48 protein-coding genes and 3 pseudogenes (2 of these 51 only partly in view) are annotated in these 57,671 nt (G+C 55.3%); 26 read left to right on the top strand and 25 right to left on the bottom strand.

All coding sequences use genetic code 11. The features are described from left to right. The 5 genes from CAUR_RS17170 to CAUR_RS17150 all read right to left on the bottom strand — a co-directional run. Positions 1 to 941, bottom strand: the start of a protein-coding gene (locus tag CAUR_RS17170; RefSeq protein ID WP_012259111.1) for a M4 family metallopeptidase. The gene continues 4,384 nt to the left of window position 1, outside the view; 941 of the gene's 5,325 nt are visible here — the first part of the coding sequence; the start codon lies at positions 939 to 941; its stop codon lies off the left edge, out of view. A gap of 42 nt (positions 942 to 983) precedes the next feature. Then, complete coding sequence (locus CAUR_RS17165) at positions 984 to 1,397, bottom strand: protealysin inhibitor emfourin (RefSeq protein ID WP_242604958.1); 414 nt, start codon at positions 1,395 to 1,397, stop codon at positions 984 to 986. Positions 1,398 to 1,772: 375 nt separating this feature from the next. Beyond that, on the bottom strand, positions 1,773 to 2,714 hold the full coding sequence (locus CAUR_RS17160; protein ID WP_012259109.1) for a CPBP family intramembrane glutamic endopeptidase: 942 nt from the start codon (positions 2,712 to 2,714) through the stop codon (positions 1,773 to 1,775). Positions 2,715 to 2,746: 32 nt separating this feature from the next. After that, positions 2,747 to 3,388, bottom strand: coding sequence for an SdpI family protein (locus CAUR_RS17155; RefSeq protein ID WP_012259108.1), 642 nt, complete (start codon positions 3,386 to 3,388; stop codon positions 2,747 to 2,749). After that, the gene (locus CAUR_RS17150) at positions 3,381 to 3,680 is read right to left on the bottom strand and encodes an autorepressor SdpR family transcription factor (RefSeq protein ID WP_015909394.1); all 300 of its coding nucleotides are present in this window, start codon (positions 3,678 to 3,680) and stop codon (positions 3,381 to 3,383) included. Before CAUR_RS17150 ends, CAUR_RS17155 begins: the two co-directional genes overlap by 8 nt. A 1,183-nt stretch (positions 3,681 to 4,863) precedes the next feature. Here CAUR_RS17150 and CAUR_RS17145 point away from each other — a divergent pair. From CAUR_RS17145 to CAUR_RS17130, 4 genes are all read left to right on the top strand, one after another. Next, on the top strand, positions 4,864 to 5,838 hold the full coding sequence (locus tag CAUR_RS17145) for a CPBP family intramembrane glutamic endopeptidase (RefSeq protein WP_012259106.1): 975 nt from the start codon (positions 4,864 to 4,866) through the stop codon (positions 5,836 to 5,838). 331 nt (positions 5,839 to 6,169) lie between these two features. Next, on the top strand, positions 6,170 to 6,649 hold the full coding sequence (locus CAUR_RS17140) for a hypothetical protein (protein ID WP_012259105.1): 480 nt from the start codon (positions 6,170 to 6,172) through the stop codon (positions 6,647 to 6,649). Positions 6,650 to 6,661: 12 nt separating this feature from the next. Then, entirely contained in the window at positions 6,662 to 7,768 is a 1,107-nt protein-coding gene (locus tag CAUR_RS17135; protein WP_012259104.1) for a PHA/PHB synthase family protein, read from the top strand. A 162-nt stretch (positions 7,769 to 7,930) separates the two neighbouring features. After that, positions 7,931 to 8,671, top strand: coding sequence for a beta-ketoacyl-ACP reductase (locus CAUR_RS17130; protein WP_012259103.1), 741 nt, complete (start codon positions 7,931 to 7,933; stop codon positions 8,669 to 8,671). Positions 8,672 to 8,813: 142 nt separating this feature from the next. Here CAUR_RS17130 and CAUR_RS17125 read toward each other — a convergent pair whose 3' ends face one another. Next, complete coding sequence (locus CAUR_RS17125; RefSeq protein WP_012259102.1) at positions 8,814 to 10,613, bottom strand: 5'-nucleotidase C-terminal domain-containing protein; 1,800 nt, start codon at positions 10,611 to 10,613, stop codon at positions 8,814 to 8,816. 373 nt (positions 10,614 to 10,986) lie between these two features. Between CAUR_RS17125 and CAUR_RS17120 the strand changes: the two genes are divergently transcribed. The 10 genes from CAUR_RS17120 (at position 10,987) to CAUR_RS17075 (ending at position 25,846) form a co-directional block, all read left to right on the top strand. After that, a complete protein-coding gene (locus CAUR_RS17120; protein WP_012259101.1) occupies positions 10,987 to 11,856 on the top strand; it encodes a DnaJ C-terminal domain-containing protein in 870 nt (289 codons plus the stop codon). Positions 11,857 to 12,601: 745 nt separating this feature from the next. Then, positions 12,602 to 17,203: a glutamate synthase large subunit gene (gltB, locus tag CAUR_RS17115; RefSeq protein WP_012259099.1), complete on the top strand. Its 4,602-nt coding sequence runs from the start codon at positions 12,602 to 12,604 to the stop codon at positions 17,201 to 17,203. A gap of 369 nt (positions 17,204 to 17,572) precedes the next feature. Beyond that, positions 17,573 to 19,072 carry a sugar transferase gene (locus tag CAUR_RS17110; RefSeq protein WP_012259098.1) on the top strand — a complete coding sequence of 500 codons (1,500 nt, stop codon included), beginning with the start codon at positions 17,573 to 17,575 and terminating at the stop codon, positions 19,070 to 19,072. After that, positions 19,072 to 20,544, top strand: coding sequence for an O-antigen ligase family protein (locus CAUR_RS17105; protein ID WP_012259097.1), 1,473 nt, complete (start codon positions 19,072 to 19,074; stop codon positions 20,542 to 20,544). The genes CAUR_RS17110 and CAUR_RS17105 overlap by 1 nt, the downstream gene beginning before the upstream one ends. Further along, positions 20,541 to 21,503, top strand: coding sequence for an NAD-dependent epimerase/dehydratase family protein (locus tag CAUR_RS17100; protein ID WP_012259096.1), 963 nt, complete (start codon positions 20,541 to 20,543; stop codon positions 21,501 to 21,503). The genes CAUR_RS17105 and CAUR_RS17100 overlap by 4 nt, the downstream gene beginning before the upstream one ends. Positions 21,504 to 21,591: 88 nt before the next feature. Next, positions 21,592 to 22,647 (top strand): lysylphosphatidylglycerol synthase transmembrane domain-containing protein, encoded by a 1,056-nt coding sequence (locus CAUR_RS17095; protein WP_012259095.1) that lies wholly within the window; start codon positions 21,592 to 21,594, stop codon positions 22,645 to 22,647. Positions 22,648 to 22,649: 2 nt separating this feature from the next. Next, positions 22,650 to 23,804: a glycosyltransferase family 4 protein gene (locus tag CAUR_RS17090; RefSeq protein ID WP_012259094.1), complete on the top strand. Its 1,155-nt coding sequence runs from the start codon at positions 22,650 to 22,652 to the stop codon at positions 23,802 to 23,804. An 11-nt stretch (positions 23,805 to 23,815) separates the two neighbouring features. Continuing rightward, positions 23,816 to 24,457: a phosphatase PAP2 family protein gene (locus tag CAUR_RS17085; protein WP_012259093.1), complete on the top strand. Its 642-nt coding sequence runs from the start codon at positions 23,816 to 23,818 to the stop codon at positions 24,455 to 24,457. 60 nt (positions 24,458 to 24,517) lie between these two features. Next, positions 24,518 to 25,585 carry a methyltransferase domain-containing protein gene (locus CAUR_RS17080; protein WP_012259092.1) on the top strand — a complete coding sequence of 356 codons (1,068 nt, stop codon included), beginning with the start codon at positions 24,518 to 24,520 and terminating at the stop codon, positions 25,583 to 25,585. Between the two features lie 45 nt (positions 25,586 to 25,630). Beyond that, positions 25,631 to 25,846 carry a helix-turn-helix domain-containing protein gene (locus CAUR_RS17075; RefSeq protein ID WP_012259091.1) on the top strand — a complete coding sequence of 72 codons (216 nt, stop codon included), beginning with the start codon at positions 25,631 to 25,633 and terminating at the stop codon, positions 25,844 to 25,846. Here CAUR_RS17075 and CAUR_RS17070 read toward each other — a convergent pair. The 3 genes from CAUR_RS17070 to CAUR_RS17060 form a co-directional block, all read right to left on the bottom strand. Further along, positions 25,843 to 26,775, bottom strand: a complete 933-nt coding sequence (locus CAUR_RS17070; RefSeq protein ID WP_012259090.1) for a sortase — start codon at positions 26,773 to 26,775, stop codon at positions 25,843 to 25,845. The genes CAUR_RS17075 and CAUR_RS17070 overlap by 4 nt on opposite strands. 763 nt (positions 26,776 to 27,538) lie before the next feature. Then, complete coding sequence (locus CAUR_RS17065) at positions 27,539 to 28,027, bottom strand: plastocyanin/azurin family copper-binding protein (RefSeq protein ID WP_012259089.1); 489 nt, start codon at positions 28,025 to 28,027, stop codon at positions 27,539 to 27,541. 117 nt (positions 28,028 to 28,144) lie between these two features. Beyond that, positions 28,145 to 29,731, bottom strand: a complete 1,587-nt coding sequence (locus tag CAUR_RS17060; RefSeq protein WP_012259088.1) for a pseudouridine synthase — start codon at positions 29,729 to 29,731, stop codon at positions 28,145 to 28,147. Between the two features lie 167 nt (positions 29,732 to 29,898). Here CAUR_RS17060 and CAUR_RS17055 point away from each other — a divergent pair, with 167 nt between their 5' ends. After that, on the top strand, positions 29,899 to 33,351 hold the full coding sequence (locus CAUR_RS17055) for an AAA family ATPase (RefSeq protein ID WP_012259087.1): 3,453 nt from the start codon (positions 29,899 to 29,901) through the stop codon (positions 33,349 to 33,351). A gap of 24 nt (positions 33,352 to 33,375) precedes the next feature. Here CAUR_RS17055 and CAUR_RS17050 read toward each other — a convergent pair whose 3' ends face one another. The 3 genes and pseudogenes from CAUR_RS17050 to pdxH all read right to left on the bottom strand — a co-directional run bounded on the left by CAUR_RS17050 (position 33,376) and on the right by pdxH (position 35,313). Then, a complete protein-coding gene (locus tag CAUR_RS17050; protein ID WP_012259086.1) occupies positions 33,376 to 33,867 on the bottom strand; it encodes an FtsB family cell division protein in 492 nt (163 codons plus the stop codon). Between the two features lie 70 nt (positions 33,868 to 33,937). Further along, a complete protein-coding gene (locus CAUR_RS17045; RefSeq protein ID WP_015909388.1) occupies positions 33,938 to 34,354 on the bottom strand; it encodes a bactofilin family protein in 417 nt (138 codons plus the stop codon). 323 nt (positions 34,355 to 34,677) lie between these two features. Next, positions 34,678 to 35,313, bottom strand: a pseudogene (gene pdxH / locus CAUR_RS17040) (pyridoxamine 5'-phosphate oxidase). 50 nt (positions 35,314 to 35,363) lie between these two features. On the opposite strand from pdxH, the gene CAUR_RS17035 reads away from it, so the two are divergent. Then, positions 35,364 to 35,939, top strand: coding sequence for a hypothetical protein (locus CAUR_RS17035; protein ID WP_012259084.1), 576 nt, complete (start codon positions 35,364 to 35,366; stop codon positions 35,937 to 35,939). 14 nt (positions 35,940 to 35,953) lie between these two features. Then, complete coding sequence (locus CAUR_RS17030; protein WP_242604957.1) at positions 35,954 to 37,186, top strand: glycosyltransferase family 4 protein; 1,233 nt, start codon at positions 35,954 to 35,956, stop codon at positions 37,184 to 37,186. 363 nt (positions 37,187 to 37,549) lie between these two features. On the opposite strand, the gene CAUR_RS17025 is transcribed toward CAUR_RS17030, so the two are convergent. From CAUR_RS17025 to CAUR_RS17000, 7 genes and pseudogenes are all read right to left on the bottom strand, one after another. Beyond that, entirely contained in the window at positions 37,550 to 38,299 is a 750-nt protein-coding gene (locus tag CAUR_RS17025; protein WP_012259082.1) for an amino acid ABC transporter ATP-binding protein, read from the bottom strand. A gap of 89 nt (positions 38,300 to 38,388) precedes the next feature. Then, positions 38,389 to 39,621, bottom strand: a complete 1,233-nt coding sequence (locus CAUR_RS17020) for an amino acid ABC transporter permease (RefSeq protein ID WP_012259081.1) — start codon at positions 39,619 to 39,621, stop codon at positions 38,389 to 38,391. A gap of 10 nt (positions 39,622 to 39,631) precedes the next feature. After that, positions 39,632 to 40,834 (bottom strand): amino acid ABC transporter permease, encoded by a 1,203-nt coding sequence (locus tag CAUR_RS17015; protein ID WP_012259080.1) that lies wholly within the window; start codon positions 40,832 to 40,834, stop codon positions 39,632 to 39,634. 201 nt (positions 40,835 to 41,035) lie between these two features. Then, positions 41,036 to 42,205: an amino acid ABC transporter substrate-binding protein gene (locus CAUR_RS17010; RefSeq protein WP_012259079.1), complete on the bottom strand. Its 1,170-nt coding sequence runs from the start codon at positions 42,203 to 42,205 to the stop codon at positions 41,036 to 41,038. Positions 42,206 to 42,595: 390 nt separating this feature from the next. Next, positions 42,596 to 42,787: pseudogene (locus CAUR_RS21960) on the bottom strand (IS5/IS1182 family transposase); the annotation flags it as partial. A 176-nt stretch (positions 42,788 to 42,963) separates the two neighbouring features. Then, complete coding sequence (locus tag CAUR_RS21630; protein WP_242604956.1) at positions 42,964 to 43,221, bottom strand: transposase; 258 nt, start codon at positions 43,219 to 43,221, stop codon at positions 42,964 to 42,966. A gap of 150 nt (positions 43,222 to 43,371) precedes the next feature. Continuing rightward, positions 43,372 to 43,710, bottom strand: a complete 339-nt coding sequence (locus CAUR_RS17000; protein ID WP_162015895.1) for a transposase — start codon at positions 43,708 to 43,710, stop codon at positions 43,372 to 43,374. 490 nt (positions 43,711 to 44,200) lie between these two features. Here CAUR_RS17000 and CAUR_RS21955 point away from each other — a divergent pair. The 3 genes and pseudogenes from CAUR_RS21955 to CAUR_RS16985 all read left to right on the top strand — a co-directional run. Further along, a pseudogene (locus CAUR_RS21955) lies at positions 44,201 to 44,398 on the top strand (HEPN domain-containing protein); the annotation flags it as partial. 103 nt (positions 44,399 to 44,501) lie between these two features. Beyond that, complete coding sequence (locus CAUR_RS16990; protein ID WP_012259077.1) at positions 44,502 to 44,981, top strand: nucleotidyltransferase domain-containing protein; 480 nt, start codon at positions 44,502 to 44,504, stop codon at positions 44,979 to 44,981. Further along, positions 44,978 to 45,190 carry a HEPN domain-containing protein gene (locus tag CAUR_RS16985; protein ID WP_012259076.1) on the top strand — a complete coding sequence of 71 codons (213 nt, stop codon included), beginning with the start codon at positions 44,978 to 44,980 and terminating at the stop codon, positions 45,188 to 45,190. The genes CAUR_RS16990 and CAUR_RS16985 overlap by 4 nt, the downstream gene beginning before the upstream one ends. Before the next feature lie 306 nt (positions 45,191 to 45,496). On the opposite strand, the gene CAUR_RS16980 is transcribed toward CAUR_RS16985, so the two are convergent. From CAUR_RS16980 to CAUR_RS16960, 5 genes are all read right to left on the bottom strand, one after another. After that, positions 45,497 to 46,264: an MBL fold metallo-hydrolase gene (locus CAUR_RS16980; protein WP_012259075.1), complete on the bottom strand. Its 768-nt coding sequence runs from the start codon at positions 46,262 to 46,264 to the stop codon at positions 45,497 to 45,499. After that, positions 46,264 to 46,920: a response regulator gene (locus tag CAUR_RS16975; protein WP_012259074.1), complete on the bottom strand. Its 657-nt coding sequence runs from the start codon at positions 46,918 to 46,920 to the stop codon at positions 46,264 to 46,266. Before CAUR_RS16975 ends, CAUR_RS16980 begins: the two co-directional genes overlap by 1 nt. 79 nt (positions 46,921 to 46,999) lie before the next feature. Beyond that, a complete protein-coding gene (locus CAUR_RS16970; protein ID WP_012259073.1) occupies positions 47,000 to 49,186 on the bottom strand; it encodes a sensor histidine kinase in 2,187 nt (728 codons plus the stop codon). Between the two features lie 47 nt (positions 49,187 to 49,233). Beyond that, a complete protein-coding gene (locus tag CAUR_RS16965) occupies positions 49,234 to 49,980 on the bottom strand; it encodes a segregation and condensation protein A (protein ID WP_012259072.1) in 747 nt (248 codons plus the stop codon). A 3-nt stretch (positions 49,981 to 49,983) separates the two neighbouring features. Next, a complete protein-coding gene (locus CAUR_RS16960) occupies positions 49,984 to 50,472 on the bottom strand; it encodes an HDIG domain-containing metalloprotein (RefSeq protein WP_012259071.1) in 489 nt (162 codons plus the stop codon). A gap of 899 nt (positions 50,473 to 51,371) precedes the next feature. On the opposite strand from CAUR_RS16960, the gene CAUR_RS16955 reads away from it, so the two are divergent. The 4 genes from CAUR_RS16955 (at position 51,372) to CAUR_RS16940 (ending at position 53,582) form a co-directional block, all read left to right on the top strand. After that, positions 51,372 to 51,761: a HEPN domain-containing protein gene (locus tag CAUR_RS16955; protein WP_012259070.1), complete on the top strand. Its 390-nt coding sequence runs from the start codon at positions 51,372 to 51,374 to the stop codon at positions 51,759 to 51,761. Next, entirely contained in the window at positions 51,706 to 52,068 is a 363-nt protein-coding gene (locus CAUR_RS16950) for a nucleotidyltransferase domain-containing protein (protein ID WP_012259069.1), read from the top strand. The genes CAUR_RS16955 and CAUR_RS16950 overlap by 56 nt, the downstream gene beginning before the upstream one ends. Positions 52,069 to 52,188: 120 nt before the next feature. Next, positions 52,189 to 52,734 (top strand): TlpA family protein disulfide reductase, encoded by a 546-nt coding sequence (locus CAUR_RS16945; RefSeq protein WP_162015893.1) that lies wholly within the window; start codon positions 52,189 to 52,191, stop codon positions 52,732 to 52,734. Further along, a complete protein-coding gene (locus tag CAUR_RS16940; protein ID WP_012259067.1) occupies positions 52,731 to 53,582 on the top strand; it encodes a DUF2085 domain-containing protein in 852 nt (283 codons plus the stop codon). Before CAUR_RS16945 ends, CAUR_RS16940 begins: the two co-directional genes overlap by 4 nt. 623 nt (positions 53,583 to 54,205) lie before the next feature. On the opposite strand, the gene CAUR_RS16935 is transcribed toward CAUR_RS16940, so the two are convergent. Further along, positions 54,206 to 54,646, bottom strand: coding sequence for an RrF2 family transcriptional regulator (locus CAUR_RS16935; protein WP_012259066.1), 441 nt, complete (start codon positions 54,644 to 54,646; stop codon positions 54,206 to 54,208). Positions 54,647 to 54,879: 233 nt separating this feature from the next. Here CAUR_RS16935 and CAUR_RS16930 point away from each other — a divergent pair, with 233 nt between their 5' ends. Together CAUR_RS16930 and CAUR_RS16925 are read left to right on the top strand one after the other, a co-directional pair. After that, a complete protein-coding gene (locus CAUR_RS16930) occupies positions 54,880 to 57,300 on the top strand; it encodes a 3-hydroxyacyl-CoA dehydrogenase/enoyl-CoA hydratase family protein (RefSeq protein WP_012259065.1) in 2,421 nt (806 codons plus the stop codon). A 257-nt stretch (positions 57,301 to 57,557) separates the two neighbouring features. Continuing rightward, on the top strand, positions 57,558 to 57,671 hold the start of the coding sequence (locus CAUR_RS16925) for a thiolase family protein (RefSeq protein WP_012259064.1). It continues 1,065 nt past the right edge of the window; only the first 114 of its 1,179 coding nucleotides appear in the window; it begins with the start codon at positions 57,558 to 57,560; the stop codon falls past the right edge of the window.

Genomic DNA, 57,671 nt, shown 5'->3' with positions numbered 1-57,671 from the left:
CGCACGACTGCAATCATAGTAGCACCAGACCCATTATAGCTATCACGAGCAAAGGTGCTCCAGAAATAGTTGTATGTTAGACCGGTATTCGTAAAAGCTGCTACACAATCAGGATGTGGCGTACCGGAAGGGCCACTTTCGGTATAACATACACTTCCAGATGTCGTACTTACCCCACCAGCATCCCGAATTACTCGATTCAACCCGCTGTGATAGTTCGAAAAACTGAGACGAACTTTACCGGATATCGCATCAACGACAACGGTTGCGCTGACACTGTCATCTGGCGCTGTTAACACTAACCGATAGGCAAGGGCTGTATCACTCTCTTCCAATCCAAACAGCTCAGGATTGAAAAAGACCAGTTCATGCTCGTCAAGACGAGCCTTGGCAAAAGCCGTGGTCAGGAAAGCAAGTTCCGCGTCATCGTGCCGCGGTGGGTCGTTCTGCAAGGCCACAGTTGCCAGCTTGATCGCTTCATCCAGAGAAATCACTGGCTTTGTATCTGCCGACACTTGTGGAATAAATGCACCACTGACACTACGTACCGTATCACCAGCCACCTGAAGCGCCAGATCGGCACCCCAAATCCGAATTTGATCTTTGTACTGACCTAGCCGGACTACCGTCACACCCTCATCAACTGCCTCGCTTCGTACAGGCATCCAGGTGAGATCACTCACAGTATTCACCAAACTTACACCTGGCCCTTGTAAAAAGTCGAGCGCAACCGTCTTCGGATCATTGCCGGCAGCACCCGGCAATGCTACTGCAAGGGTTGGATGGGGAGCAACAAACTCATCTACAAAGACTCGCTGTGGTCGCTCGCTCGGAGGGGCCGCCAATACGACAGGAGCTGGCGAGAATGAAGCGACCAGTCCTAGTTGCCAACAGAACACGATGATAAGTGTGAGCCAGGAAAAGACGCGACGTGTACGCATATAACCCCTCCCTTTCGTTACACCCAACATTTATGAACCGGGCTATTGAGAGAGCATTCCTGACACTATCACATTCAGTTCTGCAATTAATGGCTGCAACGCAGGCGGTATCTCTCCATCAGTGGTTTGAATAACGACGGTGTCAATCTGAATCCGATACATCAACAAATCACAACATTGCTCTTGCGACGGCGTTGCCGGGAGACTACTCAGATCAAGACCTGCAATTAGTGCTTGCAGGCGTGTACGTTGTTCTTGTGATAGTGTTGTGGTTCGTATTTCCTTTCCGTTCTGTAAATGCGCAGTGCCTGTCTCCAGATCAATAGTTAGCTCATCGGAGACGCCGGCAAAACCACCACTGCGCGTAAAGATCAAGGCCTTCGCTTTACGGGGCTGAACAGAGGCAAATGCGCATCCAGCAATACTCAACAGGAAGAGTAAGAAGCAGACAGCCAAAACGTATCTCCAGAAGGAAGAGGCATGCCTGCTTCGCTTTCTCTGAGGGTAGCAATGTTCCACCATACAATATCACCTTTCGTTTCACACCTGAAATCTTCTGATGTCGATAACACACCATCTACTCGGACAACAACAAGGTTTGACACGTACAGTAGTTTGTTAAAAATTTCTAAAAAGAATTAAATGATTAAAAAGAGGCATTGAACAATTAACCAATAAGGCAATGAAAAACAACTCTTCTTTATTTTATCACCCAAAAAACAAATGTCAATATCTATTTACTTATCAAAAATTAGTTTAAAATACAAAAATTCACAAAAAAAAGACCACAGAGTTGCTCTGTGGCCATAATTAATTAAAGCGAGAAATATACTATCTAACAGTTGTTGACACCATGTCCATCCTCCCTGGATTATCAGGCGCATCACTCACCGGCAACCGGCGAGCAAGAACAAGGATGGCGATGACCATCAACCACAACGGCCAGCCGGTTATGCCCAGGGCCGTCGCCCAAATGGTGTCGACTGATGAGCCGGCACGGGCAAAAAGGGCAACCACTCCGCCAAAGGCATTCAAGCCGGCGTGACCGATAACGGCTGGCCAGACACTTCCAGTTGCGAGTCGTGTCCAGCCGAGCAGCGTACCCACCAGCACACAGAAGACCGTCATCATCACTACACCCAACACCGGATTGGTGGGATAGTTGTAACCCAGGAGGATAATCGGGGCATGCCACAAGCCCCAGATGACGCCACTGATGATCAGCGCCGGCCATTGACCAAGTGGCAGCAGTTGGGGTAGCAAATACCCGCGCCAGCCCCACTCTTCACCAAACACCGGAATCGCGTTTAACAGCGGGCCAATTGCCAGCGCAACCAGCAACTGCGTGATCACAATCGGCCATAGTGATACGTTAGCCAGCGCATCACCTGCGCCCGCTGTGTTCAACAACTCACGAAAGCCTGACAGCGACAGATCGAGGTCGTAGACCCCAAGCAACGCACTGAAAAATGGCGAAATGACCATCACCAGCGCCGGTACTGTCCAGGCAAACAACCAGTACCATCCCCATCGCCGTCCCTTTCCCAACCCCAGACCGGTTGCTTTGACGATACCAACCGGTGGTGGACTGATCCAGCGTACTACAATGAGCGTCGCCAGCGATGGCGTAAACATCATTAGTAAGATGAGTGCAAACGCTAACGGATGATTTAGACCCTGACCACTGAGCCAGAGTGGTAAGCAGCAGAGCCACGCGAAGCCCATTGCTAATCCAGTAAACCAGCCTATACCTCGCCAATTGAGAGCAGCCATTCACGTTTCCTTCTCTTCTTCGCGGCAAATACTTAACCACTCCGTAATTGCCGCCAGACCACATACGAATACGGAATCGTTGCCAGCACCGGTACGATCACGAATAACAAGGTTGCCACGAAGAGCCACGCTTCAGGCACCACCAGACTGGACAGAGCAGCCAGGCCACCACCAGCGACAAACAACCTGGCCCCAACCCGATGTGTCTTGCGCCAGACGTCGGGATCGGCGAGTGTCCACGGTGTACGAATACCGACAAAATAGTTGGGAGTTACCCGTCCTAACTCGTTACCCAACACGATGATCAAGAGTGACATTCCCACACTTAGTAGACGCGGAACGCTGACCGGCCATCCCACAGCCACGCCAATCGTAATGACCTGTAACCCGGCAAAAAACAGCACCAGACTGTTCATAATCAGCGCATAGGTACGGAAAAATCCCGTATACCCCTGACCACGTGGGTCGATGCGTGGCAACACCAATGCCAGGAGAGCCATGATTGTTGCCATGATTGGTGGCAACAAAGCTACAATCCACGGACTGCCATAGCCATCTACCTCACCTACAGCATTCCAGTGGATAGGCGCCGGATCGGGAATGGACGGTAGCATGATCAGACCAAACCCCCACATCAGCACCACAACGACCAGCATCAACCGTAGATTACGCATGTCCGTCCTCCTTCCGCTCGACGCCGATGCGCAATAAATCCAGCAAGCTACTGAGCATCTCTTGCAAAACCGTAGCATTTAACCGATACACAATCCGCTGCCCCTGTCGCTCGGCAGTCACCAGATCGGCTGTTTTCAATACATTCAAATGATGAGAAACACTCGGTGCCGAGATCGCGAAGTGGGCAGCAATTTCGCCAGCGGTCATATCGCGCTCGTTGAGCATTCGAATGATCGCCCGCCGCGTCGGATCCGAGAGTGCCTGAAGAGTGCGAGTTATCGACTGTTCCATAGACATTTAGCCAAGTTTCTAAATATTCCTGACATGAGTATACCGTACTCTATCCTCACTGTCTAGCCCCATGGATTTCATTCTTCTCTTTCAACAAGTTACACTATCGCCAGATGTTCATTCCGGAAAGCTTCACTACTTTGTGGCGACTTACCTGTACTAATGCTGCCTGTCGCTATGCACCCGGTTGTCCAATTGTACCGGCTGCCTGCTCGCTGTACCACCAGCAATAAAGCCCCTCCTTTCCCTGCACCGGAGCCAGTAGAGGCGACGCATGCGTCGCCCCTACGATGCCGACGCTGGATGCTAGCGCCAGGAGGAGCGTCGCATGCGTTGCCGATGACAATCCACCAGCGACTCTCCAGTGTACAGGCCGCCGATTCGCTTGCCGCCAGCAATAAAGCCCCTCCCTTTACCCTATGCATTACTCACACGTCACGCTGCGTTAGGCCGGGCTGCAAGCGCTCCCCGTGGCAGCTCTCCATGGCGCAGACTTCCAGCCTGCGTGGAGGCATCCTCTCAACCGCCGTCAGGTGCTGGCTGTAGCCAATGGTGCGCAGGCACGAACCTGGTATAACCAAACGTTTACACACAGGTATCGCATTCATGCCGGACCGACTCGCTGATCGAAACGATCACATCCAGTTTCTCCGTGACCAGGATGAGGAACGTTGTGACACGCGCCGGATCGTGTGTACGGCTGGCGCGGCAGCATGGCTGCCGCACTCCAAACCCTGCGACACGCACATGATGGGCGCGTAAGGCAACCTTTCCAGTACGTGATAGCACGGCTGGAGCTGCGCGTTGCCACCGGGCCAGTTGCCCACAACAGCACCCGTGGCGTTCATACTCGCTGATACGCACGTGGTTGACGCCAGTTATGGGTAATGCATGGCTTCCCGGCACCAGCGCCAGTAGGGGCGACGCATGCGTCGCCCCTACACCCACACCAATCCACCGGCGACTCGCCAATGGCATACCTGTTAACACCGTAGCACGAGGATCACACCTGAACGATAGTGATGTCACCCGGACGCACAGGTCGCTTGCACAACCAACACCAGGGGTAGCAGAGCCAGGGTTACAGATCATCTTTTACCCGACTCGATCCCTCTTGACGACGATGTATGGTTATTGTTAGAATAAATGATAACGATATTATTATTGATAATAAGGAGCAGATATGATCCCTCAGTGGCTTACGCACAACCGTCTGTACGATCTGGCGCGCAGTGGTCAACGTCTACCACCCTGGTGGGCAGTGATACTGGTTGGTTTATTCATCGCTTTTGGTTCGCAGCTTTTTGCCTTGCCGATTGTCTTCATGCTTTTCCTCGCCGGTATCATACCGATAACTGAAGAGAGTGCGCTTACCCAACCGCCGCTGCTATCAGGGCTTGGGTTGTCCCTTCAGTTAATGGTGGCCTTCGGGGCAATGATTCTGTTCACCTGGTTGTGGATACGCTTTTACGAGCGACGTTCTTTCACCACTCTTGGCTTCGAGCGGGGAAGCATCCTCTTCCTCTACGGTCGCGGCCTGCTCATCGGGTTGGCTGCATTCACAGCAACTGTAGGGCTAATGGCACTCTTGGGTTACATTGCTATCGAGGATAGTGATCCTGCACAGGTTGGGCTGGCGGCGCTCGGTGGAGTCGTGCTTGTCTTCTTCCCGGGCTGGCTGATTCAGGGCGCAGCCGAAGAAATTGTCACCCGGGGCTGGATGTTACCGACCCTCTCGGCACGCTACCGGGTATGGGTCGGATTACTCATCTCATCGCTCTTCTTTGCCTTTATGCACGCTCTCAACCCCAACATGAGTGTGCTGGCAATGATCAATCTGGCTCTGTACGGTCTGTTTGGCGCACTCTACGCTCTGCGTGAAGAGTCACTGTGGGGTATCTGTGCCTTCCATTCGATCTGGAACTGGGCGCAGGGAAACCTCTTCGGACTGCAAGTGAGCGGCCAGATGGTTAGCGGTGGCATGATCTTCAATCTGGTTGAGACCGGTCCTGACTGGTTCACCGGCGGTGCATTCGGGCCGGAAGGCGGATTGGTGACAACGATTGTCCTGCTGTTAAGCATCGCGATTATCTGGTGGTGGCCGGCAACCGGCCAGCGTGTCGCCACCCAACCGGTTACAGCGGATCGTGCGTTGTAGTCGGCTAGGGTTGATGATTCCACAGTGTCAACTGCGCTTCATCAACGACACCTGACGCCATTCTCAATAGTTCCTGCAGGGGATGGGGAAACCTTACGGGTCTTCCCCATCCTGCGATATTGCAACAGGTACACTTCACGTTGCGAACTCTTGTGGATACTACCCCTCATACTCTATAGCTCCTCAACTCTGAGTGTATAGAGCTTTACCACACCCTGCCCTGAGCAGTGTATACTGCATGTAACCATCCTGTAACTACAATCACTACCCTACAAGCAGAACCGCGCATCTCAACGCGCCTTTGTGGCGTGTCATTACAAGGAGATTGGCAATGACTCAGCCTCCAAATGGCTTTGACCCGAATGATCCAATCGGGACCTGGCGCGCCTGGCGCGACGCCAGCCTGGAAGCATGGGCAAAAAGCCTGACCGCGATGGTCAATACCGAAACGTTCTCTCAGGCGATTGGCGCCCAACTCGATGCGCTCCTGGCCGTCTCAGGGCCGGTACAGCAGGCCGTCCAACAATACATGGAGCGCTATCTGGCTCAGGCTCAGCTTCCCTCTCGTAATGAGGTAGTGACCCTGGCCGAACGATTAACAAACATCGAATTTCGTCTCGATGATATGCAGGCTCAACTCGATGAATTGACTGACCTGGTGCGCAAGCTGGCAGTTGCGCAAACACCCACCGCGGTTGACGTTGGCGTGATTGATGAACGCCTGCGGGGTATTGAGGAACAACTGACCGCTCTTGCCGCCGTCCGTCCCTCCGGTCGTATCCGCAAGGCAACGACTGAAGACAAAGAGTAGGAGTGTTTGATCATGACCAGTTCTGATGCCGCGCCAATCGATCTTGAGCGGATGACCGAGCAGTTGCTGAAAGAGATCGAGCGCACAACGAAGAGCAGTGACATGGCTGCTCGCATCGCTACCAATCGTATCCGAGTTGCTGTCGGTCAGACGCCCAAAGAGCAGATCTGGGCGTTGAACAAGATGCGTCTTTACCATTACTACCCGCAAGTACCACCGGAGCAGCGCAAGCCGGTACCGATCTTGCTCGTCTTCGCCTTGATCAATCGACCGTATATCTTCGATCTGCGCCCCGGCAATAGCTTCGTAGAATACCTGCTCCAGCACGGCTATGAAGTCTATCTGCTCGATTGGGGCCGTCCAGGCTTGGAAGATGCCCATTACGATTTTGAAGATTATTCGCTGAAGTTCCTGCCACGGGCCATTCGGGCGATGCAGCGGCATAGCGGTAAGCGTGAGTTCTCGATGCTCGGCTGGTGTATCGGAGCCACGATTGTCACAATTTACGCGGCGATGCGCCCCGATGATGGCCTGCGCAATTTGATCCTGCTTACCGCACCGCTCGATTTCAGCGACAAAGAGGGAAGTACCTTCAGTCGCTGGCTCAATACCGAGTATTACAACGTTGATGAACTGGTTCGCCAGTTTGGAAATGTCCCGGCAGCCGTGATCGAATACGGCAACAAGATGCTGAAGCCGGTTGAGAACTATATCGGCACCTACCTCAAGCTATGGGACAACCTCGACAACCCGGCAGTCGTCGAGGCATGGCTGGCGATGAACACGTGGGTGACCGATAACGTCGACTTTCCGGGTGCTGCTTTCCGTCAGTGGGTCGTGGAATTTTTCCGCGAAAACCGCTTGATGGAGAACAGGCTTATGATGGAAGGGCGTGTGGTTGATGTAGCGAATATCAGGGCTAATCTCTTGAATGTGATTGCCGATAAAGATCACATTGTGCCCAACTGTCAATCACGCTCAATCATGGATCGGGTCGGAAGTAAAGATAAGAAATTGATCGAATTGAAAGGTGGCCATATCGGTATTATGGTCGGCAGTGGCGCCAGCAAACGTGCCTGGCCCCTGATGGAAGCCTGGTTGAGCGAGCGTAGCACCTGACATCCCCTTATTTCGTTGATACGCACAGCGGTTGACATCGTCATCAGTAATGCTGACGATGCACCGTTTTGTGCTGTCAAGTTTTCATGATAGCCGGTCTCTTCACCGGTCTGGTCTTTTGTGCCGTTTTCGGCGTGTTTGTGAACTGAAAAGGAGAAAACAATGCGTCTCAGTGGCAAAGTAGCCCTGATTACCGGTGCTGGTCAGGGGATTGGACGGGCAACCGCCCTGTTGTTTGGTCAGCACGGCGCCAAAGTTGCCGTTGCCGATATTAATGAGGAAGCAGCCCAGGCAACAGCTCAGGCGATTGTGGATGCTGGCGGTGAAGCCAAAGCGTTTTTCATGAACGTAGGCCAGGCCGCCTCGGTGGAAGCTGCGGTAAAAGCAGTTGTTGAATGGGCGGGTAGAATTGACGTATTGGTGAACAATGCCGGCATTACACGCGATGCCCGGATGATCAAGATGACTGAAGAGCAATTTGATGCCGTGATCAATGTCAATCTGAAAGGCGTCTGGCTCTGCACCAAATATGTGGCTCCAATCATGATCGAGCAGGGCGGCGGCTCTATTATTAATGCAGCTTCTATCGTGGCGTTTGAAGGTAATTTCGGTCAGACCAATTATGTCGCTACCAAAGCTGGCGTGATTGGAATGACCAAGACCTGGGCCCGCGAATTTGGGCCAAGTGGCATCCGCGTCAATGCCGTTGCCCCTGGCTTCACCCAAACTGAGATGATTGCTCACGTGCCGGAAAAGGTGCTTGAGGAGTTCAAAGGCCGTACACCGCTACGCCGGTTAGGTACTGCCGAGGATATGGCCTACGCCTATCTTTTCCTTGCATCTGATGAGGCGAGCTTTATCACCGGTGAGGTGTTACCGGTTGATGGAGGTCTGACTCTTTAAGCGTGGTCACGAGTCGAACAGGAGTGGTACTGGCTTCCAGTCAGTACCACATTGCCGGTCGCGGCTTCCTGCCGGCACCACGAGTGGAAGAGCAAAGGGGCGCGAGTCGCGCCCCTTTGCCGTAGTTACGAACCGAACCGGTTTAGCGAACCGCCTCCACGTCTGTGTCAACCTCTTCCTTTTCGGGGCTTTCAGCGGCGGAGCGTTGCAAGGCAGCACCACCGGCCAGTGCGGCTGCACCCAATCCGGCCAGCCACGCCAGCGGAGTCAGCGCGCCACCAGTATTGGGTAACGTCGCCGGAGTCGGTGCGGTCGGCTGAGCCGGAGTTGTTGCCGGCGCAGCGCCAACTGCAATCCGGCCATCGACTGTCGGATTAAGCGGTGAGTTCGCCGCAACATACTCCTCTACCACATCGGCCAGGATAAAGCCGGTGTCTACCTGGTTGCGCCCACGGGTAAAGACGCTGTAGCCATCACCACCCGCCAGCAGGAAGTTATTAGTTACCACGATATAGTCGGCACCTGGATCAATCGGTGAACCACCGACCGTCACGCTGGTAACCCGGCCACTTGCCGGGAGAGAAGGATCGTAGGTGAAGCGAATTCCGGCAACCTGCGGGAAGCGACCGGCACCACTCTCCACCTGGCTCACACCATTATTCAACGCCTCTATCACCTGCGCACCGGTCAGGGTGACCAGCGCCAGGGTGTTACCGAATGGCAACACTTCCAGGATTTGACCAACCGTAATCGGTCCAGCCGGGATCGAGGTGCGAATACCACCACCATTCATAATCGCAATCGTTGCCCCCGAATTGCGCACTTTAGCCAGCATCGCATCGGCGATCAAATTCCCCAGGTTGGTTTCACGAGAGCGAACATTTGTCCGACTACCATCAAGCTCAACCGCGGTAGAACCAACCACACGTGCCCGCAACTGATCGATTGGGCCACGGAAGACGGCGATCCGGTTCTCGAAGCCTTGATCGGCGGTGAGTGATGGTACGATTTCGGTCGGGTTACCCTGTAGATCGATCACGGTACCGGAAGCGTTGAAGGCAACCGTAATATCACCCAACCAGCGCCCCCACTCCCAATCGGTCACCACAACCACCGGCTTCCCATCGGGACCGGCAATCAGTTCGGGGTACGGCGGCGTCTTGACGTTGTTCATTGGCGCCATTGGGGTATGGGAGTGACCGCCGATAATCAGGCTCATCCCCCCGACTTCACGAGCAATCTGGCGATCAACGTTAATTCCAACGTGGGTCAGGGCAATAATGGTAAACACCCCTTCGGCTTTCAAGGCAGCCACCTGTTGCCGGGCGGCTTCAATCGCCGAAGTAAAACTAATACCCGGCCCGGCATTCGAGAGCACCCCAGTATCTTCCGGAGTCAGACTGAAGATACCAATCTTCCTGCCATCTTTTTCGATAATGGTACGTGGCTTGATCAGACCGGCCAGCGGATTACCGGCGGCAACGCTGATATTGGCGCTCAATACCGGAAATTTGGCCCGGGTGATGAAATCTACCAGTGCCTGCGGCCCTTTATCAAACTCGTGGTTGCCGATGGCCATCGCCTCGTATCCCATCGCATTGTAGAATTCGAGATCGGCCATCCCGTTATACTGATTGAAGTACAGTGTTCCCTGAAAAACGTCACCGGCATCAACCAGCAAGGTTGGTAATGCCGTTTCCCGTCGAATCTTGTCAATCAGTGCTTTGCGTCGCGAAACACCACCGTGAACCGGGTTATTCCCACTGAATACCGGTTCAATGCGGGCGTGATGGTCATTGGTATGCAACACCCGCATACGAAAGACCGGATTCTCCTGCGCTAACGCCAACCGAAAGCTGCCGTCGCTGTAGATCGACAGCAATGCACCAGCTCCCAGAGCGACCGTCCCCTTGAGAAACCGCCGACGCGAGATCTTTTCCATAGGACATGCTCTCCGTTTCAAGTCACGAACAACCAGAACCGACCCTGGGCACCGGGTGATAGCCGGTAGCCAGGCCGATCTTCCCAAGACACGCAAACCGCAAGGTGCAAACCGACGTTCAACCGAAATGGGCATACGCATAGTACCGTAGATACGCAATTTTGGCAAGTAGTAGAGGGGCAATTTTTCTCTTTCTGATGCGCTTAATCTATTTTTAACACAGAGTAGCGATTTGCGGTCATCACTCAGAATATACATATATCTAACACAGGCGATCTTGACGTTGCCGACAAGCCTCTCTACAATCAAACATAAGCCCTCAGCAGCACAAGACCGGTATGCTGCGCTTCCATTCACGGTGCGAGGCACATCTATGAAGGATTATTATCAGGTATTGGGGGTAAGCCGTACCGCCAGCGACGAAGAGATAAAGCAGGCATACCGACGGCTGGCTCGAAAGTACCACCCTGACGTTAATCCAGGTGATCCGAAAGCTGAAGCACGCTTCAAAGAGATTAACGAAGCCTATCAGGTGCTATCCGACAAAGAGCAACGTGCGAAATATGACCGCTTTGGCAGTGATTTTCGCCGTTACGAACAAACCGGGTTTGGCGGTTTTGATTACGGTAGTCAGGATTTTGCTGATTTATTTGAGACACTCTTTGGGCAGCGCCGCACAACCGGCGGTGGGTTCAATGTACGTCTCGATGGGCAAGATGTTGAACAACCGGTTGAGCTGACGCTTGAGGAAGCGTATAACGGTACCCAACGCACAGTTCAGTTTTCAAACCCTAACGGCACACCACGCACAATTACCGTAAAGATTCCTGCCGGCATCGATACCGGCAAACGGGTGCGCGTGCCGGGGGAAGGCGCGCCTGGTCTCAATGGTGGTCGGCGTGGCGATCTCTACCTGGTCGTGACCGTCAAACCGCACGAGCGGTTTGAACGTAAGGGCAATGATCTGCACACGACTATCCCGGTGAGTATGTATACCCTGCTACTGGGAGGACAAACCCAGATTCCACTGCTGTCAGGTAAAACTCTGACCCTGAATATTCCACCGCAAACCCAGAACGGACGGGTATTTCGTATTGCCGGTCAGGGGATGCCGCTGATGCATAGTCATCAGCATGGCGATCTCTACGTTACCGTCAGCGCCGTTTTGCCGACCAACCTTTCGCCGCAGGCACGCAAGCTGGTGGAGGAATTGCAGCAACTGACGGAAGGAGATAGGAGATAGGAGATAGGAGATAGGAGATAGGAGATAGGAGATAGGAGATAGAAGATAGAAGATAGAAGATAGGAGATAGGAGAGAGGGGAAGAGGGTGGAGAAATTTGTCTATCGTAGCACGTGCTTCACGGTGCCATCTATTCCTGGACAGAGTCCTGCATATCACATTCAGGCTCTAACCTGTATACAGAACGCTTACCAAAGCTTCTCTTCGTGTTGGGTCATAAGAACGTATCGTTGTGCTCGTGATCGGGTATGGTGCGGTTGCTGCGGGTGACACCGTCTCTATCACGCTGTCTGGCACAGATTGATAAAATGCTGCAAACCAAAACCTCTGCCATTCAGTGATAATCGTTATCTCTTCATGATCAACATAGACACGGTTGCCATTTGGTACTTTCGCACAAAATCGCTTGACATACTTGCCCAATATGCTGTATAGTATCTGGTAATAATCCACAATAACAGCGACGTATAATCGTACCGGGTGGTACAACACTCACACTCAAAGAAGCAGTGTGATTTGTTGAGAACACTTCCTTATTTTATCATCATAGTTTATCAAAATAATTAAGATTGGCTTTGTAGCCATTTCGGATCGCCGTCGCAGTACGGTAGATGCATAATACTTTACTGATTTAAAGAACGAGAGCGCGCTCGACCCTTACCTCGCTGGAGAGGAGTGGTGAGCGCGTTTTTGTTATCTTTACATTATCTGGTATCCGTTATATTTGTAGCAGCAAGGAACGAGCAATGTATCTTCCCGCGCGAGACCCTGCCCGACTGTATGATCCGCGCTTTGAGCACGATGCATGCGGGATCGGTTTTGTCGCTCGTGTTAATGGTCGGGATAGCCACGATATTCTTGATCTGGCCCTGACGGCCCTGGGCCGCCTTGAGCATCGCGGTGCCGTAGCCGATGATGCACGTACCGGCGATGGCGCCGGAGTGCTCACCCAGATCCCTCGCCGGCTGTTACGCCGGGAACTGGCGGCTAAGGGTATTGCGATAGCCGATACCGATCTCGCGCTGGCAATGCTTTTTCTACCTACCGATCCCGATCAGTATGCGAGGGCTTGCACGCTGGTTGAAGCAGCTCTGACGACCCACCGGTTACCATTGCTGTGCTGGCGTGAGGTACCGGTTGATCCCGACGTGCTGGGAGAGCGGGCACGGCGCGCGATGCCGGCTATTCGCCAGGTGATCGTTGGTCGTCCGCAGGGTATGGACGACCGGACATTCGAGCGTACTCTGTTCCTGGCCCGCAAGACGATGGAGCGGAGCTTCCGCGATGCCGGTTTACCGGCTTACGTGCCCTCGTTTTCGTCGCGCACCGTCGTCTACAAGGGCTTGCTGTTAGGTTCACACCTGGCCGATTTTTATCTCGATCTGCGTGATCCTGACTTCACCACAGCTATCGCTGTCTACCACCAGCGTTACAGCACCAATACCTTCCCAACCTGGGAACGGGCGCAGCCGTTCCGCATGCTGTCGCACAACGGTGAAATTAATACGTTGCAGGGTAATGTGAACTGGATGCGCGCCCGCGAACAGGCGATTACGCTTCCAGACGACTTTCTACCCGGTGGCGCTCCACCGATGCGTGATCTGCTCCCGGTTATTGATGAGAGCGGTTCTGACTCGGCAATGCTCGATAATACGCTGGAGCTGCTGGTGATGGCCGGACGCGATATTCGCCACGCGGCAGCAATGCTGGTGCCGGAAGCCTGGGAAAAGATACCCGACATCGATCCTGCCCTGCGAGCGTTTTATCAGTACCACTCCTGTCTGATGGAACCCTGGGACGGCCCGGCAGCCCTGGCGTTCTCTGACGGCACCATTGTCGGGACTGCCCTCGACCGCAACGGTCTGCGTCCGGCACGTTATATCGTGACTGATGATGGCCTGGTCGTGTCGGGATCGGAAGTTGGTGCGGTACCGATTGCTGAAACCCGCATCGTCTGTAAGGGCAAACTCGGCCCCGGCCAGATGCTGGCTGTTGATACCGCTCAGGGTCAGATTTACACCAACAGCGAGGTAAAGGCGCTTTTAGCCGCACGCCGGCCCTACGCTGAATGGCTCAACCAGCATTTGTGTTATCTTCCGGCGAACTTACCCTCTCTGCCTGCTGACACGGAAACTGATTGGCAACCACTTCAGATGGCGTTCGGCTATACATCGGAAGAGCTGAATGTCATTCTCAAACCAATGGGCATGACCGGGCACGAACCGGTTGGATCGATGGGAGACGATACGCCAATTCCACCACTCTCGCAATGGGAATTAGGTCGTCCACTCTTCCACTTCTTCAAGCAGCGCTTTGCCGAGGTCACCAACCCACCTATTGATCCGCTCCGCGAAGAGCTGGTAATGTCGTTGAGCGTAGGCATCGGTCGCCGCCGCTCGATCCTGCTGGAAACACCAGAACACGCCCATCTGCTCCAACTGACGTCGCCCATCCTGACCGATGCCCAGTTGCAGGCAATTCGCACTCACCCTGATCCATTGCTCAGTTCGGTGACGATCAGTTTACTCTTCCCGGCCAATCACATCTCGGCTGAGAGGCTGTTGCAGACACTCGACAGGATCTGCGCCGAAGCAGCAACTGCGGTTGAGCAAGGGGCGGCAATTGTTATTCTCAGTGATCGTGGCGTTGATGCTGACCATGCTGCCCTGCCCATCCTGCTGGCAACCGGCGCCGTCCACCATCACCTCATCCGCACCGGCTTGCGCTCGCGGGTCAGTCTGCTGGTGGAAACCGGGGAAGCCCGTGAAGTCCACCACATGGCGGCATTGATCGGTTATGGCGCTGAGGCGATCAACCCATATCTGGCCCTGGTCAGTGTTCGCCGTATTGCGCTTGAGCGTGATGCCGTGCGCCAGCGCGCCGAACACGGGGTCGAGCGGGATGCGAGTGATCCACGAGCGTTCACGCTCGCCGATGAGGCTGAGCACCACTACATCCATGCCCTGGAAAAGGGTCTGCTGAAGATTATGTCGAAGATGGGTATTTCGACCCTCGACAGTTACTGTGGTGCCCAGATTTTTGAGGCGGTTGGATTAGCCAACGAAGTAGTCGAGCGCTGTTTTACCGGTACACCTTCGCGCGTGGGTGGGCTTTCGTTTAGCCGGATTGCCCGCGATCTGGCTGCTCGCCATGCCCGTGCCTTCCAGACCGGTCGCGTAACCCTGCCGCATCCCGGTTTCTACAAATTCAAGAAGGACGGTGAATATCACGCTTTCAGCCCGACAGTGGTACATGCCCTGCACAAAGCTGTACGCAACCCGCACGCTCTCAACGGTGATAGCACCGGGCCATCACTCAGCAGCGAAGGCTACGCCACCTACCGGGCTTATGCCGATCTGGTCAATAACCGACCGCCGGTTGAACCGCGCGATCTGCTGGAGTTCGTACCGGCTGGGCCGCCCGTTCCGATTGATGAAGTCGAACCGATTGAGTCGATTGTCAAGCGGTTTTCGACTGCGGCGATGAGCCACGGCTCAACCAGCTCCGAAGCCCATGAAACTCTGTCAATCGCCATGAATCGGCTGGGGGCAATGGCGAATAGCGGTGAAGGTGGTGAAGCGCCGGAACGTTACCACGACGAACGCAATTCCCGCATCAAGCAGGTGGCATCAGGCCGTTTCGGCGTGACCCCTGCCTACCTGGCCAGCGCCAGTGAATTGCAAATCAAGATGGCCCAGGGAGCCAAGCCTGGCGAAGGCGGTCAGTTGCCCGGCCACAAGGTGAACGAGGAGATTGCCCGGATTCGCCATACGGTGCCCGGTGTAGCACTAATCAGTCCGCCGCCACACCACGATATTTACAGCATTGAAGACCTGGCCCAGTTGATCTACGACCTCAAGCAGGTGAACCCGAATGCACGGGTTTCCGTAAAGCTCGTGGCAACAGCCGGGGTGGGTACCATCGCCGCCGGAGTGGCGAAGGGATATGCTGACATCATTCTGATTAGTGGTCATGCCGGTGGAACCGGTGCGTCGCCACTGAGCAGTATCAAGAATGCCGGTGTGCCGTGGGAATTGGGCTTAGCCGAAACCCAACAGACACTCATTCTCAACGGCCTACGGGAGCGAGTACGCCTCCGCGCTGATGGTGGGCTAAAGACAGGCCGGGACGTGGTCATGGCAGCCTTACTCGGTGCTGATGAGTTCTCGTTCGGCACGGCTGCCCTGGTCGCCGAAGGGTGTATTATGGCACGAGCCTGTCATAACAACACCTGTCCGGTCGGTATTGCCACCCAACGTAGCGATCTGCGGGCAAAATTCCCTGGCAAGCCAGAAATGGTGATGGCCTTCTTCCGCTACCTGGCCCAGGAAGTACGCGAAATTCTGGCGAGTCTCGGCCTGCGCTCGATTGAAGAGGCTGTTGGTCGCACCGACCTGTTGCGCCAGCGTCATACTGGCCTCGAAACAGCCGATCTGCTCGATATGACACCGGTGCTCGGCGCGGCAACACTCGTCGGGCAAGGGCCGATTCGCCATGGCGGTAAACCCAATGCCCTTCCTGCTGAAGAGAGCCTGAATGACCGCATCATGGCTGATGCCGCCAAGGCACTCGCCGCTGACGGTCCTGTGCGCCTGCATTATCAGATCAACAACTGTGATCGCTCGGTTGGCGCTCGCCTGTCGGGGACGATTGGGCAACTGTACGGTGATAAAGGTTTACCACCGGACACCATCACCATCACCTTCCATGGCCACGCCGGCCAGAGCTTTGGTGCGTTCAATGCGCCCGGCGTCACCCTCCACCTCATCGGCGATGCCAACGACTATGTAGGGAAAGGAATGGCCGGTGGTCTCATCACCATTGCGCCATCACCGCAGGCCCAATATGTCTGGCACGAGAATGTCATTGCCGGAAACACCATCCTGTACGGTGCTACCGGCGGTGAACTCTACGCAGCCGGTCGTGTCGGTGAGCGCTTTGCGGTGCGAAATTCCGGCGCAACAGCCGTCGTCGAGGGGGTTGGCGACCACGGGTGCGAGTATATGACCGGTGGGGTGGTTGTCGTTCTCGGGCCAACCGGGCGTAATTTCGGGGCCGGAATGACCGGCGGTGTTGCGTATGTTCTTGACGAAGCCGGAACGTTTGCGCAACGCTACAATCCGCAACTGGTTGAGCTACGTCCCCTCAGCGAGCGAGATGAAAAGCGGCTGCGCGATCTCATTCGCCGCCATGTTGCATTGACAAAGAGTCCACGAGGGAGTGAGATTCTGGCCCGTTGGGACTATTATCGCACTGTCTTCCTGACCGTCAGGCCGCGCGATGCCGTAGCTCAGATCGAAGCCGCTGCGGAAGGGACAGAAGAGCCAACCGCTGCCCGTGCAGCGTAGGAGTATACAAATACTGATAGACGGGACGAAAACAGTCCCGTCTATCATCTTTTTATCAGCTTACACAGTGATCAGGTTGTGGTAAGATAAGGCGCTGCGTCATGATGCGCAGTGATGATTGCATGCATATCGATTTGTACAAGGGGAAACGTTGCGTATGCTCTGGATAAGCCTGATTGCACTCATGCTTCTGATCGCAGCTTCACCGGGCATCATGCTCTATGTCGAACATCGCCAATCCATTGCCGGTTATTCAGAGCAACCGGGAGACGCCTCTGCTTATCATCAGGACGTTACCTCGTCGTAAATTGTTGCATTGACGCAGGTACACCGTTGTCAGCTTACGCAAGCAGACAGCCGGATGTTCGCATGATTGAATACCCGCCAGTATCTGACAGTTCATCATCCGCCACTCGCCAGCGCATTCAGTATCAACGACGCTGGATGAGTGTCGGATTGTTTCTTATTGATCAGGTGCTCATCTTCAGCGGATTTGCGCTGGCATATCTGCTGCGCTATCAGGTAAGCTGGCCACCACCCTTTGATCGGATTGTGGCTGAAGTTGCCACAGAAAATCTGGTACCTTTTAGCGCCTTCCTGCCAATTGTTATCATGTTGCAAGTCTTGTTAGGCTTGCGGTTTATCGGGCGTGGATTTTATCGGCCCAGTCGCCGAATAACCATGATGGACGAAGCCGCTGCCATTACCGGAAGTGTGATCACAATGATTGCACTCCTGATGGTGGTGGTCTTTCTGTACCGGCCATTTTTCTACTCACGACTGATTTTTGCCTTTGCTGTTGTCACCATTATCGCTCTTCTGCTTAGCTGGCGTCTTCTGCTTATCGGCATTCGCCACTGGTTCTGGACACGCGGTCTCGGCCGTGAGCGTGTGCTGGTGGTTGGAGGTACCGGCCTGGGCCAACTGGTAATGCAATCGCTCACGGCTTCGCCAGGTGTTGGCTATACCCTGGTCGGCTACCTGAGTAACGAGCCAATCATTACCGGCAACCGGGCCCGCGTCTTTCAACACCTCGGCAATCTTGATGATTTTGAAGACGTTGTTGAACAACACCGGATTCAACACGTCATTATTGCTCTCCCCTTTTGGGAATATGACCGTCTCCCGGAACTGGCCGCTCGTTGTCAGGCCCTGGGCATCGAGTATCAGATTGCACCCGACATTTATCAACTCAGTTTTGACCGGGTTGATATTATGCATTTGAGTGGTGTTCCACTCCTCCAACCGAAAGAGATTCAACTCCACGGTCTGAATCTTGCCCTGAAACGCATCTTTGATTTGACGATGGTTCTGCTTAGTCTGCCACTGACGCTGCCGCTTGCCATCATCATTGCGGGATTGATCTGGCTCGACTCAGGGCGTCCGATCATTTTTCGCCAGCAACGGGTGGGCAAGCATGGTCATCTGTTTACCTGCTACAAATTCCGCACGATGGTACCAGATGCCGAACAGCGTCGCCAGGAGCTACTGGCCCACAACGAAGCAGATGGCCCCCTGTTTAAGATGCGCGCCGATCCACGGGTGACACGAGTCGGGCGCTGGTTGCGGCGCACCAGCCTCGATGAGCTGCCGCAATTGTTCAATGTGCTACGCGGTGATATGAGTCTGATCGGGCCACGACCAGCGTTACCAGAAGAGGTAGAGCGTTATGAACCATGGCATCGACGCCGGTTAGAAGTACTTCCAGGACTGGCCTGTCTACCCCAGGCCCTTGGGCGGAGCGAGATCTCATTTGATGAGCAGGTTCGGCTTGATATTTACTATGCCGAAAACTGGTCATTGAGCCTTGATCTCCGCATCTTGATGATGGTTATTCCGGCAGTATTATCCGGTCGTGGTGCGTGGTAATGCAATTTCCTGCCCTCATCACCATCTACCGTGAACATCGCCTGTGGATGTGGCTGATTGGTGCAGCCGTCACCGGGTGTATCCTGGGGTTCACCCCACCTCTGGTAGCAGTGAGCTGGTTGATCGGCCTCGCTGCGCTGGGACTAACCCTCTGCGATCCAGTCTGGCCGGTCGCGCTGGCCGTGCTTTCGGTACCGTTTCAGCAACTGGTTATCTTACCCGGTGGCTTGAGTCTAACCCAGGCTTGTTTCGTCCTGGTCGCGCTGAGTCTCATAGGGCGTATTCATCAACCCTGGCCAAAGCTGACAGCACCCGGCCTCTCGCTCGCTGTCCTGGTCTGGTGTCTTGCCCTCGCTGCTGCGGCAACCCCACTGAGTCGCACTGAAGGCTTAAAAGAGACCCTCCGCTGGGGAACGGTACTACTCATTTATGTCGCTACCGTGTGGGTATTGCAGGATCGGTTGCGTGCTGCATGGCGTCGAACCGTATTAGTCACGTGTTTACTGGTGGCTCCGGCCATCACTGCACTGATTGGCGTGACGCAATTCGTCAATGGCTTCGGTCCTGAGAGCTTTGCGATTGGCGGTGGGCGGGTGCGGGCATACGGCACGATTGGACAACCGAATTCCTTTGCCGGCTATCTAAATCAGTCCTGGCCACTTGCCGTTGGGATGCTGATAGCACTTGTAGAAACCCGTCAGTACCACATTCGGTTCTGGATGCTGTTCAGCATCCTGCTGGTAGCGACCGGCAGCCTGCTGGGAGGTCTGCTGGCAAGCTTCTCCCGTGGCGGATGGATTGGCGCATTGATCGGCGCATTAGCAATGGGCATTGCCTTTGGCGGGCGGTACGGGCGCGCCATGCTGATCCGTGTTGGGATGGCCGCACTCCTTGTTGGTTTGAGTGGTCTTTTGCTGATCAACAGTGGGCTGTTGCCAACTGCGCTGAGCAATCGGGTGGTTTCCATCATCGCCAGCCTGCGCCCGTTCGACACCCGCAACGTTGAGATCACCCCTGAAAACTTTGCGGTTGTGGAGCGGATGGCGCATCTTCAGGCAGCGTGGCATATGGTGCAGGAGCGACCACTTCTCGGCGTCGGTCCTGGTAATTTTAGCATCGCCTACGAACGACTGGTCTACAGTGGGCAAAGCCCCACCTGGATCAAGCCATGGTATGATTCTCGTGGTCATGCGCACAACTACTACCTGCACATCACTGCGGAGAGTGGTCTCATCGGAGCAAGTGCATATCTGGTTTTTCTCGGCAGCATCTGGTATTCTGCCATCAGAGCGTTACGTCAGGCACAAACCTGGATGATCCGTGGCATAACGCTCGGTGGTATCGGTGTAGCAGGGGCGCTGAACGGACACAATCTATTTGAAAATCTGCACGTCTTGAACATGGGTGTTCAATTTGGCGTCATTATTGCCATGCTGGCAACCATTGACGCCGAGCGCAAAGAGGAGTTATGACCTATCTTGTTACCGGTGCAGCCGGTTTTATTGGAAGTCATCTGGTGGATCGTCTGCTGGCACGGGGTGAACAGGTAATCGGTTTTGACAATTTTGTCGATTATTACAGTCCAGATCGTAAACGGCGCAACCTCGCGCAGGCGATGCAACAGCCGGGGTTTACATTGATAGAGGGTGATATTCGTGATCCCGACACGGTAGCACACATTTTCACTCGCTACCGTCCACGTTTCGTTGCCCACCTGGCTGCGATGCCCGGCCCACGCCCATCGATTGCCAATCCGCAGCTCTATGAAGCCGTCAATGTTGGTGGGAGTCTGGTAATTCTCGATTACGCCCGGCGTAGCGAAGTAGAAAATCTGGTACTGGCATCTACCTCATCGGTATACGGAAAAACAAACCGGGTGCCATTCCGCGAAGATGATAACACTGACCGACCGTTATCACCTTATGCAGCAACCAAAAAAGCGGCTGAAGTTCTGGCATATACTTTTCACAGCCTGTACGGCATTCCCACCAGTGTGGTGCGCTTCTTTACCGTCTACGGCCCACGTGGACGGCCCGATATGACACCATACCTGTTTGTGGAACGAATGGTGCGTGGCCAGCCGATTACCCTCTTCAACGGTGGCGAAAATCTGTTCCGCGATTACACCTATATCGATGATATTGTCAGCGGGGTGATTAACGCCCTTGATCGACCGCATCCCTACGAAATCTTCAATCTTGGTCATTCGCAACCGGTCGAGCTGCGTCGCTTTGTCAACCTCCTGGAACAGATTACCGGCTACCCGGCCCAGATCGAGATCAAGCCATTGCCGGCCACAGAGCCACCGATCACCTATGCAGACACAACCAAAGCCGGTCAATTGCTCGATTTCGCACCGCGTGTGGCCATTGAAGAAGGACTTGCCCGCTTCTGGGCATGGTATTGTGACGAACATCAGCCGCAACATTAACACAGGTTGCGTATACGCTATCTGCCGGGTACGATAAGATCAGAAGTCATACAGATCAACTGCCAGGGGCGGGAAGGTATATCAGGTTATGAGCGATCAGCAAATACCGGTCAATTCATCAGTTGATAAAGAAGACATCCCCAGCGATGAGCGTGGCACATTTTCACTCGGTCAACGATTGCGCCAGCCCCGCACGCTGATCTCGTTTGGGCTTGCAATAGCGATCATTGTCTTTGTAGTGCGTGGTCTCGATATCGATCTGGCAACGACATGGCAATATATGCGGTCAGCCGATCCGTGGTTGCTCGTTGCTGGACTCATTGTCTTTTATTTAACCTTCCCGCTCCGTGCTTTCCGCTGGCGCATGCTCCTGATCAATGCCGGAGTGCCGGTACAGGCAGGGCAGAACTCGTGGGCATCATTTCCGGCGCTGATTGAATATATCTACCTCTCGTGGTTTGCCAACTGCATCGTGCCGGCCAAACTCGGTGATGCGTATCGCGGGTATTTGCTCAAGCATAATGGGAATGTCTCGTTCTCGGCAACGTTTGGTACGATTTTTGCCGAACGTCTCCTCGACATGATCGGTCTGTTCGGCTTACTGGTGCTCTCAGGGTATCTTACATTTGGTGCCCAGATGCCAGAAGGCACTCAAATTGTCTTTGGTTTCGGCGGCTTGCTGGTCGTCATCATCATCAGCGGATTAATCGGTATGCGCTGGCTTGGCCCGCAAATCCGCTGGTTCATTCCCAACCGTCTGCATCGCGTCTACGGCAATTTTGAACAATCAGCGTTGAGATCGTTTACGCCGGTGATTTTGCCACGGTTATTTCTCCTTACCGGTTCGATCTGGTTGCTCGAAGGGTTTCGGCTGTGGTTCGTGATCCAGTCACTTAGCCATACGGGTCTCAACTTAACGCTGGCTGCCATTATCTTCGTAGCCCTGGCATCATCGTTACTGACCGCATTGCCGGTGACACCAGCAGGTCTTGGGGTTGTTGAAGGAACCATCACCGTTGTCCTGACCTTTTTCGGGATTGCGAGCAGCCTGGGGAGCGCAGTGACATTGCTTGACCGACTGATCAATTTCTGGAGCATCGTTGTGTTTGGCTTCATTCTCTACCTGTTCAGTCGGCGAAAATAACTATGCGCATCGGTGTTGATTACACAGCAGGAATCTGGCAGGGTGCCGGTATTGGCCGTTACACGCGCGAGCTGATACGGGCTGCTGCGCAGGCCGGCCCTGACCTCGATTTTCAACTCTTCTACGCTGCCGGTGGCCTGGACGCACAAAGTCCTTTTGCCCGCTATGCCCACAACCTGGCCGCCACCTATCGCAATATCACCCTACGACCACTGCCAATCAGCCCTCGTCTGCTCACGATCCTCTGGCAGCGGCTGCGCTTGCCGCTACGGATTGAGTGGTTTGTTGGCCCATTGGATATTGTGCATGCTCCCGATTTCGTTCTACCCCCAACGAAAGCGCGCACATTGCTCACAATCCACGACCTGACCTTTTTGGTTGAGCCGGCCTGTGCCGAACCGAACCTCCGTCGCTATTTGAGTACGGCTGTACCACGTTCATTACAACGCGCCAACCTGATCATCGTTGACTCAAAGGCAACTGCCGGTGATCTCGGTCGCCTCTACGGCATCCCCAGGCAGCGGGTTCGGCTGCTCTACCCGGCGGTTGATGAGCGGTTTCGACCGCTGACCGGCGATGCAGTCGTGAGAGTGCGTGAACGACTTCACCTGCCTGCGCGATTTTTGCTCTTCGTTGGCACCCTTGAACCGCGCAAGAATCTGGTTCGACTGCTGCAAGCCTTTGCGTTACTGCAGAACGAGTACCCTGATCTACACCTGCTGCTGGCCGGACGAAAAGGTTGGTTATACGATGACATCTTCGCGGCGGTTGAACAGTATCACCTGAGTGAACGGGTTCATTTTCTGGATTTTGTTGCCGACGAAGATTTGCCGGCATTGTATAATCTAGCTGAAGCCTTCGTCTACCCGTCGTTATACGAAGGGTTTGGCTTTCCGGTACTCGAAGCACTCGCCTGTGGTACACCGGTAGTAACCACAAAGGTATCCAGCCTGCCGGAAGTAGCCGGAACAGCCGCGATATTCGTTGATCCGCTAGAGCCAGAGGATATTGCTGACGGCATTCGTACCGCACTGAGCAATCCGGCTTCGCTGCGGATAGCCGGCCCACAGCAGGCAGCCGCATTTCGCTGGGAACGGGCCGGTCAGGAGCTTGTCGCTATGTATCGTGAGCTTGTAGCTACAACTACGGCTCGCTGAGGGTTGTGAAGATGATGCCACCGAATGATCTAACTGCCGAAGCACTGAGTCGAGGGGCATTACCGGGTCGCGGATATGCAATTGCCCGTCGTATTTCACAGATACTGCATCCGGTACCGCTTGGCATCGTCAGCATCTTCATCGTCGGCGTGCTCGGTAGTGAAAACCGCACACAGGGATTGTGGTGGGCACTGTTCTGTGCGCTTATCCATGTTGTCCCACCCACGATCTTCTTTAACATTCGCCTCCACCAGGGCGCATACAGTGATGACGACATCTCTATCCGAAGTCAGCGCAATGAGCTTTACCTGTTTGGGATGCTGAATGTCACCATTGGCACACTGCTACTCTGGCTGCTCAATGCGCCATTGCCACTACTCGCCATGCTGGTGTCGGTGGCGGTCATGAACCTGATCTCATTTTTCATCAACCTGTTCTGGAAAATCAGCATTCATTCCGCCAGTATTGGCTCATGCGCAACCCTGGCCAGCATCTATCTACCCGCGCTGGGTGGCATCTGCTGGATCGCCGCCGTCGTGTTGGGGTGGGCACGTCTGCGCACCCGTAATCACACCCTGATGCAGGTCATTGCCGGGATAAGCCTGGCGGTATTGTGTGTGCTGGGAGTGTATCGGTTGTTTGGGTTGATCTAGGAATTTTGACCAGTTCCCAGTAATAGAAGCCTTATCTCTCTTCCATTTACGAGCATCAAGATGCTTCTGAAATTACTACACTACCTTCGATGTCCGCAGTGTCGATCACAGTTGTCCCTATCGGAGGCAACAGTCGGTGACTGGGTTGAACAAGGTCAGTTGCTCTGTACTCAGTGCCGGCGTACGTATGCGATAACGAAGGGTATCGCATACCTGTATGTCGAAAATGAGGAATGGAAGCAGCTTGCAGCAGAAGCAGCCGGCTGGGTGCAGATGGCAAAAGATGCCGGTTGCTACGATCAGACAGGGATTGATATCGATTTTCGCTTGCCGTATGTACCAATTCCGCCCTGGATTGACATCGCACGTGCGTTCGACATCGTGCTCAATATTGTACGACCTCGCCCTGGTGCCATGGTTGTTGACATTGGTGCGGGCAGGGGCTGGGCAGCGAAACAATTTGCGATACGTGGTTGTCACGCAGTAGCGGTTGAGATCAATGATGATGATCAAATTGGACTGGGACGATCACTTGCACTTATGCAACACGCAAATGTGCAATACGATCTTCTGATTGCCAGCAGCCAGAGACTACCGCTTGCCGATGAGAGTTTTGATATTGTCTTCGCTTCCGCCGCTCTCCATCACTCAAGCTGTTTGGCAACCCTACTGAGCGAAGCAGCGCGTGTTTTGCGCAGGGGTGGTAAGCTGATTGCCATTCACGAACCCTGTATCGCCGATCACGTCACACCCGAGCAAGATGCACCAAATATTGCTCAGGAAACCGCTTACAACATTCACGAATCGCGACCTAAACTTGACGACTACCGTCATGCACTGCGGCATGCAGGATTGCAAGAACTGGCCTTATTCAATCACGAACTCTACGGTACCTCTATCGAAGACATGCAGCAATGGGCAGCAAATCACTGGTTATCATTACTTACGGCTGATCAGATTGCCATGTTGCGGCGCAAACGCACGCCTACCTTATGGCGAACCATACGGATCCTCAGGAGTCGTTTACAGCAATTGCCTGACACCACCCTCGTGCCACCACAGGATTGGATGGATCAATACTATCGACACGTCGGTGGTAGTTTGACGATCATTGCGCAAAAGCCCTAAAACGCACACTCTTCCAAAGAGTTATTACCTGCAAAGGAATGTCTTATGGCGCGCCGCGAAGGAATCAACCCTGATGCTGTCTATTCGCGCGAAGAGGTTGCCCGTCTGCTCGGTGTGAGCCTGAGCACAGTCAAGCGCCTGATCAGCAGCGGACAACTGGCCGCCAGCCGCCCTGCCGGACTACGCCGGGTTTTCATCCGCGGAGCCAGTATTCTGCAGATGCTTGAGACGACTCAAATCAACGAAGCACACCACGATTAGGGACGGCTGCCAGGAGTGGTTGTATCATCATCGTCTGGTGTTACCGGTAATGCCCGTATAATCACCCGCTGCTTGAACTTGTCCGGCCCACTTGGCGGCCAACACGTTACCATCGTCACCACTTCATACCCGGTGGGAGCAATGTAGCGTGCATTTGCCAGCCGCTGCTCGGCGGGTACTCCCTCTTCATCAACGATAATACGCTCGTGAACGATGTAGCGGTAAGGCTGGCCACGACTGTACACAATCACTTCATCACCGGGTTGGAGATAAAAGAGGTCTTTGAAAACCCGACCATAGCCGCCAACGTGACCCGCCAGTACAATGTTGTCGCCATCACCGGGATTGGCCGAGCCGCGATGTTGACCCACAGCGAATTCGGCAACCTGCCAGACCGAAATCAACTGACCATTTTCCTCAATCGTCTCCCAGCCCACCTCGATAACTTTCGAGTCAACGTTAATCTTCGGAATAACCAGCCGTTCAACCGTCGCCACCCAATCGGTTTGCACCGGTGCAGGTGGCTCAGAAATCAGCAAGCCACTGTCCACACCGGCAAAGGCACCGGTTGAACGTGGCACTATCGCCTGAACACCATTCGTAACAGTCGTCGAATTAATCATGCCACCGACGGCAGTTGGTGCAGGGACAGCAACGGTATCATCAGCCAGGAGCGGCAACGGGCGTGCATCAGCCGGACGAAAGCCACTGGTGGTCAACTGTGGCGCAGGTAGCGGCGAGTCACCGCGCGCCGCCCATCGATAATATTCTATTTGTAGTGTGGTGAATAAAACATAGATTAGCAAGCCGGCACCAACCAGCATCAAGACCGTGCCAAGCAGCCAGAGCTTCCGGCGTGGTGGCGGAATACGACGCCAGCTTACAAAGTTACCAATCCGTTGGCTTAGAAACGGGAGGCGATGAAACATGATGGCTAACCCTCATATCACAACTCTTGTGTTCAGTATATCACGTCCCTATGTGTTCTGATTGATATACGTATGATCGCTGAGGCGGGATGTGGGTTGTGAGGATGGATTTGGGGGATTAGGAGGTAGGAGATAGAAAATAGGAGATAGAAGATAGAAGATAGAAGATAGGAGATAGAAGGTAGAAGGTAGAAGGTAGAAGAGAGGAGAGAGGAGAGAGGAGAGAGGAGAGAGGAGAGAGGAGAGAGGAAGAAAGATCATTTTATGTAAAATTTAGCCTGGCTTGACTGGATAATACAATCTGCCGGTGGCAGGCAGGCGAGCATAGCCGACAGGATGGTGTGGATGAGCACGGCGGTTGTAGCAGTTTGGCTGCTGCACGCTAAACCATGCAACACGTTTATACGGAGCGTACACAATATCCCATTTAGCACGTCATTGTATGCGGCTGACGCCGGTAGGGGCACGGCATGCCGTGCCCCTACTGCCATGCCGGCGACAACTCCCCCAGACGGCGTTTTCCAACGCCCGTATCCAGATGCGTGCCGTGACCCTATTGCATCCCGACGACAACTCACCGACTTGCCGTTGGCACACCTGAACGACGAATATTGTTGAGCAAAGTTGGTATCAGAAGAACGGCGTGAAGGTTGAAGAGTGAGATATTAAGGATTGTATAGTGTTCCGTTTGAATTCGCCAACAATAGAAATCCAGGGCATATAGTCGTGCCCTGGATTCCGGCGTTTCAGCGAAACTGTATTTTTAGTTAACGACCAGCTTACCCTGCATCAGTGGGTAGTGACCGGGCACCGTACAAATGTAGAGGTACGTACCGGCGGCTGGGGCAGTGAAGGTGACCTCTACCGTCTCGTTACCGTTAGCCAGCGGCGACTCGGCAATGATGTTGCTCTTGTCAGCCGGCAAATAGTTGGCCGCCGGGCCGGCGCTCAGACCGGCGTTAGCAATGTTGGCAGCCTCGGCCTCACCACCCTTGACCAGAATCCAGTTGTGCTGCTGAACAGCCGAGTTATTCTTGAAGCGAATGGTTACAGTTTGACCGGCAGAAACTGTCAACTCTGTTTTGTCAAAGGCAAGCTCTTCACCCTTTGAGCCGATTTCAATCGTTACCGGCCCGCTACCGGAACCACCACCGGTAGAGCCACCGCTACTCCCGCCACCACCGCAGGCAGCCAGCACCATTGCCATCGCCGTTAATACGGCCAGGACCATCATGCGCAATGTAATCTTCATCGGTTGCTTCCTTCCTTGTGGCATCTATCACAAGTATACACGTCAACATTTATACCACTATCTTAACCATTGTCAAGCTGATCAGCACCGCTCTTTCAGAGTTTGTAAGCATTGAAGTTATTCCTGATCTTTCTCTTTGTTACGGCGTGCACGTTCGTTACGCCGCTGATGTTCCCCTCCGGTAGAGCGCGGCTGTTGCGATGATCGTGCAGATGGTGGTTTACTTTTTGGCCCACTACGAGACGGCGTCGAACGAGAGCGTTCTTCGCTGCGTGCCCGTGGTTCCCGCTCAAACTCCCGCCCCCGCTCGCCGGCATCACGCCGCGCCTGTGGTTCCCGCTCAAACTCCCGCCCCCGCTCGCCGGCATCACGCCGCGCCCGTGGTTCTCGCTCAAACTCCCGCCCCCGCTCGCCGCTATCGCGCCGTGCCCGTGGTTCTCGCTCAAACTCCCGCCCCCGCTCGCCGCTATCGCGCCGCGCCCGTGGTTCTCGCTCAAACTCCCGCCCCCGCTCGCCGCTATCGCGCCGTGCCCGTGGTTCTCGCTCAAACTCTCGCCCCCGCTCGCCGCTATCGCGCCGTGCCCGTGGTTCTCGCTCAAACTCCCGCCCCCGCTCGCCGCTATCGCGCCGTGCCCGTGGTTCTCGCTCAAACTCCCGCCCCCGCTCGCCGCTATCGCGCCGTGCCCGTGGTTCTCGCTCAAACTCCCGTCCCCGCTCGCCGCTATCGCGCCGTGCCCGTGGTTCTCGCTCAAACTCTCGCCCCCGCTCGCCGCTATCGCGCCGTGCCCGTGGTTCTCGCTCAAACTCCCATCCCCGCTCGCCGCTATCGCGCCGCGCCCGCGGCTCCCGCTCGAACTCCCGCCCTCGGTCATCACGATCCCCACGTGATCGAATATCAGGCGTGCGATAGGATGGTCGCTCGTCATCACGATTACGTACCGATGATGGAGCCACTCCTGGCGATCGCTCTACCGGGGGGCGACGTTTCGCAATGTGAGTACGTAATGCAGCCACCTCTTCATCAGTCAGATGCCGCCAGGCCCGTGGTGGCAAATCACCGAGCACCAGATCACCTTCACGCACGCGGATCAATCGACGCACCTCATATCCAAGCAGCTTCGCAACCGCTCGAATCTGGCGCTTCCGCCCCTCACGGAGGACGATCCGTACCCATACGCCTTCTGGAGCAGTGCCAATCAGCTCAACCCAGGCTGGTGCAGTCATTTCGCCATCGAGCAAAACCCCGTTACGCCAGCTACGCAGCGCTTCCGGAGTCAGTGCTCGATCAAGCAGCACCCGGTACTCTTTTTCAACTTCAAAGCTGGGATGTGTCAGTGCGTAGGCCAGCTCGCCGTCATCGGTGAGGAGAATTAGACCTTCGCTATCCATATCAAGGCGCCCAACCGGAAACACCCGTGCCGGTACATTCACCAGATCGAGCACTGTTGGACGACCATGCGTATCTTCTGCGGTTGAAACGACGCCTGCCGGTTTATGCAGCATAATATAGGTACGTTTGGTCGGCATCTGTAACGGTTGACCATCCACCAACACTTCATCGTGATCGAGGTCAACACGTGTTCCCGGTACAACAACGACCCGACCATTCACCATCACGCGCCCGGCAGCAATCAGGGCTTCGCAGTCACGTCGGGATGCGATACCAGCGCTGGCCAATACTTTTTGTAGACGTTCAGGGCTCACAGACAGCCTTTCTGTATCTTAAACAACACCCATCTACCTGAAGACTTATGTCTTCGCCTTGTGTAAGAAATACTGTTTATCATCGTTTGACAGTATACCATACCGATTTTTACAGCCTGATTTAGGGTACAATAAAGACAGGCGATAATTATTTATCTCCCCGAACAATGGAACAGCAGACATCGAGCCAACTATTTCGCGCTTATGTACCCGCTACACTTCGTGACCAGCTTAGCGCCGGTCTGCTACGCGCAGGTCAGATACAGACCTACCAGGGCACGATTCTCTACACCGATCTGAGTGGATTCACCCGCCTGACAGCAACATTCTCCACTCTGCCTGATGGCGCTGAGCGTCTGCATGGTATCTTAACCAGCTATTTTGAGGTCATGATTGCCACTATCGTTGCTAACGGCGGTGATGTTATCCACATAGCCGGTGATGCGTTAACAGCCTGGTGGCCGGGCATGACCGATCCTGCAATGGCGATTCACTGTGGTCATGCCCTGCATAATGCAATTGCTGCCCTCAATCCAATCGTGACCCCGAACGGACCCTTTACCCTTGAAATTCGAGTTGGTGTAAGCGTTGGGATCGTCCACCTGTTACTGGTTGGGATTCCCAATCAAGGCATCCACCCGGTGCTGATCGGTGCACCAATTGACGCAGCCAGTCTCGCGGAACAACAAGCCAAACCAGGGGAGGTACAGCTCTTATTACCGGCGTTCCGGCCAACCCGGTTCTGTGATTACCAGCCGCCACCTGAAACACCCATCCTGACGTGGGAACATTTCCTGCCCCCCAGCTTTGCCCGTCGTCTCCGTTTAAACACCCTGGTAGCCGAATATCGCCGGTGCGTACCGGTATTTGCGGCTTTTGATCTGCCTGAAGACCCAACAGCGTTACAACCCCTGGTAATGCAGGCACAAGCAATTGCCATGCGGTGGGGGGGTTGGCTCAACGAAATTGAAGTCGGTAATAAAGGCGCAGTGATGGTCTTTCTGTTTGGGGCACCAGTTGCTCACGGAGACGACACCAGCCGGGCTGTGGGATGTGCAGTAGAGTTGCGCGACCGAGGCATCATTCGCAAGGCAGGTATCACCGTCGGCTCAGTCTTCGTGGGAGAGGTGGGAAGCCGTTTGCGACGGGTGTATACCGCACAGGGTGAAGACATGAACCTGGCCGCGCTCTTAATGGAACAGGCGCAACCCGGTGACATTGTCATTTCTGGGCGTGTACGACAAGACACCCTTGGTCGGTATCGCACATCGCCGCCACAACAGCGGAATGTAAAGGGCTATAGTCGCAGTATCCCGGCGGCAGTTGTGTTGGCAAAACATGCCTTCACCGACGAACGTCCATTTTCGTCACTCCAGGCCTCGCTACCCGCCTACACCGAGCTGATTGGGCGCACCCAAGAGCGCCAGATGATCGATCACATCCTGGATGTCGCCCGGCAAGAGGGTCAGGTATTATTGATCGAGGGTGAAGCCGGCATCGGTAAATCAAGCCTGATACACCATCTGAGTGCCAGATGGATTGAGTACGGCTACCAGGGTTTCCGAGGCGAATGTCGAAGTGGCATGCAAGAACAGCCCCTGCATCTGTGGCGTAACATTCTTAGCGAACTATGTGATATTGATGACAGTGCACCGATGCAGGTACGTCAGGCACGTTTACACCACATCGCAACCACGTTCTCTTCGGCCCGGCCACAACATATTGCAGCACTAGCCCATCTGTTTAAGATTGATGGCTTTGACTACACAACAAAATCAACCGACATAAGCCCACTGATAGTGGAGTTGCTGATTAGTCGTTTAAAGCACGAACCGCTCTTAATCGTACTCGAAGACATCCATTGGGCTGATACCGCCTCGTTGATACTGACTCAGGATGTTATTGATGCCCTGTTACCTCAACTTCCCCTGCTGGTCGTTATCTCTTATCGACCAGCGCCCGAACATCTGGCATCGTTCACGAGCCATATACGACAATACCCCTTCACCACACACCACGTTTTGGATCGATTGCCTGTTTACGAACGGGCAATGCTTATCCAGCAACTCATTGGGGTAAAAGATGTTGATCATCGCCTGCTCCACTATCTTGAACGATACGCTGCCGGTCAGCCGTTGTTTATCAAAGAATACGTGCGCCTCCTGCTGCAAAAAGAACTGATCGCTATTGAGAATGATACCGCCCGACTCTTGAGGCCATTACCACCGATGCAACTCTCTAGTTCGGCATTGGGCATTGTGCAGGCGCACATAGATCGTATGGAGGAGCGCACCCGTCTTACCTTCAAAGCCGCAGCCGTGATTGGGCGCAGCTTTCCCTTGCGCTTGTTACTCCATATTCACCCGGCCCACATTACCGAGAGTGAACTGCGCGAAGATATTGAAGCGTTGCTGCGCGATCAATTGATCGAGATGGAAATGGCTGAACCAGAGCCAGTATACCGGTTTATCTATGGTATTGCTCACGAAGCGGCATACACAAGTCTCCTCTTTGCGCAACGAAGGCATCTCCATCAGGCGATTAGCAACTGGTACCAGTCCACATATCAACAGGAATTAGCCGGACAGGATGCACCACTGGCAGTGTACGACGTTGTCATCGACCACAGCATACGCGCCGAGTTGTGGCCTGTGGCTGTCGAGCATTGCTGGCAGGCAGCGTTGATCTGTGCCCGGCGTTCGCTGTTCCACAGCGCACTTCGTTACATTGAACAAGGGGCAGGCCTGGCCGGTCCTATCGGTCGGCGAATCGACCTGATCGGGTTACGCATGCTGCTTAATGATCGCATCGGCAATCATCTTTACCAGGAAGAAGATTTTCGCCTGATCCAACAATTGTTCAACGAGCAGGCACAGCCGGCGATGCAGGCACTGGCCGCAGTACTGTACCTCCATCACGTCCTTGTCAGTGGGCAGTTCCACCTGATTGATGAACAGATGACATATGCGCAGGCTACGGTACGCCAGGGACACCACCACGCCGGCTTTAGTCGCCTGTTACAGGCCTGCATCTGGCTGATCAATGCGCAACACCTGGCACTCAAGGGGCAATCGAACCAGGCTCTGGAGATACTCCGTCGGGTCAATCGATTATGTGCACTGGTACCCCGGCAGGTATCAACACCACAACCGCTAAACGATCTGATACTCCCCGACATTATCATTGCCCAAAGTTATGAACTGGAGGGCTGGATTCAATTTGAGCTTGGTGCATTCCAGCGCGCAACGAGTAGATTCCAACAAGCCATCAAACTGGCACGCGCTGCTAATGACTGGATTGTTGAGAACCGTGCCCTGATTGGATTATGTCATGTAACGCTGTTCAGTAGCCAGTATGAGATGGTAGAAGAGCAATTACCGCACGCCCTCTACGTTGCCCGTGCGATTGGCGACCGTTATGGTCAGGTGCTGGGATTACGCACCCAGGCTCTGCTGCACGCAAAACGCAACGACATGCGTACAGCACGTCGGCTTATCTGGCAAGCCATTGCCATCGCCAATAGTTCACAAATCGGTATTCTTGAGATCGTGTTGTTAAATGAGCTTGAAAAAATGGCCATTGCAATGGAGCAAGACCCCGAGACAGATAGTGCGGATTAAGCGGCAGTGCGTATGACCCGTCTTTTACGGAAAAAAAGCCTGCCACCAGCGTTGCCAGTTCGGAAGCGGTTGGGGTGTCGGTTCTGGTGTCGGCGGAATGGTGGGTGTGGGGGGAAGAGACAAGGTTGGCACGCGCTCCGGTACCACAATAATATCGCCATCACGTGCCAACCCTAAATCACGCGCCCAGGCTTCAGTTGCTGCATCGGATCGCTCGTATTCGAGCTGCGCCGCTAAAGCTTGCGTTGTCGCCTGCAATGCCTCGATCTCAACCTGCGCTGTAGCCAGCTCCTGCTCGAGATGACGCGCAATCAGAAGCTGGTTCACCAGGTTAACCGAAATACTGCCGATCATGACCAGCAATATCGCCATGATCGTCAGCGACGTGAGAGTACGTCCACCACCGGGGAAAGTCGTCGTCAGCCAACGACGGAAGCGTCCACGCACCATCGCCCAGTTCCGGCGCAATGTGGTAAAGGTGAACGATTGCTTTGGCGATGAGCGATAACGGCGCATAAGGGTATACGCTTGCACGACAGAGCACAAAACCTGCTGTGCAAGCTAGCAGTACTTATAATCAAAGCGATCACGACTCGGTAGTCGAGCGCGGTGGTTCAAGCAGCAGCGGTTCGTCAATGTTGGTGGTCATCGAGCTTTGGCCACGGAAGAGACCACCCGGTTCGATATGCAGCGCAGCCGTGGTAATATCACCCCATACTTTACCCGTGGGTGAGATTTCCAACTGCTCAAGAGCAGTAATCTGCCCCTTCACTGCACCTGACACGTGAACATTACGCGCTTTTATGGTCGCAATCACCCGCCCCGTCTCACCGATGATCAGATTACCAACCACCTCAATATCGCCTTCCACAGCGCCATCGATGCGAACATTTCCCTCGGCATTCAAGGTGCCGACGAAACGTGTGTTGGCACCGATCACCGTCTCTGGCCGTCCATTCACAACTGTCGGCGGCTGGGCGGGTTTGCGGTTTGTACCAAACATGCGTGCGATCCTCCTCCACATAACCGGCCACCTGTCTGTATCACTATATGCGGGCGAGGCCGGAAGACACCCCGATAAACCGGGAAATCGTTGCCGTCATTATAAACGATACCGGCAGTGAGAGCAACGTACAGCAGTTATCTATAAAATCATCTATACCATTGTGCAAGAGGCACGTGTAGACGTTACAGTTTGCCTGCGACAGCAGGTGTTGACACATACGACCCGCCGGCCCCACAACCAACGGTCGTAAAGCATATCCGAAAACCACTCGTCACAGATACATCTGAACGATGCTTTCACGCATCCTGTGCGTGGTTTTTCTATGGCGCGAGCCGCTCACGGTGCCAGCCATGTTCGGTGCGCGTATACAGGAGCCGGTCGTGCAAACGCGATGGCCGCCCCTGCCAGAATTCAATCCGGTCGGGGATGACCCGATACCCGCCCCAAAAGGGCGGTCGTGGCGGTTCCTGATCGGCAAAGCGAGCAGCGAATTCGGCTACGCGCTGCTCCAATTCAGAACGATGGGCTATCGGTTGGCTCTGGGGTGATGCCCAGGCTCCGATCCGGCTATCGCGTGGCCGGCTGGCATAGTAGGCATCTGCCTCCTCATCGGCCACCCTTTCGACAGAGCCTTAAATCCGCACCTGCCGTTCCAGTTCCGGCCAGTAGAATACCAGAGCTGCCATCGGATGAGCAGCCAGTGCCTGTCCCTTCCGGCTTTCATAGTTGGTAAAAAAGACAAAACCGCGCTCATCAATTCCTTTCAGCAAGACCATACGCACCGAAGGCCGACCATCAGGATCAATGGTCGCCAACGCCATGGCATTCGGTTCGATTAATCCCGCGTCAGCAGCTTCACGTAGCCAGCGCGTAAACTGCACCATCGGATCGGGATCGGCCTCTGCTTCAGACAAACCGCGCTGGGTATATTCTTTCCGCAGTTCAGCAAGATTCATAGCAGACACTCCATTTGCACAGGAACAACGACTGACGTACAATAGCGCAGATGATGAACAATAGCGCAGCCATTTATGTTGCTCATCCAGATCATGCTGTAGTAGCGGAAACCCTGCTCATCCTTCTGATCGAACAGGGTTTTAGTGCCACGCAGCGCGCACCGCACGATGTGAGCGGTATTATTATGATACCTGATAAACCCACGCGCCACTTCTTCATTGCGCCATCAGCGCAGGGTTGGGTGGCAATTTGGGAAGACCCGCGCTACTTTGCCGACCGCACGCTTGCGCAGGCACTGGCCAGACATCTGCAAACACGGAGTGTCTGGATTGAGGTGGGGGGAAATGGGGTAAGCTGGGCGCGTGGCCTGTACGAAGGGGCAACCGTCTGTGAAGAGCGCTTCGAGGCGGTTGAAACGACCTTCTACGGGGAACGAGGCGTCGTTTACCTGACTTTCGATCCTGATACGATGCCTGACGAATGGATTGCGCAACTCGGCTTACCTGATCCCGATCTCCATTATGAAGCCATTCTTGCCGGCGCCCAACCGTCAGCCGGGCCACCGTTGTACCTCGTCGTGCAGCGTAGCAGTAGCGACGTGTCGTCTGCTGCTGCGGGTGGCTAATGCCATGTACTGCTATGCCATACAACATTTTGATGATTGCCTCGACGAGCTTCTTCTCCGACTACGGCAACCACGTCCGCATTCTGGAAGAGATTCGTGCGCTCCAACGTCGTGGTCACCGCATCGTTCTGGTTACCTACCACAACGGTGATGATATTCCGGGTATTACGATCTATCGGTCGTGGGATGTGCCATGGATCAAGCGGGCCGTTGTTGGTTCATCGCGGCACAAACTCTATCTCGACATCGGTTTGGGATGGCGTGCCTTGCGGACTGCACTCCGTATGCGCCCGGATATTATTCACGCTCATACCCACGAAGCGGCGGCCATTGGGTTGCCACTCCAGCGTTTGCTCCGCCGACCACTCATTCTCGATTATCAGGGCAGTATGACAAGTGAGATGCTCGATCATGGCTTTATCCGGCGGAGTAACCCTCTGTTCATCCCGCTGACTCGTTTGGAGCGCATGCTGAATCGCGCCGCTGATGCCGTGATGACCTCAACCCACAATGCTGCGAATCTCTTGCGTCGTGACGGCTCTGTCCCTGAAGATCGTCTCTTCACCATTGCCGATGGCGTAGATACCGAGCGGTTTCGCCCGTTTGACGGCTCGCCGGAATGGACAACCCAGCGCGCCGAATTACGTGCGCAGCTTGGTATCCCCCCCGACCGGCGTATCGTCGTCTATATCGGTCTGCTCGCGCCCTATCAGGGCACCAATCTGCTCCTCGACGTCGCCCGTCAGATGTGTCAGGTCTACCCAGACCTTCATTTCCTGATTATGGGTCATCCTGATCCGCAGAGCTACCGTAACCTGGCCGCCAGTCTGGGGATCGCAGATCACGTCACGTTACCGGGCCGCATTATCTACCGCGATCTACACAGTTATCTGGCGCTGGGTGAGGTAGCAGTTGCGCCAAAGATGAGTCTGACCGAAGGAAATGGCAAAATCGGCAATTACATGGCAATGGGCTTGCCGGTAGTTGCCTTCGATACGCCGGTCAATCGCGAAATACTGGGGCCATACGGTTTTTACGCCCGCCTGGGTAATGCCGCCGATTTTGCTGCCCAGTTGGAGCTGGCGCTCACCAATCGGGAGCTGGCAGCCGCACGGGCAGCCGGTGCCCGTGCGCGTGCAGTGGCTGAACTGTCGTGGGAACGGGCGGCTATCGCCATTGAAGCTATTTACGCTGCGGTCATTGCCCGGCGCCAGGAAGCCGCAGCAGATGATGAAGAAGAGGCGTAGAAGAACCTGTCCTGCATATCGTCAGACCAACGACCCAATACGTCTTCCTATGCATAGCGAGTGCGGAAGGATAACCAGGTTGCCATCTTATTGTCACCACAGAGACACGGAGGACATAGAGGAGGGGTATACTCTATGTTGCTACTGTGAGGCGTGACGTAGCACGTCTATGGAGACTGGCTGCCATCCACATTATTCATGTGGTTACGCCACACGGTGTTAAAGGCAACGTCGTGCTGTTATCAGCCTCAATGGCCTGCTGACAGCATAGGTAGCAACTCGAGTGCGGAAGCTAGCCTTCCGCACTCGAGTTGCTTTGTATGCGCAGGATATGCGCCGTCTGATCGTCGCCGACCGGCACCGTCACAAAATCTGGCTCAAGAACAGCTTCGTGCGCTCATTGCGTGGATTCGTGAAGAACTGATCAGGAGTACCCTCTTCAACAATCTGCCCCTGATCCATAAAGACAATCCGGTCAGCCACTTCACGCGCAAAGCCCATTTCGTGCGTCACACACAGCATGGTCATACCACTACGGGCCAGCGTCTTCATTACATCGAGCACCTCTTTCACCATCTCAGGATCGAGGGCTGAGGTCGGCTCATCAAAGAGCATGATCCGTGGCTCCATTGCCAGCGCCCGGGCAATCGCAACCCGCTGCTGCTGACCACCAGAGAGCTGACCGGGATATTTGTACGCCTGCTCCTTGATCCCAACCCGCTCGAGCAATTCGAGAGCCTTCGCTTCGCTCTCTTTGCGCGTCTTTTTCCGCACCCAAATCGGGGCCAGCGTGATGTTCTGCATCACCGTCAGATGCGGAAAGAGGTTAAATTGCTGGAACACCATCCCTACTTCACGCCGGATGGCATCGATGTTGCGAATATCGCTGGTCATTTCAATGCCATCGACGATAATCCGGCCTTCCTGATGCTCCTCAAGCCGGTTAATCGTCCGAATGAAGGTGCTCTTGCCACTCCCTGACGGCCCGCAGATAACGACCACTTCGCCACGTTTCACGCGCAGGCTGACATCTTTGAGGGCATGAAAATCACCGTACCATTTATTAACGTTTTCGCAGATGATGATATACTCACTGCTCCCATTGCCACTCATACGATATTCCTTTCACACCGGGTTTATATCCAAAAGGTATGTCAAAGCTCATCAGAACGGCAGCTAACCGATTCTCACGAGGCACATCATCAATGCCGGCTGCGAGCGATCTGGTCTTCAATGCGCTTACTGATGCGTGACATGGTGAAGCTGAAGACCCAATAGATAGCAGCGATCACCAGGAATGTCTCGCGCCAGACCCCACCCGGCGTACCGAGCCACTGCGGTTGACCGACGATATTTTGCGCTGCGCCGAGGAGATCGACCAGACCGATGATCACGACCAGTGAGGTGTCTTTGAACAGGGCGATGAACTGACCGACCAGCACCGGCACCACCGCGCGCAGCGCCTGCGGCAACGTAATGAGCAATGTGGTCTGAAATACATTTAGACCAAGGGCCCGCGCTGCTTCGATCTGCCCTTTGGGAATCGACTGCAAGCCACCACGCACATTTTCGGCCAGGTAGGCTGCGCTAAACAGGGTCACCGCGACAATTGCCCGTACCAGCGCATCAATACTCTCGCCACCGGGGATGAAGAGCGGCAGCAAGAGGGCACCCATAAAGAGCACTGTCACCAGTGGCACACCACGGATCAGCTCAATATAGAGCACGCAAAACACGCGAATAACCGGCAATGAACTCCGGCGCCCCAATGCCAGCAACACCCCTAGCGGAAACGAGAGCACGATACCACTGATCGCCAGCAACAACGTCAAAAGCAAACCGCCCCACAGCTTTGTCTCAACGATTGGCAGGCCAAGACCACCGCGCAAAATCAGGATAACCGCCGGGTATGAGAGTAGCCAGGCGATAATAAGTGGCCAACGGAGACGTTTGCCTAGCCGACGTGCCAGTTGATCACTACCCACCAGTAACCCGGCACAGAGAAACATAAAGAGCCAACCGGGCAGTGAGGTCTGATCCGGCAAATCGGGGAAGGTAAAGGCGGCAAAACCGATCCCAACACTGATTGCGGCTGCCCCAAAGGCAACCATTCGCACGGTTCCACCCCACACACCGGCACTCAATCCCAGCAGCAGCAAGACCAGCGCCATAGCTGCCTGCGGTCGCCAGAGCTGATCGACCGGATACGTCCAGGTAAGTAAGAGCTTAATGTTCGTGAACGCAGCCGGCCAGCCAGGAGCCGTCACCATCCAGGAAACAAAACTGGTTACGGCCTGGACAACAATGTACAGGAGGACGATAGTAATAATCGCGTTGTACCAGGTTGAAAAGAGATTTTTGCGCAACCACTCGATCAGACCAATCTGCTGACGCGGTGCACGGCGCGAAGTTGGACGACTAACTTCAGTAGCCACAGGCGTCTCCTTATCGCTCGACAAGCTGGATGCGACGGTTATACCAGTTCATAAACAGCGACGTCAGCAAACTGACCGAAAGATAACTGGCCATGAGCATCAAGATCACCGGTACAGCCTGGCCGGTCTGATTGTTAATCGTATTGGCGACGTAGAAGAGATCGGGATAAGCAATTGCAATTGCCAGACTGCTGTTCTTGGTCAGGTTGAGATACTGACTGGTCAGTGGCGGAATAATCACTCGCAGCGCCTGGGGCAGGATCACCAGCCGCATTGTCTGCCCGGGGGTCAGACCGAGGGCACGCGCTGCTTCACGCTGGCCTTTGCTGACCGCCAGAATACCGCTGCGCACAATCTCGCCGATGAAGACTGCGGTGTAAATCACTAAGCCAATCAACAAGGCTGCGAAGCTATTGGTAACCGTTATGCCACCGTCGAAATTAAAGCGCTGCAACACTGGTATGGAAAGGCTAACCGGCCAGACACCCGTCGTCAGATAGGTGACCAGAAAGCCGAGCAGCGCGACACCCAGTGCGATGAGCAATGCATACGGCAAGGCAACGCCGGGTCGGTCACGACGCACAAATTGAATCCGGCGTACCACGTAGAAGACGATCCCAATCACAATACCGGCATAGACCCACACCATCCAGGCATCGAAATCATTACCCGCCTGCGGCCAGGCCAGAGTAATGCCGCGATTATGCAAAAACATCAATCCGCCGACATCAATACTCTCCTGAATACGGGGAAAAAGGCGGGTAAGCGAAAACCAAAAGATTAACTGCAAAAGCAAAGGAACATTACGCACAATTTCAACATAGACTAATGCCACATTACGCAACAACCAGTTATCAGAGAGGCGAGCAATACCGAGAATTAGTCCCAGTAGCGTAGCAAGAATAATACCGATTACAGCCACACGGACGGTATTCAAAATACCAACAATAAACGCTCGCCCATACGTCATGGAGGGATCGTACTCTATAACACTTTCAGAAATAGGAAAGCCGGCCGGCACAGACAGAAAAGAGAACGTAGGCAACAGATTAGCCTGGCGCAGGCCATTAATCATATTTGAATACAAAAACCAAACCAGTGCGATCACCAAAATAGCAAACACCACTTGAACAATGATCGCAATAATCCGCGTATCACGATAAAAAGGAATATTTATTTTGCCGGGAGGAACCGATGGCGAACCAACAGCCATAACTTTCTCCTGAAGGGTAAGACCTTGAGGCACCAATCCACATAAACGCAGATTGCATTTGGAACAGTGCTTCGACCAGATAGCCTTGCAACACTGCGAGTAGAACGTTGTGACAGGATGGCAGGCAATCAACCAGACACCTGAAGCATCCTTCAGGTGGCAACGGCGGAGGATGTTTCTCCTCCGCCGTTGAGGTGATGCTTAGCGGAAGGGCGGAGAGTAGAGCAGACCACCCTCGGTGTACAACGCATTCAGGCCACGGGGCAGATTGAATGGCGTGTCGGGGCCGAGATTACGGTTGTAAATCTCAGCATAGTTCCCGACGTGGCGTACCACACGAGCGGCAAAATCGTTGGGCAGACCGATACCGGCACCCAGCTCACCTTCGATACCGAGGAAGCGGCGAATCTCCGGCACATCGCTGCCAAGGAATTGATCGAGATTCTGCGACGTAATGCCGTACTCTTCAGCCTGGAAGGTGGCGAAGACGATCCAGCGCACCGCATCGAACCACTGCGGATCACCCTGGCGCACTGCCGGGCCAAGCGGCTCCTTCGACATCGTCACGTCAAGAATCTTGTGATCGGCCGGATTCGTCAGCAGGGTCAGGCTGGAGATGAGACCCGACTTGTCAGTCGTAAAGCCGTCACACTGGCCGGCATCATACGCAGCGCGTGTCGCGTCGCCATCGGGGAAGACCACCGGCGTGAAGGTCAGACCACGGGCACGGAACTGGTCGGCCAGGTTCAACTCAGTGGTGCTACCGGTCTGCACACAGATGGTTGCGCCATCCATGTCTTCAAGCGTCTCGATACCACTGTCCTTGCGTACCATCATCCCCTGACCGTCGTAGAAGGTGGTCGGTGCCCAGTCCAGACCGAGCGTTCCATCACGGCCCAGGGTCCAGGTGCTATTGCGGATGAGAACATCAATCTCACCGCTCTGCAATGCAGTGAAGCGCTCCTGCGCACTCAATGGACGGAACTCAACCTTCGTCGGATCGTCGAAGAGGGCAGCAGCGACAGCACGGCAGAAATCGATGTCAAAGCCGCGGTAGACACCAGCCGAGTCGACCGATGCGAAACCGGGCAGTGGGTTATTGTTGACACCACAGATCAGCGTGCCACGGCTGAGAATTCGTTCAATCTGACCACCGGCAGCCGGCTGATTGGTGGTGCCACCTGCCGGAGCTGAAGTTGCAGCCGGTGCAGCAGTCGGGGCCGGCTGAGCCGGCGCTGCGGTCGGCTGTTCTGGTGCCGAGGTTGCCGGCTGAGCCGGCGCTGTTGTAGGTGCCTGTTGGGCCTGACCACCACAGGCGGCCAGCACCAGGCTGAGTAAACCTGCCAGAACCAGAGTAATGTGTTTGCGCATGTCCTCTCCTGTATCATCTGAATACGGTTACGCGAATACACCGGACCTTCCGGTGCTGCAAACCGTGCGGTCCCATTGAAATAAGGCGATCCACTGCCTGCGGCCCCATCGCACAGCATTGACTTCATGTCGCTCGGATTGCGAGAATGATACCATGTTCTCGTAGATCGCGCAAATGGCTGCGGTGAAAGATGGGCTGGAGCTACAGTTTTTTCCTTGATCTTTCAACAATTGAACGCTCATTGACTAACGGTAATAACTTTGAGGCTCATGTTCAAAAGTAGTGCAGCCTAGAGCCTGTTATGAATGTTGAACCATGAGCGAGACAAACCGATGGGCCACCACGATGGCAACGGCAACGACATGCAAGCCGGCCAGCGTCGCCGCCACACGGTCGTCGTCACGCACCAGGCGACGGAAGCGCGTCATCCAGGCGAACCTGCGCTCGACCACCCAGCGCCACGGCAGCACGACAACGCCTCGTGTGGCGGTCAGCAGCGTGACCACCGCCACGCGACTGCCGTGGGCGGCGGCCTCGGCTGCCGGTTGCGCACCGGTGTACCCCTGGTCACCGACGGCCACCGCTACCGTGTCACCGTGTCACCAGGTATCTCCTACATGTACATGCGCTGCGCCAGCGCCGCCACCTGTGCCCGATCGTGGTCGTTGGCCGGGGTGACCACTACTGCCAACAGGTGCCCCGATGTCACGCACCAGCATCCGCACGTCATGCACCATCTGCGCAACCACGCCCGCTTTCAGCCAGCGCTGGGTCTGGTGATCCACCACGGGCCCGGCGGCACGTCGGTGGGCAGCATCCGCCACGGTGCACCCGTGCGCAGCATGGAGCGCAGCCCGTTGGCGACATCGCGCAGGGGGTAGTTCCGCTGCGGCGCTGCTTCGTCCATCAGCGTCACCGAGGGCGCGACGAACGCCCACTCTTCATCAGAACCATCACTGAGATAGGCTGTTCGTGTCATAGCGCCATGATATACGAGCAGAACCGAAAAGTCCATAACAGGCTCTAACCAACTGAGCGATGAACCTTCGTTGCTCGTTGCTACGAACCTCGCATATTGCCACATGCGTGGCTACGTGCTTTTTATGTACACCTCGAAACGGGCGGAGGAACGTGCGCACCATTGCCCACCGTCACTCGCAGGTGGTTACGTACACCTCGCGTGTTCCATCACCATCTGCATCGCGTGCCCACATCCGGTAGCCGTGGTCAACGGCGTGATGCACCCCGCAAGCTGCGCATCGCCTCGCCAGTCATCGGTACAGACCACCGCCTGCGCACCGGTACAACGAGTGACGTGCGCTACCAGGATAGCGCGGCTGGTGCGCTGCACCACCCGGAGCCGTACCTGCCCGCTCGTCCTGCCCACCGTGCCCACCATCGGCGGACGGTCGTGTTCGTCTGTGCCGTGCCCCCGCCGCCGGTTGACCCGCCGTCGCGGGGGATCGGTTGGATCGGGGGGCTTCGTTCCTTGTTTCCCCCGCATGCTGGAACAGCTCATCGGTTTCAGTGTCCTGATCGTCCAGCGGGGTATCCGGTTGCCGTTGCCAGGCGGTGTGCTGCACCGCCCGCCGGAGGGTGTGGACCGTCGTGCGGCTGATCCCCACGTCCGTTGCCGGCACCGTCGACGGCTCTCCGTTGCATACCCCTCGCACGAGCAGAATCACCTGCGCCGGACGAAGCTGTTTCCCCTGAACGATGATTCCCGTGGAGACGTTGTACACACCGTGACACTGACGAAAGCGAGAGACCGTCGCCCTACTCCGATGGGTGCGCCGAAAGCAACGTGCCGCATCGATGCCGCGCCGACAGCCTGGACATGACAAGCCGGTGGGATGGAAATACGCCATCACCCACTGGTCACTCCATTCCTCATCGAACAGGTCATCAATCGGACATTCCATAGGCTCACTTGTGATACGATATGAGAGTATACTACATTGCACTGAGTTTGAACATGAGCCAACCAGGCTTGTTTCCATGCCCAGCAGTGTGTTGAAAAAGCTGTCAAGGGCTTAATTATCAGCCAGGGGCGAGGTTTACCCCCTTATCCCGATGCGTTGCCTGGAATGTTACCGGAAGGCTTATCGGATGAGCAAGATGCTATCCAGGCACTTGAAGTAGCAAAACATGTTCTCCATCGGATCGATCAAACCCTGAGCAAACAAATATAATTAGCAGATAGGAACGGCGCTGAATTTTACAGATTACCGGCAACCAACCGCAAAGTGCCACCAAAAGTAGCAGTATCATTGCCTTAGATGAGCACGTGTACAGATGAACATATCTCAAGGCCGAAATGATCAGCTCAAATTGACGTTATCGCCGGTGGTGGAATCCCTGCATCAGGGGTTAGGTCCTGGACTGTTGTCTGTCGTTCTCTTCGGCTCTCGCGCCCGTGGTGAGTCGAGTCCGGAAAGCGATTGGGACCTGCTGGTGATTGCCCATGATCTGCCTGAACGGGCGCTGGCTCGTCATTTCTTCCTCAAGAAGATGCTCCCGGATGCCTGGCGAGGGCAGACCAGTTTGCTGGCAAAAACCCCACAGGAGTTCGAATCTCGCCTGCCATCGCTCTACCTGGATATTGCTTTGGATGGTGTGGTGCTATTCGATCCGCAAGGATACATTACTCCTCGCCTGGAGTGGATTCGTCGGCAAATTGAGCACTATCATCTCCAACGCTGTCTGAAAGGTCACGACCTGGTTTGGGATGCACCATTTTCCACCTGGCCATCGACGTGGGAGGGATTTGCGTGAAGGATCGAGAAGCGATCTACCGTTTGCGGCTGGCCGAGGGTTTTCTGGAAGAAGCCCGTCAGGACGTTGTGTTGCAACGCTGGCGCTCTGCGCTGGATAACAGCCAGCTAGCTGTCGAACATGCCGTGAAATCTGTGCTCGCGCTGCTCGGACCTGTGGTGAGGCAAGACCGATGCTTCATATCAAAAATGACCTGGGATCGGGTGTGAACAATTCAGTGTGGGTAAAGAACACGCGGTGTGCCAGGTATCGGGCGAGCCGGAGGCGCGCGTTCCCAGGGGGTAGAGCAGCGCTGGCCCTGTGTCATCACTTCTACGCGATCAGATTTGCTATGAGTGTCACATTCGGGCGGAACGGAGTACAGGAAGCGCGGGAGCATACCTTCCGCGCTTCAAGGTAACATGGCAATGGCAATTGCCGCAGAGTTACCAAACACTCCAACCTGATGGCGTTTGTACGCCGGATGACACCAGGCGCAGTTAACCGTTCGCGGGATGTGGATGTAGTTCGACAGTCTACCTCTCTGGAAGCAGGGTTAGCTCTTGTAGATCAACCCCTACTGCTGCGTCACCATGAAAACCGCCGACGGCAATTTCGGCCAACGCCTGATCAACCGGCATTGTCCAGCGTGGACTGAAATGTACCAGGATAAGCCGACGCACACCGGCAGCAGCGGCCACGGCACCGGCCTGACGCGGGGTGGTATGGCCGGCAAATGGTTCAGCAGTGGTCGCTTCGTGGATCAATATCTGTGCGCCGGTAGCCAGATCGACGACTGCCGGACACGGTTCAGTATCAGAGGAATAGCACACTGCCGGCACGTTCGGAGCTGCAAAGCGCAGAGCAAGACAGGGTCGGCTGTGCGCGGTTATTGCCGTCGTGATGACCAGGCCATCACGAAGCTGTAGGGGTTCGCCGGGGGTAACTGGTTGCCAGATGACCGGTGTGGCACAATCTTCCAGACCCGCTGCGGCCAGGAACGCGGCGGTCAGTTCGATGGTTGCCGGTAAGCTGTAGATCGGTAACGGTTCGGTACGCCCACCCAGACGGAGGCTGAAGAGGAGCGCCGGTAAGCCGTTAATGTGATCACAGTGGCTGTGGGTCAGGAGAACGCCGGTGAGCCTCTGTGGATCGATACCGGCCGCCAGCATGCGACGGTAGCTCTCACCACCGACATCAACCAGGAATGGCCCACCCGGCCCATCCCAGACCAGATGCGTATACGCTCGATCAGGATCGGGCAAACCTGTTCCGGTACCCAGTAATACAACCCGTGCTGTCATTATTCTTCCTCATCGATTGGGACAAGCCGCTTGCGGAGGGCGTAGATCGCTACCTGGGTACGGTCGGCCAGGTGTAGCTTTGAAAGAATATTGCTGATATGGGTTTTGACCGTCTTTTCCGAGACGATCAATGTCTCGGCGATCTCCTTGTTCGACATACCCTTCGCGACCAGCCGCAGCACATCCATCTCACGCGGGGTGAGCTGCTCGACCGGTGCTTCGTTTGGGCGCGGCGTATTGAACTCCTGCATCAATTTGGCCGCCACATCGGGATGAAGAACGGCTTCACCGCGACACGCCGCCCGGATCGCGTGGGCCAGATCTTCGGGCGAGATGTCTTTGAGCAGGTATGAGATTGCGCCGGCTTTGATAGCAGGAAAGACCTTGTCGTCGTCGGCAAAACTGGTCAGGACAATTACCTGTGACGAGGGGCTAACCGCTTTCAAGCGGCGTGTGGTTTCGACCCCATCAATACCGGGCATGACGAGATCCATCAAGACCACATCGGGCAGCAATTCACGGGCCAGTTCCACACCTTCGGCACCACTACCCGCTTCTCCGACTACCTCGATATCGGGTTGTAATTCGAGAAAATCGCGCAACCCCTGGCGCACGACGCGATGGTCATCAATGAGCAGCACCGTAATCTGTTCCATCCACCTACCCCCTTCTTGCTACCCTTCCCACGTCGCTGATTATGTCAAGCAACTGGTATTACCTGTCTCGCATCTCATGTTACTCAGGTCGTTCAAGATTGCCATGACGACCACGTAGTGGCACGACAACCTCAACCTCGGCACCGGCCCCAGGACGAGAATGGACGTTGAACGAACCGCCCAATTCTGCTGCGCGTTCGCGCATGCTGAGTAAGCCGAGGTGTCGGCCTTCGCCAGAGGGGCGAGCCGCCGGATCGAAACCTTTGCCATCGTCAATGACCCGAATCGCAACCTGATCGGCATTGAATTCGTGCACATTGCGGGCGGCTGCATGCTTCACAATGTTATTGAGCGCCTCCTGAACAATCCGAAAGAGGGGTTGCTCGATGCCGCGCGCGTGGCGCTCATCACCGATTACATTTAATTCTATCCGCAATCCTTCACGATGGGCCAGATGTTGGGCGTGTTGCTGAATAGCAGCGACGAGTCCCTGGTCGCGCAGTGCCGGCGGACGTAACTGAAAGATTAGGGCACGCATTTCGGCCAGCGCCGCAGTTGCCGTCTCGTGTAGCCGGTCGAGCAGGGCCGGGACGCGAGCCGGGTTCCGCTCGAACTGTGATCGGGCGGCCTGTGCGGTCAGGGTCATACTGAAGAGCTGCTGACTAACGCTGTCGTGTAATTCACGGGCGAGGCGATTGCGTTCTTCCAGGGCAGCAGCCTGCTGCGCCCGCTGGTAGAGGCGCCCATTCTCTACGGCACCGGCCAGCATATCGGCGACGGTCTCCAGTACCGCTGCATCCTCTTCGGTCAGGCCGGCTCGTTCGGGCGATTCAATATTGAGCACTCCCAGCGTCTTGCCATTGGAGATCAGCGGTACACACAGCTCTGAACGAATATCGAGCCGCTCGCTGAGACCGAGATAATCTGCTTCTGCCGCGACATCCTCGGCGCGCACAATCCGACCACTCCGCGCTGCACGTCCGACCAGTCCCAGATTGATGTGTTGGCGATAGCCAACTCGCTCTGGTGCATAACGACCGGCGGATGCGACCAGGATCAGCTCATTGGCCTCTTCTTCGAGCAGGAAGAGGTCAACCTGCGGATAACCAAAACCGCGCTGTATCTGCTCTGTTGCCAGTGGCAGCGACTCGCGCAGATCGAGCGTTGCGGTGACGATGCGGGCAATCGAGTTGAGCACAGCGAGCTGATCGGCACGCCTCTGCACCTGCGCTGCCAGTCGTTGCGACTCGGCGTAGAGGCGTGCGCTGACGACCGGCCCACTCACCTGTGCGGCAATTGCCTCCAGCAGATCAACATCTTCGTCGCTGAACACGCCGGCCTGCCGGCTAACTACACTCAGCATCCCGATCACCCGACCACCACTCCGCAACGGGGCGATGATACACGACGCGATGTCGGGGCCGAACAGAGCCATATCCGGGGCATGCAACCGACAATCGTCTACCACAAAAGGCTGACCGCTCTGCACTACCCAGGCCAGCGATCCAGAGAGTAACGGCAATTGCCTGCCGATCAATGTGTCGAGCGGCGGTGCCGCTGCCACGACCATTAATGTCTCTTGATTATCGAGCAGTGCGACCAGGCCACTACCGAATGCAGCAGCCAGCCGATCAATCGTCTGATGCAAAATAGTATCCAAATCAAGCGTTGCCCCAACCGCACGCCCCAGTTCAGCCAGCAGTTGCTCTTTCGCCAGCAAGCGGGCGCTCCGTTCGGCCAGGCGAACATTTTCGACTGCCAGCGCCGCCTGACGGGCAATCGCTTCGACCATACGCACAGTGACCAGGTCGGGTTGATCGGGCCATGCCAGCACAATGACGCCGATCAAGCGGTCTCCCCGCCCGCGCAACGGCGTTAACAGTGCCGAGGCCGGAATAATCGCTTCGGTATCCGGCACATCGGGGGGGAGCACTGCTGCCGGGATCAGGTATGAACTACTCTGTCGGTATTCCGGGCGCAGGAGTGGCTGGTAGATTGCCGGCCCAATCGGTGTGGCCCGTAAACGTTCGACCAGTGGTGCATCAACACCGGCAAAGGCTACTGCGTAGAGCGTATCACTGTCGAGGTCGCGTAAGCGGGCATAGACTGCCGGACTACCGACGATCCGGCGTAAGGTCTCGACAACCTCAGCCAGCAGGCTTTCGGGCGTATCGTCGGCACGTAACGCATCGCCAAATGCCAGCAGATCGCCTAACGGAAGCGTGCGATGAGTAGAATCAGCCGCCATATGCGCAGAGTCAGTCATGATTACCTCGTTATGATCATTCACATTGTCGCATATGCCGCCGGCAATTACAACTCATCTTCGTCAGCCGGTTCGGTGACAATGGGTGCCGTTCCTCGCCCGATGAGAATAGGTCCGAATAGCATTGTCTGTTCGACAACAATCGCCCGTCGCTTGAGCAGTTCGAGCATCGCCCAAAACGAGACGATCACCTCTTCGGTCGTTGGGTCATTACTCAGCAGATCGGTAAAATCAAACCAGGCCGTTCGTTCCAACCGCGCACGAATCCGCTCCGCCACTTCGGCGACCGTCAATCGTGGCGCGAGTACAATCGGTTCAGGCTGAGCCAGTGGCAACTGGAGCTGACGCCGACGTTCAAGCGCGTGGAGCAGATCGGTAATACGATAGCTGATGGGGGCAGGAGCAGGGAGGAGCGGCGGTGGGGCCAGACGGACAAACGTGCTCCGGCCCTGATCCTGCCAGCGGCGCAGGACTTCGGCAGCCTGTTTGAAACGGCGGTACAACTCCAACTGGGCCACAAGCTGTCCTGCGTCCTCGTCACCTGCCTCAGCAGGTGTAGTTGGTGAACGGGGCAACAGCGCTCGTGACTTGATCAGAATCAACCGCGCTGCCATACTCACAAACTCAGCCAGTTCACGCGGTTCAACCTCTTCTAATGTACGGACGTGGGCCAGGTACTGGTCGGCGACACTGGCCAGGGCGATGGTCGTGATATCCAGTTCGGCCCGTTCGATCAGACGCAACAGCAGATCGAGAGGGCCGGTGAACTCTGGTAAGGTGACGGCGTAAGGCATAGATCAGTTTTGTTCATCGGCCCACTGCAGGCGGGCAGCACGACCACGGGGGTTGGGATCATGGTAATGACGTATGGTTTCAACAATTTCCGGTGGACAACCGGCGGCAGCGGCCATCTGTGCTCCACGGGCGGCATGGCCAGCATAGAGAGCGATAGGCGCGATCAAACGGGCAGCAATCAGGTACAGGGCCGGCCAGCGTTTGAGAATAGTTGCCAGCACGTACCAGCCAAGCGCCATTGGCCGTCCGTGGTCGTCAACTTTACCACAATCGTGGTAGAGTGCGGCGCGCAGGAGAAACACATCTTGTTCACCTGCCGCGACCAGCGTGTAATACACGTCCAGGCAGTGCCGCTGATCGTAGCGTGGCATCTGATGAAACAGGCGCTGCTCTGCCGGCGTCAACAGATGACGCACCAGATCGTATTCGGCGGGTGTGATCCGGGCACGTACAGCGCTACGAAACTGTCGAATGCGATACGATAGTGACATGAGTGACCAGTTGCAGACGAGACACGTATCGGTTATCAATTGGGGTATTATAAACCAGGTAGGGCGGTGCGTCCGACATGCTGAGTGATGGGGCGGGTTGGTAGTGCAGAAGATGGGCACACAGCTTGCCTATGGGCTACCCTGAGAGTAAACAGAACGTGTGATCGCATGCCAGCAGCGCAGGGCAAGTGTAGAGTACTGACAAGGTAGCGCCGGTACGAGTAAGCCGTGCCGCGAACGCAACGTCAGGGTGCAAGGCGGTACGTCCCTACGGGTACCGGCAGAACAGACACTCCTGGCAAGCAATCGTCATTGGTCAACCCTTCACGGCATCCTGCTGAGTTACAGACGAGGCACCGAATCTACTCCCTGTGCGTTGGGCTTTCAGCCCGCGCTCGTGCAACACCTTACACAGCATCACGTGATTGAAAGAGAGCGGGAGGATGCTTCTCGCCTGCCCCGCTATTATTTCATAAAACGCTGTGCTGTCGCGCTCTAACAACCATCTGTGGTGCTATCACGCGCTGGATTGGTTGCCTTATTCGCTCATCATCCGCGTGTCGCGACGTTTGGAGTGCGGCAGCCATGCTGCCGCGCCAGCCTTGCTCACGAACTGGCACGTGTCAGGTCGTTGATCCGGCTGGTCACGCGAATGCAGGGTGTGCTCGTTACGATCTACGATCATGGAACCGGTCGGCAACAAATGAGATACCCTCATAGTAGCTGTTTTTTGAAACAGGTTCTACAACATCTGACTCTGTGCAATAGCCTGTGACATGGTGTATGATTTCAGAGATGACTATTGAAGAGTAATCTGGCCGCGCTAACGATTATCAAGATTTCGTCCAATAAGACATTCTGCTTACAAAATGGTTCTAGCCATTACGGAGAGAATAGCGATGGGCAATCGTTACGAAGACTGGTGGCGACAGGCAGAGGCAGATTTACGTCACGCTCGCAATGCGCTCGACGATGGAGATTATGAGTGGAGCTGTTTCGCTGCCCAACAGGCTGCCGAAAAAGCGATCAAAGCTGTATTCCACAAACTGGGAATGGACGCCTGGGGGCATACGCTTACGGTATTGATCGGTAATTTGCCCGAGTCTATCCAGACTCCACCAGAACTGATCGATTACGCACGTATACTTGACAAGCATTATATTCCTACCCGCTACCCAAACGGTTTCGATTCGGGAGCACCTACCGATTTCTACACTGCAACAGAGGCACACCATGCCATCCAATACGCCGAAGCCATCCTCACATTCTGTCGTCATCAAATCAGTTGATCGCGCTCGTATCGAGCAGGCGGTTGAGCAGTATATCGCCAGACTGCGTTCAGAACACCCGCAAATTGAGCGTGTGATCTGGTTTGGTTCATGGGTGAACGGTTTGCCGTCACCGGGTAGTGATGTTGATCTCTGCCTGATCGTCTCTGCCACAGACAAGCCGCCGCGCGAGCGAGTCGCTGACTTTTTGCCGGTTGGATTTCCGGTCGGCATTGATCTGTTCGTTTACACTCGCGAAGAATTCGCGCGGTTGCAGGAAGTACACCCTGGCTGGCATGCGAGCATTATTGCCGGTCGCGAGCTGTGAAGATTGCCGGTGATCAGTCCCAAACACATAACCCACTCCGCCATGAAGCCGACCTGCCACGGCAAGCGTGGTACAATGAAACCCAAGAGTATACGAACCATAGACCTGACGAAGCGCACGATGAAACGATTGATCATTCTCCTCAGCCTGATCCTGGTTGCCTGTGGCACCACAACACCGCCCAGTCAAGCGCTGTTGGTTGGTGATACACCAATAGCGGCGGAAAGTCGTCTGATCGACACCCGACCGGACTGGGCGGCTATTCCCGGCGAGATGGCCCCCGACTTTAGCTATACCCTGGCCGATGGCACATACAAGTTGAGCGATCTGCGGGGCAAGCCCGTGATTGTCAACTTCTGGGCAACATGGTGCCTGCCGTGTGTCGAAGAGATGCCGACGCTCGACGCGGCGCGGCGTACCAATCCCGACCTGGTCATTCTGGCGGTGAACCGCAATGAATCAACTGAGGCGATCAGTGCCTTTGCGCCGAAGGTCGGAGTCAGCTTCCCGCTCATCACTGACCGTGATGGCGTGATTGGTGAACGGTATGGGGTGATTAATTTGCCGACGACGTTCTTCATCAACAGCGACGGAACGATTGCCGTTCGCCACGTAGGTGCGCTCACAGCCGAACGACTGGCCGAACGATTAGCGGAGGTACGATGAGCGAGTATACACCCGATGAGATTTTGCGGATGGCCCAAGAGCGCATTGCAGCGCGCCAGGCCGAAACCCGACGTCCGCTGCCGTGGGGAGCAATCTTCGCCGGTAGTTTTAGTGCGCTGCTGGTAGCGCTGCTCTTTAGTCCGGGGATGCCGCTGGAATGGAAGATGTATGCAGTTGTGCATGGCATCTGTGCACAGCAGCACAACATCTTTGTCGGTGGATTGCAATTTCCGCTTTGCGCACGTAACAGTGGCATCTACCTGAGTTTCATGCTCACCTTCATCTACCTCTACGCGATTGGACGGGGGCGGGCCGGTAAACTCCCGCCGGGGCACATCTCGCTCACCCTGGTGGCATTTGTGGCAATTATGGCGGTTGATGGCTTCAACTCGCTATTTCTCGATCTTGGCTTACCCAACTGGTACCCGCCTGACAACTTCTTGCGCACGCTCACCGGGATGGGAATGGGGATCACGATTGCGACAATGCTCCACATCGTGCTCAACAACACGCTGCGCCAAAACGTCGATCCGCAGCAGCCGGTCTTCACCCGCTGGACAGAACTCCTCGGTATCATCGCCATCGACCTGCTGGCGCTGGCGGCAATTTACGGCAACCTGGGCATCACCTTCTGGCCGTTGGCCTTTCTCGCTTTCTTCGGCATCCTCGGTGTGCTCTACCTGGTGTGTCTCCTGGTAACCAGTCTGTTTATGGGGTATGAAGGAAAAGTGACCAGTATTCGCCAACTGGCGCGACCGGCAACGATTGCCCTTATCCCAACCCTGCTGATTGCCGGCACAATGTCATGGCTGCGCTTCTGGATGGAGAGTATGGGTCTTGTTATATGAAGAACCCAGGTTGCTACTTTTGTCACCACAGAGGCACAGAGGGCACAGAGGATGGGTATAACTAGAACCTGTTTCAAAAACATCTACTGGAAGGTATCTCATTCATTCCTGACAGACTCTATAATCGTGGCGAGCACACATAGCATCTCCGTGACCAGCAGGGTCAGCAACGTGACATGCACCTGATACGAAGCACGCCTATTGCGGCAGCATGGCTGCCGCACTCCAAACTTCGCGACACGCGCATAATGAGCGGGCAAGGCAACCGATCGTGCGTGATGGCACTGGCGATGCTCGTCAGCCCTTCCCAATGCCATACCAGCAATCTGGGAGCGTGATATGCTGTCGTCGGCGATTGGCAAGCGTTCATGCGCTTGTACGACCGTCTGGGAGCACGACCGCACAGCTTTTGTGAAATAAGTTCTAGAGTCTTGAGGCAAGAAGGAGTGCGTTTATAGGAACTGGCTGCTTCCCAAACGGCTCATACAGTTACGTTGCACGATGTTGTGCGCAGCGTCATGTTGTTCATCCTGGCAGTTAGCTGCGCGTAGCCTGCTCGCAGCATAGGTGACAACATGGGTTATTATGTGAAGACGAGACCTGTAAAGAAGACCGTTCGCTTTTCAGATGTAATACATCACCGTGCCATCCTGGCTGCGCTTACGCTGGCAGAGATCATCAAGCGTGATGGCAGCCAGGCGGCGTTCGATGGTGGTGCGCAACTCGCTCCAGATTTCATCGATCACGGCGCGATCTGACGGCTCGGTAGGCTGAAGATCATCGCGACCACCTTCAGCGGGCAAAATAGGACCTTCGAGGACGGTTAGCACTTCCAGGAGCGTAATCGATTCGGGGGAACGAGCAAGGAGATGACCACCCTGCGGCCCCCGGAGACTCTCGACTAAGCCGGCCCGTCGCAAGGTGATGAGCAACTGGTTGAGATAATTGACCGGAATGCCCTGGCGGATGGCAATAGCTTCGCTCTGGATCGGCCCCTCGCCGTACCGTTGCGCCAGATCGAACAGAGCACGCAGGCCATAATCGCCTTTACTTGAGATACGCATGCACCCCTCCATATAGTCAAGTAGATCACTTAACAATTGTAGCAATAAGCCCGGCGTGCGTCAACATTCCCTCTTCCCAACAAACGCCAACTTGTGGTATGATATGGGCATTCCATGACGCAGTGCGTCTAAGGGTTAGGTCGCGACCAACCATACAACCCGACTTGTGCGTCACGATGTGGAGAGCGCTTTCGCTTGTGGAAAGCGCGGCTGCAATGGTCAAGGAGGACCCGATGACCTATCAGATCAAGCGCGTTGGCGTGATCGGCGCCGGCACAATGGGTGCCGCAATTGCTGCTCTGGTGGCCGGAACCGGTATTCCGGTCATCTTGCTCGATGTCCCACCCTCTTCACTTACCGCTGAGGAAGAAGCAAAAGGTCTCACCCTCAACCACCCGCAAGTCCGCAACCGGATTGTACAGCAGGGTTTTGAGCGGATGCGCAAGGCCCGGCCATCAAACCTCTACAGTGAGCGGACTGCCGAACTGATTACGCTGGGCAACACTGAAGACGATTTTCACCGGCTGGCCGAATGCGACTGGATCGTCGAAGCGATTGTCGAGCAAATTGGCCCCAAGCAGTCCTTGATGGCGCGCCTGGAAGAGGTGCGCAAACCGCACGCAATCGTCACCACCAACACGTCAGGTATTCCGATCCGAATCATCGCGGAAGGGCGGAGTGAAGCCTTCCGCCGGCACTTCTTCGGCAGCCACTTCTTCAACCCACCACGGTACCTGCGACTGCTCGAAATTATTCCCGGCGACGATGCCGATCCGGCTGTAGTAGCGGCGTTCCGTCAGTTTGCCGAAGAGCGGCTGGGCAAAGGGGTAGTTATCTGTAAAGATCGCCCCAACTTTATCGGCAACCGAATCTTTGTGTACGCCGGACAGGTTCTGATCAATTATGCCCTGCAACACGGCTACCGGGTTGAAGAGGTGGATGCCCTCACCGGCCCGCTGATTGGACGCCCGAATACGGCGAGCTTCCGCCTGCTCGACCAGGTTGGGATCGATGTGATGGCTTACGTCGCCGCAAATCTGTACGATGCGATTCCCGATGACGAGAGTCGTGATGTCTACCGGCAGAATGACCTGACGCAAAAGCTGGTGGCCGCCGGCAAGCTGGGGAAGAAGGTCGGCCAGGGCTTTTACAAAGAGGTGCGGCAGAATGGGAAACGTGAATTCTGGGCGCTCGACTTGCAGACGCTCGAATACGTACCACCCCAGGGAACCGCGGCAGTTGATGAACTGATCGGTGCAGCACGTAAGATCAAATCGCTCCCCGAACGCCTGCGCTTCATTCTCGGTCGGGCCGAGGAAGGTGATCGGGGTGCCCAACTGGTCGCCGCTGCCGTCTACCCCATGATGGCCTACGCTGCCCGCCGCTTACCTGAGATTGCCGACAGTGTTGCCGACGTTGACAACGCCATGCGCTGGGGTTTTGCCCACGAGCAGGGACCATTCCAGCTCTGGCAGGCGATGGGGATCGCGGAAACGGCGAGTCGGATGCGCGCTTTTGGTGAGAGTCTCCCGGCATGGGTGGATCAACTAATTGCCACCGATGGTCGTTTTTACGGTGAGATCGACGGCACGCCAGCGGCCTATAACGTTGCGACAGGCCGACTGGAACCGATTCAGCGTGACCCACGCGCAATCGATCTGGCTGCGCTCAAAGCGGCTGGACGCGAACTGCATGGGAATGAGAGCGCCAGTGTCATCGATCTTGGTGATGGGGTGTTGTGCTTCGAGCTGCACTCGAAAGCGAACACCATTGGCGGACAGGTAATCGAGATGCTGATTAAGGCTCTCGACGAACTGGATCAGGGACCGTGGGTTGGCATGGTGGTCGGCAATCAGGGGCCACGCTTCTCGGCAGGTCTCGATCTCAACGATGTCGGTGCAGCGGTAATGACCGGGGCCTGGGACGATATTGACGAGTACGCAGCCCTGGTTCAACAGACGTTCCGGCGCATGCGCGATAGCGCCAAACCTATTGTGAGCGCTCCGTTCGGCCAGACATTAGGCGGCGGGGTTGAACTTTCGATGCACAGTGCGGCCTCGGTTGCGGCTGCCGAAACCTACATGGGCTTTGTCGAATTCGGTGTGGGGGTGATTCCAGCCTGGGGCGGCTGCACCGAGATGAACCGGCGAATTATTGCCGCCGCCGTGCGCAACGGCAGTGATCCACTGAAAGCCTTCCAGCAGGTCTTCGAGACGATTGCGCTGGCGAAGGTCGCCACCAGTGCTCACGAAGCCAAAGAACTTGGCCTGCTACGGCCAACCGACCGGATTGTCTTCAACCCGGACTACCTGATCGGTGAAGCGAAACGCGAAGTGTTACGCCTGGTCGCGGAGGGATATACACCGGCAGTCACAGCAAAACCCTGCTATGCGCTAGGGCGGGATGGTCTGGCAGCGGCACGGATTGCCATCTATCAGATGCGCGAAGGCGGTTTTGCCACGCCATACGATGCAGTGATTGCCGACAAGCTGGCCTACGTGCTGTGTGGTGGCGAACTGAGCAGCCCGCAGTGGGTTGACGATGTGTATATGCACGCGCTCGAACGGGCGATGGTTCTCGAATTGCTTAAAGACCCGCGCACGCAGGCCCGCGCCCGGCATATGCTCGAACACGGTAAGCCATTGCGGAATTAAGCTGGGTGTATCTTGTTGTGGGTGAGAGACGTTGCCGTTGCGATGACTGTTCACAGGCGGCAATTATACCGAGAGACATCGGGTTACAGATCATCAGCCGGAAAACCTGACAGTTCTCTCACCAAACGGCGGTAGCGCAGGCTGGTAGCCTGTGCTACCGAGGCAACGAGATATGGGCCTGTTCCTTCGTAACTGAAACAGAAGTAAGACACATCCCCGGTTCTAATGGCACTCACGATGAACAAAGGAGTATCACAATGCGTGAGGCAGTGATTGTTTCTGGAGTACGCACGGCAGTCGGCAAAGCCGGTCGAGGTGCACTGCGTACCGTTCGCCCTGACGATCTGGCAGCAATCGTCGTGAAAGCGGCT

The sequence above is a fragment of the Chloroflexus aurantiacus J-10-fl genome (assembly GCF_000018865.1).
Lineage (GTDB): Bacteria > Chloroflexota > Chloroflexia > Chloroflexales > Chloroflexaceae > Chloroflexus > Chloroflexus aurantiacus.
This window is presented reverse-complemented; position numbering and strand designations above follow the sequence as displayed.

Coding starts and splice junctions, on each gene's coding strand:
- CAUR_RS17155 (WP_012259108.1), bottom strand. CDS start 3,388: ATGCGTAATCTACGGTTGATGCTGGTCGTTGTGGTGCTGATGTGGGGG.
- CAUR_RS17135 (WP_012259104.1), top strand. CDS start 6,662: ATGACCAGTTCTGATGCCGCGCCAATCGATCTTGAGCGGATGACCGAG.
- CAUR_RS16930 (WP_012259065.1), top strand. CDS start 54,880: ATGACCTATCAGATCAAGCGCGTTGGCGTGATCGGCGCCGGCACAATG.
- CAUR_RS17030 (WP_242604957.1), top strand. CDS start 35,954: ATGCCATACAACATTTTGATGATTGCCTCGACGAGCTTCTTCTCCGAC.
- CAUR_RS17000 (WP_162015895.1), bottom strand. CDS start 43,710: ATGCGGGGGAAACAAGGAACGAAGCCCCCCGATCCAACCGATCCCCCG.
- CAUR_RS17160 (WP_012259109.1), bottom strand. CDS start 2,714: ATGGCTGCTCTCAATTGGCGAGGTATAGGCTGGTTTACTGGATTAGCA.
- CAUR_RS17065 (WP_012259089.1), bottom strand. CDS start 28,027: ATGAAGATTACATTGCGCATGATGGTCCTGGCCGTATTAACGGCGATG.
- CAUR_RS16940 (WP_012259067.1), top strand. CDS start 52,731: ATGAGCGAGTATACACCCGATGAGATTTTGCGGATGGCCCAAGAGCGC.
- CAUR_RS17100 (WP_012259096.1), top strand. CDS start 20,541: ATGACCTATCTTGTTACCGGTGCAGCCGGTTTTATTGGAAGTCATCTG.
- CAUR_RS16965 (WP_012259072.1), bottom strand. CDS start 49,980: ATGCCTTACGCCGTCACCTTACCAGAGTTCACCGGCCCTCTCGATCTG.
- CAUR_RS17050 (WP_012259086.1), bottom strand. CDS start 33,867: ATGCGCCGTTATCGCTCATCGCCAAAGCAATCGTTCACCTTTACCACA.
- CAUR_RS17125 (WP_012259102.1), bottom strand. CDS start 10,613: ATGGAAAAGATCTCGCGTCGGCGGTTTCTCAAGGGGACGGTCGCTCTG.
- CAUR_RS17070 (WP_012259090.1), bottom strand. CDS start 26,775: ATGTTTCATCGCCTCCCGTTTCTAAGCCAACGGATTGGTAACTTTGTA.
- CAUR_RS17095 (WP_012259095.1), top strand. CDS start 21,592: ATGAGCGATCAGCAAATACCGGTCAATTCATCAGTTGATAAAGAAGAC.
- CAUR_RS17105 (WP_012259097.1), top strand. CDS start 19,072: ATGCAATTTCCTGCCCTCATCACCATCTACCGTGAACATCGCCTGTGG.
- CAUR_RS17145 (WP_012259106.1), top strand. CDS start 4,864: ATGATCCCTCAGTGGCTTACGCACAACCGTCTGTACGATCTGGCGCGC.
- CAUR_RS17055 (WP_012259087.1), top strand. CDS start 29,899: ATGGAACAGCAGACATCGAGCCAACTATTTCGCGCTTATGTACCCGCT.
- gltB (WP_012259099.1), top strand. CDS start 12,602: ATGTATCTTCCCGCGCGAGACCCTGCCCGACTGTATGATCCGCGCTTT.
- CAUR_RS17085 (WP_012259093.1), top strand. CDS start 23,816: ATGATGCCACCGAATGATCTAACTGCCGAAGCACTGAGTCGAGGGGCA.
- CAUR_RS17075 (WP_012259091.1), top strand. CDS start 25,631: ATGGCGCGCCGCGAAGGAATCAACCCTGATGCTGTCTATTCGCGCGAA.
- CAUR_RS16990 (WP_012259077.1), top strand. CDS start 44,502: ATGAACATATCTCAAGGCCGAAATGATCAGCTCAAATTGACGTTATCG.
- CAUR_RS16960 (WP_012259071.1), bottom strand. CDS start 50,472: ATGTCACTATCGTATCGCATTCGACAGTTTCGTAGCGCTGTACGTGCC.
- CAUR_RS17090 (WP_012259094.1), top strand. CDS start 22,650: ATGCGCATCGGTGTTGATTACACAGCAGGAATCTGGCAGGGTGCCGGT.
- CAUR_RS16955 (WP_012259070.1), top strand. CDS start 51,372: ATGGGCAATCGTTACGAAGACTGGTGGCGACAGGCAGAGGCAGATTTA.
- CAUR_RS17010 (WP_012259079.1), bottom strand. CDS start 42,205: ATGCGCAAACACATTACTCTGGTTCTGGCAGGTTTACTCAGCCTGGTG.
- CAUR_RS17015 (WP_012259080.1), bottom strand. CDS start 40,834: ATGGCTGTTGGTTCGCCATCGGTTCCTCCCGGCAAAATAAATATTCCT.
- CAUR_RS17025 (WP_012259082.1), bottom strand. CDS start 38,299: ATGAGTGGCAATGGGAGCAGTGAGTATATCATCATCTGCGAAAACGTT.
- CAUR_RS17130 (WP_012259103.1), top strand. CDS start 7,931: ATGCGTCTCAGTGGCAAAGTAGCCCTGATTACCGGTGCTGGTCAGGGG.
- CAUR_RS16975 (WP_012259074.1), bottom strand. CDS start 46,920: ATGGAACAGATTACGGTGCTGCTCATTGATGACCATCGCGTCGTGCGC.
- CAUR_RS16970 (WP_012259073.1), bottom strand. CDS start 49,186: ATGACTGACTCTGCGCATATGGCGGCTGATTCTACTCATCGCACGCTT.
- CAUR_RS17035 (WP_012259084.1), top strand. CDS start 35,364: ATGATGAACAATAGCGCAGCCATTTATGTTGCTCATCCAGATCATGCT.
- CAUR_RS16950 (WP_012259069.1), top strand. CDS start 51,706: ATGCCATCCAATACGCCGAAGCCATCCTCACATTCTGTCGTCATCAAA.
- CAUR_RS17140 (WP_012259105.1), top strand. CDS start 6,170: ATGACTCAGCCTCCAAATGGCTTTGACCCGAATGATCCAATCGGGACC.
- CAUR_RS16980 (WP_012259075.1), bottom strand. CDS start 46,264: ATGACAGCACGGGTTGTATTACTGGGTACCGGAACAGGTTTGCCCGAT.
- CAUR_RS16945 (WP_162015893.1), top strand. CDS start 52,189: ATGAAACGATTGATCATTCTCCTCAGCCTGATCCTGGTTGCCTGTGGC.
- CAUR_RS17110 (WP_012259098.1), top strand. CDS start 17,573: ATGATTGAATACCCGCCAGTATCTGACAGTTCATCATCCGCCACTCGC.
- CAUR_RS17150 (WP_015909394.1), bottom strand. CDS start 3,680: ATGGAACAGTCGATAACTCGCACTCTTCAGGCACTCTCGGATCCGACG.
- CAUR_RS17045 (WP_015909388.1), bottom strand. CDS start 34,354: ATGTTTGGTACAAACCGCAAACCCGCCCAGCCGCCGACAGTTGTGAAT.
- CAUR_RS16935 (WP_012259066.1), bottom strand. CDS start 54,646: ATGCGTATCTCAAGTAAAGGCGATTATGGCCTGCGTGCTCTGTTCGAT.
- CAUR_RS17080 (WP_012259092.1), top strand. CDS start 24,518: ATGCTTCTGAAATTACTACACTACCTTCGATGTCCGCAGTGTCGATCA.
- CAUR_RS21630 (WP_242604956.1), bottom strand. CDS start 43,221: ATGGACTTTTCGGTTCTGCTCGTATATCATGGCGCTATGACACGAACA.
- CAUR_RS17120 (WP_012259101.1), top strand. CDS start 10,987: ATGAAGGATTATTATCAGGTATTGGGGGTAAGCCGTACCGCCAGCGAC.